This is a genomic window from Novosphingobium sp. TCA1, from assembly GCF_009811895.1.
Taxonomy (GTDB): Bacteria; Pseudomonadota; Alphaproteobacteria; order Sphingomonadales; family Sphingomonadaceae; genus Novosphingobium; species Novosphingobium panipatense_A.
In genome coordinates, this window is record NZ_BLJH01000020.1 from 57,538 (window position 1) to 110,680 (window position 53,143).

General features: G+C 66.4%; 46 protein-coding genes and 2 tRNA genes. 20 read left to right on the forward strand and 28 right to left on the reverse strand.

What is annotated here, in order from left to right:
• Positions 1–6: 6 nt before the first annotated feature.
• Positions 7–1,431 (reverse strand): aldehyde dehydrogenase family protein, encoded by a 1,425-nt coding sequence (locus tag NTCA1_RS19960; protein WP_236549482.1) that lies wholly within the window; start codon positions 1,429–1,431, stop codon positions 7–9.
• A 239-nt stretch (positions 1,432–1,670) separates the two neighbouring features.
• Here NTCA1_RS19960 and NTCA1_RS19965 point away from each other — a divergent pair, with 239 nt between their 5' ends.
• Positions 1,671–3,122 carry an NAD-dependent succinate-semialdehyde dehydrogenase gene (locus NTCA1_RS19965; RefSeq protein WP_159831631.1) on the forward strand — a complete coding sequence of 484 codons (1,452 nt, stop codon included), beginning with the start codon at positions 1,671–1,673 and terminating at the stop codon, positions 3,120–3,122.
• A 231-nt stretch (positions 3,123–3,353) separates the two neighbouring features.
• Here the strand turns inward: NTCA1_RS19965 and cydX are convergent, their stop codons facing one another.
• The 3 genes from cydX to NTCA1_RS19980 are packed head-to-tail and all read right to left on the reverse strand — an operon-like array spanning position 3,354 to position 6,226.
• Positions 3,354–3,470, reverse strand: a complete 117-nt coding sequence (cydX, locus tag NTCA1_RS19970; protein ID WP_086493335.1) for a cytochrome bd-I oxidase subunit CydX — start codon at positions 3,468–3,470, stop codon at positions 3,354–3,356.
• A gap of 10 nt (positions 3,471–3,480) precedes the next feature.
• The gene (gene cydB / locus NTCA1_RS19975; protein WP_159831605.1) at positions 3,481–4,629 is read right to left on the reverse strand and encodes a cytochrome d ubiquinol oxidase subunit II; all 1,149 of its coding nucleotides are present in this window, start codon (positions 4,627–4,629) and stop codon (positions 3,481–3,483) included.
• A gap of 13 nt (positions 4,630–4,642) precedes the next feature.
• Positions 4,643–6,226, reverse strand: coding sequence for a cytochrome ubiquinol oxidase subunit I (locus tag NTCA1_RS19980; protein WP_201282551.1), 1,584 nt, complete (start codon positions 6,224–6,226; stop codon positions 4,643–4,645).
• A 131-nt stretch (positions 6,227–6,357) separates the two neighbouring features.
• On the opposite strand from NTCA1_RS19980, the gene NTCA1_RS19985 reads away from it, so the two are divergent.
• Positions 6,358–7,947 carry an ABC transporter ATP-binding protein/permease gene (locus NTCA1_RS19985; RefSeq protein ID WP_236549483.1) on the forward strand — a complete coding sequence of 530 codons (1,590 nt, stop codon included), beginning with the start codon at positions 6,358–6,360 and terminating at the stop codon, positions 7,945–7,947.
• Positions 7,948–7,964: 17 nt separating this feature from the next.
• A complete protein-coding gene (locus NTCA1_RS19990) occupies positions 7,965–9,557 on the forward strand; it encodes an amino acid ABC transporter ATP-binding/permease protein (protein ID WP_159831607.1) in 1,593 nt (530 codons plus the stop codon).
• Positions 9,558–9,562: 5 nt separating this feature from the next.
• On the opposite strand, the gene NTCA1_RS19995 is transcribed toward NTCA1_RS19990, so the two are convergent.
• Together NTCA1_RS19995 and NTCA1_RS20000 are read right to left on the reverse strand one after the other, a co-directional pair.
• On the reverse strand, positions 9,563–9,955 hold the full coding sequence (locus NTCA1_RS19995) for a helix-turn-helix transcriptional regulator (RefSeq protein WP_159831608.1): 393 nt from the start codon (positions 9,953–9,955) through the stop codon (positions 9,563–9,565).
• Between the two features lie 4 nt (positions 9,956–9,959).
• Positions 9,960–10,622 carry a redoxin domain-containing protein gene (locus NTCA1_RS20000; protein ID WP_159831633.1) on the reverse strand — a complete coding sequence of 221 codons (663 nt, stop codon included), beginning with the start codon at positions 10,620–10,622 and terminating at the stop codon, positions 9,960–9,962.
• A gap of 160 nt (positions 10,623–10,782) precedes the next feature.
• Here NTCA1_RS20000 and NTCA1_RS20005 point away from each other — a divergent pair, with 160 nt between their 5' ends.
• On the forward strand, positions 10,783–11,100 hold the full coding sequence (locus tag NTCA1_RS20005) for a hypothetical protein (protein WP_159831609.1): 318 nt from the start codon (positions 10,783–10,785) through the stop codon (positions 11,098–11,100).
• A 31-nt stretch (positions 11,101–11,131) separates the two neighbouring features.
• Here NTCA1_RS20005 and NTCA1_RS20010 read toward each other — a convergent pair whose 3' ends face one another.
• The 8 genes from NTCA1_RS20010 to pepN form a co-directional block, all read right to left on the reverse strand.
• Positions 11,132–12,394 carry a tyrosine-type recombinase/integrase gene (locus tag NTCA1_RS20010; protein ID WP_159831610.1) on the reverse strand — a complete coding sequence of 421 codons (1,263 nt, stop codon included), beginning with the start codon at positions 12,392–12,394 and terminating at the stop codon, positions 11,132–11,134.
• 166 nt (positions 12,395–12,560) lie between these two features.
• Positions 12,561–12,634, reverse strand: a tRNA-Gly gene (locus NTCA1_RS20015).
• A 139-nt stretch (positions 12,635–12,773) separates the two neighbouring features.
• Positions 12,774–13,310 (reverse strand): adenine phosphoribosyltransferase, encoded by a 537-nt coding sequence (locus NTCA1_RS20020; protein WP_133084971.1) that lies wholly within the window; start codon positions 13,308–13,310, stop codon positions 12,774–12,776.
• A 94-nt stretch (positions 13,311–13,404) separates the two neighbouring features.
• Positions 13,405–14,217 carry a cytochrome c1 gene (locus NTCA1_RS20025; protein WP_086493328.1) on the reverse strand — a complete coding sequence of 271 codons (813 nt, stop codon included), beginning with the start codon at positions 14,215–14,217 and terminating at the stop codon, positions 13,405–13,407.
• 27 nt (positions 14,218–14,244) lie between these two features.
• Positions 14,245–15,543 (reverse strand): cytochrome b N-terminal domain-containing protein, encoded by a 1,299-nt coding sequence (locus NTCA1_RS20030; protein WP_086493327.1) that lies wholly within the window; start codon positions 15,541–15,543, stop codon positions 14,245–14,247.
• A gap of 23 nt (positions 15,544–15,566) precedes the next feature.
• Positions 15,567–16,100, reverse strand: coding sequence for a ubiquinol-cytochrome c reductase iron-sulfur subunit (gene petA / locus NTCA1_RS20035; protein WP_086493326.1), 534 nt, complete (start codon positions 16,098–16,100; stop codon positions 15,567–15,569).
• Positions 16,101–16,385: 285 nt separating this feature from the next.
• Positions 16,386–17,156: a peptidoglycan editing factor PgeF gene (gene pgeF, locus NTCA1_RS20040; RefSeq protein ID WP_133084994.1), complete on the reverse strand. Its 771-nt coding sequence runs from the start codon at positions 17,154–17,156 to the stop codon at positions 16,386–16,388.
• A gap of 16 nt (positions 17,157–17,172) precedes the next feature.
• Positions 17,173–19,827: an aminopeptidase N gene (gene pepN / locus NTCA1_RS20045; protein WP_133084972.1), complete on the reverse strand. Its 2,655-nt coding sequence runs from the start codon at positions 19,825–19,827 to the stop codon at positions 17,173–17,175.
• Between the two features lie 78 nt (positions 19,828–19,905).
• Between pepN and NTCA1_RS20050 the strand changes: the two genes are divergently transcribed.
• The gene (locus tag NTCA1_RS20050) at positions 19,906–20,766 is read left to right on the forward strand and encodes an SDR family NAD(P)-dependent oxidoreductase (RefSeq protein ID WP_133084973.1); all 861 of its coding nucleotides are present in this window, start codon (positions 19,906–19,908) and stop codon (positions 20,764–20,766) included.
• Here the strand turns inward: NTCA1_RS20050 and NTCA1_RS20055 are convergent.
• Positions 20,676–21,596 (reverse strand): DMT family transporter, encoded by a 921-nt coding sequence (locus NTCA1_RS20055; protein ID WP_133084974.1) that lies wholly within the window; start codon positions 21,594–21,596, stop codon positions 20,676–20,678. The genes NTCA1_RS20050 and NTCA1_RS20055 overlap by 91 nt on opposite strands.
• Positions 21,593–22,588, reverse strand: coding sequence for a low specificity L-threonine aldolase (locus NTCA1_RS20060; protein ID WP_133084975.1), 996 nt, complete (start codon positions 22,586–22,588; stop codon positions 21,593–21,595). Before NTCA1_RS20060 ends, NTCA1_RS20055 begins: the two co-directional genes overlap by 4 nt.
• Positions 22,589–22,642: 54 nt before the next feature.
• Here NTCA1_RS20060 and NTCA1_RS20065 point away from each other — a divergent pair, with 54 nt between their 5' ends.
• Positions 22,643–22,933 carry a GNAT family N-acetyltransferase gene (locus tag NTCA1_RS20065; protein ID WP_086493322.1) on the forward strand — a complete coding sequence of 97 codons (291 nt, stop codon included), beginning with the start codon at positions 22,643–22,645 and terminating at the stop codon, positions 22,931–22,933.
• Positions 22,934–23,064: 131 nt separating this feature from the next.
• Here NTCA1_RS20065 and NTCA1_RS20070 read toward each other — a convergent pair whose 3' ends face one another.
• The 3 genes from NTCA1_RS20070 to NTCA1_RS20080 form a co-directional block, all read right to left on the reverse strand.
• A complete protein-coding gene (locus NTCA1_RS20070; protein WP_159831611.1) occupies positions 23,065–26,679 on the reverse strand; it encodes a hydantoinase B/oxoprolinase family protein in 3,615 nt (1,204 codons plus the stop codon).
• A gap of 71 nt (positions 26,680–26,750) precedes the next feature.
• A complete protein-coding gene (locus tag NTCA1_RS20075) occupies positions 26,751–27,974 on the reverse strand; it encodes a M20 family metallopeptidase (protein ID WP_159831612.1) in 1,224 nt (407 codons plus the stop codon).
• 47 nt (positions 27,975–28,021) lie between these two features.
• Positions 28,022–29,398, reverse strand: a complete 1,377-nt coding sequence (locus tag NTCA1_RS20080; RefSeq protein WP_086493319.1) for a lipopolysaccharide biosynthesis protein — start codon at positions 29,396–29,398, stop codon at positions 28,022–28,024.
• Between the two features lie 315 nt (positions 29,399–29,713).
• Here NTCA1_RS20080 and NTCA1_RS20085 point away from each other — a divergent pair, with 315 nt between their 5' ends.
• A complete protein-coding gene (locus tag NTCA1_RS20085) occupies positions 29,714–30,469 on the forward strand; it encodes a sugar phosphate nucleotidyltransferase (RefSeq protein ID WP_159831613.1) in 756 nt (251 codons plus the stop codon).
• A 112-nt stretch (positions 30,470–30,581) separates the two neighbouring features.
• On the opposite strand, the gene NTCA1_RS20090 is transcribed toward NTCA1_RS20085, so the two are convergent.
• Positions 30,582–31,010, reverse strand: a complete 429-nt coding sequence (locus NTCA1_RS20090) for an HIT family protein (protein ID WP_159831614.1) — start codon at positions 31,008–31,010, stop codon at positions 30,582–30,584.
• A gap of 13 nt (positions 31,011–31,023) precedes the next feature.
• Positions 31,024–32,172, reverse strand: coding sequence for a CDP-alcohol phosphatidyltransferase family protein (locus NTCA1_RS20095; protein ID WP_159831615.1), 1,149 nt, complete (start codon positions 32,170–32,172; stop codon positions 31,024–31,026).
• A gap of 172 nt (positions 32,173–32,344) precedes the next feature.
• On the opposite strand from NTCA1_RS20095, the gene NTCA1_RS20100 reads away from it, so the two are divergent.
• From NTCA1_RS20100 to NTCA1_RS20110, 3 genes are all read left to right on the forward strand, one after another.
• Positions 32,345–33,391: a diacylglycerol kinase family protein gene (locus NTCA1_RS20100; protein ID WP_159831616.1), complete on the forward strand. Its 1,047-nt coding sequence runs from the start codon at positions 32,345–32,347 to the stop codon at positions 33,389–33,391.
• An 85-nt stretch (positions 33,392–33,476) separates the two neighbouring features.
• Positions 33,477–34,391 carry a hypothetical protein gene (locus NTCA1_RS20105; protein ID WP_159831617.1) on the forward strand — a complete coding sequence of 305 codons (915 nt, stop codon included), beginning with the start codon at positions 33,477–33,479 and terminating at the stop codon, positions 34,389–34,391.
• Positions 34,388–35,155 (forward strand): nucleotidyltransferase family protein, encoded by a 768-nt coding sequence (locus NTCA1_RS20110; protein WP_159831618.1) that lies wholly within the window; start codon positions 34,388–34,390, stop codon positions 35,153–35,155. Before NTCA1_RS20105 ends, NTCA1_RS20110 begins: the two co-directional genes overlap by 4 nt.
• A gap of 145 nt (positions 35,156–35,300) precedes the next feature.
• Here the strand turns inward: NTCA1_RS20110 and NTCA1_RS20115 are convergent, their stop codons facing one another.
• Positions 35,301–35,810 carry a DUF2141 domain-containing protein gene (locus tag NTCA1_RS20115; protein ID WP_086493356.1) on the reverse strand — a complete coding sequence of 170 codons (510 nt, stop codon included), beginning with the start codon at positions 35,808–35,810 and terminating at the stop codon, positions 35,301–35,303.
• Between the two features lie 252 nt (positions 35,811–36,062).
• Between NTCA1_RS20115 and rpe the strand changes: the two genes are divergently transcribed.
• The 7 genes from rpe to dxs all read left to right on the forward strand — a co-directional run bounded on the left by rpe (position 36,063) and on the right by dxs (position 43,742).
• Positions 36,063–36,725 (forward strand): ribulose-phosphate 3-epimerase, encoded by a 663-nt coding sequence (rpe, locus tag NTCA1_RS20120; protein WP_086493315.1) that lies wholly within the window; start codon positions 36,063–36,065, stop codon positions 36,723–36,725.
• Positions 36,726–36,818: 93 nt separating this feature from the next.
• On the forward strand, positions 36,819–38,756 hold the full coding sequence (locus NTCA1_RS20125) for a heparinase II/III family protein (RefSeq protein WP_374705207.1): 1,938 nt from the start codon (positions 36,819–36,821) through the stop codon (positions 38,754–38,756).
• Positions 38,757–38,891: 135 nt separating this feature from the next.
• Positions 38,892–40,484: a bifunctional phosphoribosylaminoimidazolecarboxamide formyltransferase/IMP cyclohydrolase gene (purH, locus tag NTCA1_RS20130; protein WP_159831619.1), complete on the forward strand. Its 1,593-nt coding sequence runs from the start codon at positions 38,892–38,894 to the stop codon at positions 40,482–40,484.
• A 39-nt stretch (positions 40,485–40,523) separates the two neighbouring features.
• Positions 40,524–40,733, forward strand: coding sequence for a hypothetical protein (locus NTCA1_RS20135; protein ID WP_086493313.1), 210 nt, complete (start codon positions 40,524–40,526; stop codon positions 40,731–40,733).
• A gap of 163 nt (positions 40,734–40,896) precedes the next feature.
• Positions 40,897–41,046 carry a hypothetical protein gene (locus tag NTCA1_RS28535; protein WP_167381918.1) on the forward strand — a complete coding sequence of 50 codons (150 nt, stop codon included), beginning with the start codon at positions 40,897–40,899 and terminating at the stop codon, positions 41,044–41,046.
• Between the two features lie 75 nt (positions 41,047–41,121).
• Positions 41,122–41,583: a Fur family transcriptional regulator gene (locus NTCA1_RS20140; RefSeq protein ID WP_086493354.1), complete on the forward strand. Its 462-nt coding sequence runs from the start codon at positions 41,122–41,124 to the stop codon at positions 41,581–41,583.
• Between the two features lie 236 nt (positions 41,584–41,819).
• Positions 41,820–43,742 (forward strand): 1-deoxy-D-xylulose-5-phosphate synthase, encoded by a 1,923-nt coding sequence (gene dxs / locus NTCA1_RS20145; protein ID WP_159831635.1) that lies wholly within the window; start codon positions 41,820–41,822, stop codon positions 43,740–43,742.
• 72 nt (positions 43,743–43,814) lie between these two features.
• On the opposite strand, the gene NTCA1_RS20150 is transcribed toward dxs, so the two are convergent.
• The 3 genes from NTCA1_RS20150 to NTCA1_RS20160 form a co-directional block, all read right to left on the reverse strand.
• Entirely contained in the window at positions 43,815–45,113 is a 1,299-nt protein-coding gene (locus NTCA1_RS20150) for an amidohydrolase family protein (protein ID WP_159831620.1), read from the reverse strand.
• On the reverse strand, positions 45,110–46,495 hold the full coding sequence (locus tag NTCA1_RS20155; RefSeq protein WP_159831621.1) for an amidohydrolase: 1,386 nt from the start codon (positions 46,493–46,495) through the stop codon (positions 45,110–45,112). Before NTCA1_RS20155 ends, NTCA1_RS20150 begins: the two co-directional genes overlap by 4 nt.
• Positions 46,496–46,562: 67 nt before the next feature.
• Positions 46,563–48,218: a peptide MFS transporter gene (locus NTCA1_RS20160; RefSeq protein WP_159831622.1), complete on the reverse strand. Its 1,656-nt coding sequence runs from the start codon at positions 48,216–48,218 to the stop codon at positions 46,563–46,565.
• Positions 48,219–48,521: 303 nt separating this feature from the next.
• On the opposite strand from NTCA1_RS20160, the gene NTCA1_RS20165 reads away from it, so the two are divergent.
• On the forward strand, positions 48,522–48,803 hold the full coding sequence (locus NTCA1_RS20165) for an integration host factor subunit beta (RefSeq protein ID WP_086493352.1): 282 nt from the start codon (positions 48,522–48,524) through the stop codon (positions 48,801–48,803).
• A 98-nt stretch (positions 48,804–48,901) separates the two neighbouring features.
• Positions 48,902–48,986: transfer RNA gene (locus tag NTCA1_RS20170), tRNA-Leu, on the forward strand.
• Between the two features lie 26 nt (positions 48,987–49,012).
• Here the strand turns inward: NTCA1_RS20170 and NTCA1_RS20175 are convergent.
• Both NTCA1_RS20175 and NTCA1_RS20180 read right to left on the reverse strand, forming a co-directional pair.
• Entirely contained in the window at positions 49,013–50,233 is a 1,221-nt protein-coding gene (locus NTCA1_RS20175; protein WP_159831623.1) for an ABC transporter permease, read from the reverse strand.
• Positions 50,230–51,249 carry an ABC transporter ATP-binding protein gene (locus NTCA1_RS20180; RefSeq protein ID WP_159831624.1) on the reverse strand — a complete coding sequence of 340 codons (1,020 nt, stop codon included), beginning with the start codon at positions 51,247–51,249 and terminating at the stop codon, positions 50,230–50,232. The genes NTCA1_RS20175 and NTCA1_RS20180 overlap by 4 nt, the downstream gene beginning before the upstream one ends.
• Before the next feature lie 46 nt (positions 51,250–51,295).
• Between NTCA1_RS20180 and queG the strand changes: the two genes are divergently transcribed.
• Positions 51,296–52,411, forward strand: coding sequence for a tRNA epoxyqueuosine(34) reductase QueG (gene queG / locus NTCA1_RS20185; protein ID WP_159831625.1), 1,116 nt, complete (start codon positions 51,296–51,298; stop codon positions 52,409–52,411).
• Here queG and NTCA1_RS20190 read toward each other — a convergent pair.
• On the reverse strand, positions 52,395–53,143 hold a 749-nt coding region (locus NTCA1_RS20190), incomplete at its 5' end, for an NAD(P)/FAD-dependent oxidoreductase (protein WP_159831626.1). The genes queG and NTCA1_RS20190 overlap by 17 nt on opposite strands.

The window sequence follows — 53,143 nt, forward strand, 5'->3', positions numbered from 1 at the left end:
CCCTCCTTACCCGCCGATGTTGAGCGTGGTCATGATCTGGAATTCGCGCAGGCCCTCGACGCCGCGCTCGCGGCCAAGGCCGCTCATCTTGATGCCGCCGCCGCTGGCATGGCTGGAGGCGAGCGCGCCGTTGACGTTCACCGCGCCGCTGCGGATCTTCAGCCCCACCTCCAGCGCCTTGACCTTGTCCTTGCCGTGAACCCAGCCGGACAGGCCGAAGCGGCTGTCATTGGCCATTTCCACCGCGTGATCGAGGTCGCGGTAGCCGATCACCGAAACCACCGGCCCGAAGATCTCCTCCTGCGCGGCGGGATTGGCATTGTCGGGCAGGTCGAGCACGGTGGGCTCGAAGAAATAGCCTTTCTCCAGCCCCTCCGGCCGCTTGCCGCCGCAAACCACGCGGCCTCCCCCGGCGACGGCAGCGGCCACGAAATGCTCGCACCGCGCGCGCTGGGCGGCGCTGACGACCGGGCCGAGCTGGGTCGTCGGATCGCCGGCCGGTCCGATCTTCACGCCCGAGAGCAATTTCGCCATCGCCTCCAGCACTTCGGCCTTGCTCTCCTGCGGTACGAAGACGCGGGTGCCCAGCACGCAGCCCTGCCCGGCGTGCGAAGTGCAGACGCTCATCGCCGCCATGGCCGCGCGGTCCACCGAATCCGGCAGGTAGATCTGCACCGACTTGCCACCGAGTTCGAGCACCAGCCGTTTCAGCGTACCCGCCGCCTGCTTCGCAACCTCCACGCCCACGGTGGAGGAGCCGGTAAAGCTCACCATGTCCACGCGGGGATCGCTGGTCAGCGCCTGCGCGCCTTCCACGCCCGCCTCGGTCACCAGGTTGAACACGCCCTTCGGCAGCCCGGCTTCCTCGGCCGCTTCGGCAAAGGTGCCGGAGGACAGCGGCGTCAGCGGATTGGGGCGCAGGATCACCGTATTGCCCGCCACCAGCGCCGGCACGACTTTCCAGAGCGCGGTGTAGAAAGGCACATTGTAGGCCGAAATCGCCGTCACCACCCCGATCGGTGACCAGCGCTTGACGCTCTGCACCGTGAAATAGGGGTTCACCCGCTCATGCAGCGGCAGCGGATTGTCCTCGATCTCCGGCAGGCGCAGGGCCATCTCGACGATCTCGCGCGCCATGCGCAGGGGCGAGGCGACTTGCGCGCCCATGACCGTGGAGGAAACCGGGCACCCCGCCTCGCGCACGGCAAGGGACCTCAGGCGCTCTGCCCGCGCGTCCAGGGCGTCGGCGAAGCGCATCACCGCGGCGGCGCGGTCGCGCATTGCAAGCCCGGACCACGCGCCGCGATCGAAAGCGCGCCGCGCCGCGGAAATGGCGGCGTCCACTTCCGCTGCGGACAATCCCGGAAACCTTGCGACGACACTCTCATCGGACGGATCGAGCACAGCTATCGCAGCGCCCGTTCCGGCCACAAAGGCGCCGTCGATGAAGCCTGCATGTTTCAGCCGCTCTCTCCCGATATAATTCGTTATTTCGAACTTATATTCGCAGATGAGACTATCTCAGGCCCAGTCGCAGGTCAATCGCGTGCGCGCTTCCGGCAGATCAGGCAGTGGTCACGGTTGTCTGCCGCCCAAGCGATCCCTATTCCATGGAGGCAACGCGAGGCGATGCGCCCGGCATCGCCGCAATCAGCGAGGACCTGCACGACATGGCGTACACCGACTTCCTCCGGCAGCAGTGCTACATTGACGGCAAGTGGTGCGATGCCGATTCCGGCGCCACGCTCGGCGTGACCGACCCCGGCACCGGCGAGACGATCGGCACTGTCCCGAAGATGGGCGCGGAGGAAACCGCCCGCGCCATCGATGCCGCAGAGAAGGCCCTGCCGGCCTGGCGCGCGAAGACCGCCGGAGAGCGCGCCAAGCTGATGCGCAAACTCTTCGAACTGATGATCGAGCATCAGGACGATCTCGGCGAACTGCTCACCCGCGAACAGGGCAAGCCGCTGGCCGAAGGACGCGGCGAGATCGCCTATGGCGCCAGCTTCATCGAATGGTTCGCCGAAGAGGGCAAGCGCGCCTATGGCGACGTGATCCCCGGCCATGCCCCGGATCGACGCATCGTCTGCATCAAGCAGGGCGTTGGCGTGGTTGCCGCGATCACGCCCTGGAACTTCCCCAATGCGATGATCACCCGCAAGCTCGGCCCGGCGCTGGCGGCGGGCTGCACGATCGTGATCAAGCCGGCATCGGCCACGCCGTTCTCCGCCCTTGCCATAGCGCGGCTTTGCGAGATGGCGGGCATTCCGGCGGGCGTCGTCAATGTCGTCACCGGCAGCGCCGGGCAGATCGGCGGCGCGCTGACCGCCAGCCCGAAGGTCGCCAAGCTGACCTTCACCGGCTCCACCGAGATCGGCCGCGACCTGCTGCGCGAATGCGCGGAAACCATCAAGAAGACCTCGATGGAATTGGGCGGCAATGCGCCGTTCCTGGTGTTCGACGATGCCGACGTGGATGCCGCGATCGACGGCGCGATGATCTCCAAGTTCCGCAACGGCGGCCAGACCTGCGTCTGCACCAACAGATTCTATGTGCAGGAGGGCGTCTACGACGAGTTCGTGGAGAAGCTCGCCAAGCGCGTCTCCGGCATGAAGGTCGGCTACGGGCTGGACGAGGGCACCGAAGTCGGCCCGCTGATCGACGAGAAGGCAGTCGAGAAAGTGGAGGAGCACCTCAAGGACGCCCTGAGCGGCGGGGCCAGGGTGCTGGCAGGCGGCCAGCGCAACGAACGCGGGGGTTCGTTCTTCAACCCCACCGTGGTCGCGGGCGTGAAGCCCGACATGAAGCTCGCGCGCGAGGAAACCTTCGGCCCACTCGCAGGCGTGATCCGCTTCACCGACGAGGCCGACGCCATCCGCATGGCCAACAACACCGAGTTCGGCCTCGCCAGCTACTTCTACGCATCGGACATCAGCCGCGTCTGGCGCGTGGCCGAGGCGCTGGAAGCGGGCATGGTCGGCATCAACACCGGCCTGATCTCCACCGAAGTCGCACCGTTCGGCGGGGTCAAGCAGTCCGGTCTCGGCCGTGAGGGATCGCACTACGGGCTCGATGACTACATGGAGGTGAAGTACCTCTGCATGGGCATCAAGCCGGCCTGAGAGTCTGTTTGAAAAATGCCTGGAGGGCATTTTTGAGCGGCACCGGCCCACGCCCCCACCCGACCTCCCACTCAGTGTATCCTAGATGGGAGGTCGGGTGGGGGCGTGGGCCGGTGCCGCCAAAATCCGCCTGCGGCGGATTTTCAAACGGACTTTGAAGCGCAGCTTCAAAAACGAAAAAGGGCAGGAGGCCATCGGCCCCCTGCCCTTTTTCATGCGCCGACCCTGAGGTCAGTCGAGCACGGTGTGCTCATCGGCCGGATCGGTGTGAAACTCGTGCCACACGCCGTTGATGATGCCGAAGCCCACGGCGAGGCTGACGCCGAGGATCCATGAGAAATACCACATCGTCTTGTCCTCAGTAGAAATCGGGGTTGAGGTTCACGTCGCGCGTCGTGATCCGGCCGAACATGACCTTGTAGGCCCAGGCCGTATAGGCCAGCACGATCGGCAGGAAGATCAGCGTCACCAGCAGCATGATGAACAACGTGGTGAGGCTGGACGAGGCGTTCCACACCAGCAGGCTGGAGCGCGCGTCGATCGAGCTGGGCAGGATGAAGGGGAACATCGACAGGCCGACCGAGGCGATGATGCCGAGGTTCGCCATGGAGGATCCCGCGAAGACCAGCACGTCCTTGCGTCCGCGAATGCCCAGGAGCGCCACCAGCGGTCCGGCAAGACCCAGCACCGGCGCCAGGATCATCCAGGGATGCGCGCCGTAGTTGGCAAGCCATGCCCCCGCCGCGTGGGCGGCCTCGGCCATGCGCGGGTTGGAGGGGCCGAGCGGATCGACCGTGCCGACCAGGCGGTAGCCGATATCGCCCATCGCCAGCCAGACCCCGCCCAGGGCGTAGAGCACGAAGGCTGCGAGCGCCGCGACCTGGCCGAAGCGCTGCGCACGGTCGCGCACCGGGCCGTCCTCCAGCTTGAGCGTCAGCCAGCCCGCGCCGTGCAGGACCAGCATCGCCACCGAGACGAGCCCGCCGAGCAGGGCGAAGGGGCTGAACAGGCCGAGCAGCGTGCCTTCGTAGAAGCTGCGAAGATCGCTATCGAGCCGGAAGGGAACGCCCTGAAGGACGTTGCCCACCGCCACGCCGAAGACCAGCGCCGGCACGAAGCCGCCGACGAACAGCGCCCAGTCCCAGCGCGCACGCCACGCCGGATCGGGCTTCTTCGAACGGTACTTGAAGCCGACCGGGCGCAGGATGAAGGCGGAAAGCACCAGGAACATCGCTAGGTAGAAGCCCGAGAAGCTCACCGCGTAGACGAAGGGCCAGGCGGCGAAAATGGCGCCGCCGCCGAGGATGAACCAGACCTGGTTGCCTTCCCAGGTCGGGCCGATGGCATTTATCACCATGCGGCGCTCGGCATCGGTGCGGCCCACGAAGGGCAGGAGCGATGCCGAACCGAGGTCGAAGCCGTCGGTCAGGGCGAAGCCGATGAGCAGGACGCCCATCAGCACCCACCAGATCAGCCGCATCGTTTCGTAGTCGAAGGGTATGGACATTGTGGCCTCCGTCTTACTCGGCCGGGATGGCGGTGAAGGTTGTGGCGGGCGCGCGCTCGGGCGAAGGCTGGCCTTCGTAGCCCTCGTAGACTTCTGGCCCGTGGCGAATGGTCGAGAGCATGAGCTTCACCTCGATCACTGCCATCACCCCGTAGAGCGCGGTGAAGCCGAAGATCGTCGCCCAGATCTGCGTCGTCGTCAGGCTCGATGCGCCCAGGAAGGTCGGCAGCACCCCGTCCACCGCCCAGGGCTGCCGGCCCAGTTCGGCGACGAGCCAGCCGATCTCGATCGCCAGCCACGGCAGCGGCATGGCGAGGACCGCGGCACGCAGGAACCACTTGCGGTCGAAGCGGCGGCGTACCGAGAAGGCGAAGGCGGTGGCGAAGAACACGATGAAGAAGAAGCCCAGCCCCGCCATGATGCGGAACATGAAGAACAGCGCCGGTACGTTGGGCACGGTGCTCCAGGCCGCCTTCTCGATCGTGGCGTCGTCGGCCTGACGCGGATCGGCCACGAAACGCTTGAGCAGCAGGGCATAGCCGAGGTCGCTCTTGTGACGCTCCCAGGCCTCGCGCGCGGCCATGTCATTGCGGTTGACCTTGAGCTTTTCCACCGCGTCATAGGCGATCACGCCCTGGCGGATACGGTAGTCGGCGCGCTCCACCAGCGGCACGATACCGGCGACTTCGCCCGAGAGACTGCGCGTGGCGATCAGGCCCAGCACATAGGGAACCTTGATCTCGTAGGCGGTCTCGTGCGCGGAGTTGGAGGGAATGCCGAAGAGCGTCAGACCGGCGGGCGCCTTCTCGGTCTCCCACATGCCTTCCATCGCAGCCAGCTTCATCTGCTGGTTGTCGGTAAGCGCGTAACCGCTCTCATCGCCCAGCACCACGACCGAAAGCGAGGAGGCGAGGCCGAAGGCGGCGGCCACGGTGAAGCTGCGCTTGGCAAGCTCGATATGGCGGCCGCGCAGCAGGTAGTAGCACGAAACGCCCAGCACGAAGACGGCGGCGCAGACATAGCCCGCGCTGACGGTGTGGACGAACTTGGCCTGGGCCACCGGGTTGAAGAGGACGTCCTTGAAGTTGGACACCTCCATGCGCATCGTCTCGGGGTTGAACACCGCGCCCGTGGGGTGCTGCATCCAGCCGTTGGCGATGAGAATCCACAGCGCCGAAAGGTTAGAACCCACCGCGACCATGATCGTCGTCAACAGGTGGCCGCGCTTGGAAAGGCGGTCCCAGCCGAAGAACATCAGGCCGACGAACGTGGCTTCGAGGAAGAAGGCCATGAGCCCCTCGATCGCCAGCGGCGCGCCGAAGATGTCTCCCACATAGTGCGAATAATAGGCCCAGTTGGTGCCGAACTCGAACTCCATGGTGAGGCCGGTGGCCACGCCGAGCACGAAGTTGATGCCGAAGAGCTTGCCCCAGAACCGGGTGAGGTCCCTCCAGATGGGACGATCGGTTATGACATATACACTTTCCGTAATTACGAGAATGAAGGAAAGGCCCAATGTCAGGGGAACGAAGAGAAAATGGTACAGCGCCGTCAAGGCGAACTGCAGCCGTGATAGTTCAACCACTGCCATGTCGATCATGTCGAATCCCGCCGTTTTAGCGGCTTGAGGCGGAGAGAAAGCGTTTGCCTCAAGCTAGTTGGTTTCGTAGGGTCGCGTTAGGCTTGCTTCGGAAAGCTGTCAAACTTTACTTACATGGTTTATTTAATTTGATCTATGTCAAATTTGCACGGGTACTGATCCCCGCTGCCTGGCTTGTCGATGTGGCTGGTGCCGCGCTCTTTGCGTGGGGTGTAGCAAGCGGCGTTGGCGCGATTGCGACAGAACATGGAGCATCGGGGGTCGTCACGCTGCTGCCGCCTGCTGCATGGATAATCTGCGGCGCGCTGCTACGCGCGTTCGCCACCTGCACGGTCGACCGGCTGGCGGTGGGGGCAGCGCAGGCCGCCAGCCGCACACGACGGGCCGGGCTCTGGCAGAAGCTGCTGGGCGGACGACTGGCGAGACCGATCTCCTCAGGCGAAAGCGCAAACCTTGCCCTCGACCATAGCATGGCGATCGAGAATCGTGACCAGCGGTTTTCCCCTATAAGGATCAACGCCATAGTCGGCCCCCTTGTGGTCGCCCTGATCGTCGCCCCGGCAAGCTGGGTGGCGGCGGCGATCATGCTGGCGACACTGGTGCCTTTCACGCTCGGCATGATCCTGGCGGGCACGGCATCCCGCCGCGCGGCCGAGCGCCAGCTGGACGCGCTGGGCGCCCTGTCCGGGCTGTTCGTGGACCGGGTCACGCACCTGCCGCTGATCCGCCATTTCGGCGCAGAGGCACGGATCGGCAGGCAAGTGCGCTCGGCCACCGGCGAAGTCGCCCGGCGCACCGTCACGGTCCTGCGCACCGCCTTCCTGTCCAATGCCGTGCTGGAATTCTTCTCCGCCCTCTCGATCGCGCTGGTCGCGGTCTACTGCGGCTTTTCCCTGCTCGGCCTGCTGCCCTTCCCGGCGCCGGAAAAGCTCACGCTCGTCCCCGCCTTCTTCGTGCTGGCCATGGCCCCGGAATTCTACCTGCCGATGCGCCGCCTCGCTGCCGCCTATCACGAGAAGCAACTGGGCGAAGCCGCCGCCAAGGCGCTCGCGCCCTTCGACGACCAGCCTGCCGCGCCGAAGGCAGCCCCACATGGACCCGCCACGACTTTCGACGGGCTTCACGTGGAACACCTGAGGCTGGCCTTTCCCGGCATTTCCGTGGGGCCTCTCAGTTTCGAACTGGCAGCAAGCGACCTTGCCGCCCTCTCCGGCCCGACCGGCAGCGGCAAGACCAGCACCCTTGCCGCCATTGCCGGACAGCTCGTGCCCGCCTCCGGCCATATCGCCACGCTTTCGGGCACAGCCCTGCCGCCGGGTTCGGTAGCCTGGGCGGCGCAGCGGCCGCTGCTGATGACCGGAACGCTCGGCCATAACCTCGCGCTGGCCGCGCCCGGCACCTGCGACGCCGAAGTGCTGGCGGTGGCCCGGCAAGTGGGCCTCGGCGACGTGCTGGACCGGCGTGGCGGCCTGGCCATGGCAGTGGACCATGCCGGTTCCGGCCTTTCCGGCGGTGAGCGCCGCCGCATCGGCCTCGCCCGCGCGATCCTCTCGGGCCGCCCGCTGATCCTTTGTGACGAACCCACCGCCGACCTCGACGAAGCCTCCGCAGCCGCGATCATCGCCCTGCTGGTGACGCTTTCCGCCGAGCGCTGCATCCTCGTCGCCACCCACGATGCCGCCCTGATCGCCGCCGCGCGCCGGGAGATTGCCCTGTGAATGCCTCTCCTGAAACAATGACCCCTCCCGACATCGCCCGCCCCGCCGTTCTGGAAACAGCCGGGCTCGCCCGCCGCCACCTCTTTTTTGCCAGCCTCTGCGCGGGCCTTGCCGCCCTGGCCGCGATCGGCCTGCTCGCCGTCTCGGGCTGGTTCCTGACCGCCGCGGCGGTCGCCGGATCGGCCGGCGTCGCCACCGCCATGGCCTTCAACTACCTGATCCCCAGCGCCGCGATCCGGCTGCTCGCGATCGCCCGCACGCTCGCGCGCTATGGCGAGCGGCTGCTGTCGCACAAAGTGGCGCTGGAAGGCATGGCGGAGCTACGCGGCTCGCTGTTCGACAAACTGGCCGCGCAGGACAGCCGCCATGCCCCGGACACGTCGCCGGGCGAGGCCAGCACCCGCCTGATCGACGACGTGGAAGCCCTGGAAGATCTGGTCATCCGCCAACCGGCGCGCCACGCCGCCGTGGTATCGGCGCTCGTCAGCCTTGCGCTCGTCGCATTCGGCGGATGGCGGGCACTGCTGTTCCTGGCAGCGATGATGGCCGCCCTGCCCTTCCTGTTCAGCCGCATCTCGGCAGCATTGACCCATGCACCAGCGGAGGAAGCCGCCGCAGCACTGGGCGACTTGCGCACCCGCTATGTCGAACTGGCCGGATCGCGCGCCGAAATCGCCGCCTACGGCCTCGCCGATCAGGCCCATGCCGAACTGGAACCGATCGCCCGCCGCCTCGACGAGGCCCGCCAGCGCCTGTTCCGGGCCGAAGCGCTTCAGGGCGCCCTGCTATCGATCTACGGCGCACTCGCGGTCGCCGGGGTCCTGCTGCTGGCCCGCGAATCGGCGCCGATGGTGGCGCTGGCCATGCTGGCTACCGCTTCCGCCGTTGAAGGCACGGGCGGGCTTTCCCGCAGCCTCCTGCGCCGCGCCTCGCTGGAAGCCGGCCTGCGGCGGATCGCCGCGCTCAATGCGCTCGACCCGGCGCTGCACCAGCCGGTTGCGGCAGCGCCCGGCACGCTCACCCTGGGCCGCAACCGCTTGGAACCCGGCGCGCGAATCGCCATCGTCGGCCCTTCCGGCTCGGGCAAGACCCGCCTGCTGCTGGCCCTGGCAGGCATGCAGGAACCGGTCGCGGATCTGCGCCTGCGCGGCGAGCCGCTCGCCACCTTGCCCGCCGCAGTGCTGAACGGCCAGTTCGCCCTCTCCCCGCAGGACGCACCGATGCTGATCGGCACCGTGGCCGACAATCTGCGCCTGGCCCGCCCCGGCGTCAGCGAGGCGGAAATGTGGGAAGCGCTGAAGATCGCCCAGCTCGACCGCCGCATCGCCCGCGACGAGACCGGCCTCGACACGCCCGTCAGCGAGGGCGGCGGCATTCTCTCGGGCGGCGAGCGCAAACGCCTCTCGCTCGCCCGCGCCCTGCTGGGCGGCCGCCCCTGGCTCGTGCTGGACGAGCCCAGCGAAGGGCTGGACCGCGACACCGAAACACGGCTGGTGGACAGCCTGCGGCACTGGCTGGACCGGACCGGCACCGGCCTGATCCTCGTCTCGCATCGCCCGGCGCCTCTCGCGCTATGCGAAAAGAGGCTCCAGATCGCCGAACTGGCCTGATCGGATCAGCGAAACACCCGCGCGAAGCGGGCCGCCCCGCCTTGCGGCGCAGTGCTGCCCGAAGGGGCGGAATCCGCGGCCTCCCGAGTGGGATGCGGGGCTTCCGCGGAGGGTCCGCCGAGCGCGGCGAGCGCCGCACAAGTCTCGGCCAAACGCGCCCTGTCGGTCCGGTAGAACACCTGCTTGCCGCTGCGCTCCGACAGGACCAGCTCCGCCTTGCGCAAGATCGAAAGCTGCTGCGACAGTCCGGGCTGGCCTATGCCGGTAACCTCCTCGATCTCACCGACCGAAAGCTGCCCGCCGCGAATGGCGTGCAGGATCTGCAGGCGTATCGGATGGGCCAGGGCGCGCAGCACTTCGGCCGTCTGCTCAAGCTCGAAAGCAATATCCCCGTCCATCGCGTCAGCCCTGCTTACCCAGAGAGGCGTGGAACCAACCCGCCGGATCCTCGGACGCCAGCGCGGCCTCGGCCGTCTCCCCCGGCAGCCCCAGCAGCGGCGCCCCCGGTTGCCAGTCGGCCGGGGCCAACCCCGCGCCATCCCGCACCGCCTGAAGCGCGGTCAGGACGCGAAGCATTTCCGGGATCGATCGCCCGACGGTCAACGGATAGCCGTTGCTCGCCTGAAGCACTCCGTCGGGATCGATGAAACAGGTCATCCGCACAGTGCCGCTGTCCCGCGCATCGGCGCCGACCATGCCATAGGCCCGGGCGACCTCCATGGTGGGATCCTCGATGATCGGAAAGTCGATGGTGACGCCGGCCGTGTCGCGAATCAGCCTGATCCACGCGAGATGCGAATAGAGACTGTCCACCGAGAGCCCGAGCAGCCTGCATCCCAACTCCGCAAATTGCGGCGCCGCCCGCGCCAGCGCGACCACTTCACTGGTGCAGACCGGCGTGAAATCGGCGGGATGGGAAAACAGGATCAGCCAGGACCCGCGATAGTCGTCGAGATCGATCGCCCCCTGCGTGCTGCGCGCCACGAATCGCGGCGCCCTGTCGCCAATGCGCAGTGGCGCGCATTGGCCCGGCACAGTTTCCCCGCTGTCATCACTTGCGATCATCATGACCAGATGGTTACAGATTTATCTTCTATCGTAAAGCGAAGGCGCCTGCTTCGCACCGAAATTCTCAGGAAAATCGGTCCCGAAAGCGAAAACCCAACGATTGATACTTCACTTCCCGTAAGTGTAACCAAAGGCAAGACGCTATCCCGGAGCCAGGATGACATACTTCGAGCACACGATCGCAGCCTTGATCATCCAGATCGTCATCGGCCGCCTAACCCGCAACTGGTGGGCAGGCGCCGCCCTGGCCTCCGCCTACTTCCTCGGCCGCGAAGTCGCGCAGTCGGAATACCGCTGGATCGAACTCTACGGCCACGGCCTGAGGGCGAACATGCCCTGGTGGGGCCCTTTCGACCTGCGCGTCTGGCCGAAACTCGACCAATGGATCGATTGGATTGGGCCGGCAGTATCGACTTGCCTTGTTGCCGTATTTGCTAGGAGCCGGAACATGCGGTCCACAGAAGCTGCGCCTTAATCGGTAGATATAGGCCACACCGCCCGCCGCCCTAAACGAGCGTCAATTTCGGCCCTTTTTCTCCGAATTTCGGACGAATAATTTCGGCACCGCAGCGTAAGTGATCAAGGTAGTCCGACCAATGCTGCATCATTCGGACACGTTCTTCCCAATGTTGTCCTCGTGTATAGGCCCGACGCACGGAATTGGGTTCTGCATGCGCCAATTGCCGTTCAACTGCGTCAGGGTTCCAAATGCCCATCTCATTGAGCAGTGTGGCTGCCGTAGCGCGGAAGCCGTGAGCCGTCATTTCGTCTTTCTTGTAACCCAATCGGCGCAACGCGGCATTAATTGTGTTGTCGGACAAGGGGCGGCTAGTGGATCGAATCGAAGGAAACAAATATTTGCTGAAATTTTCATCGTGATCGATCTCTCGAATTAAGCCGAGGACTTGTTGAGAGAGCGGTATTGAGTGCGGCCGCCGCATCTTCATCTTTTCTGGCGGGATGATCCAGACTTCACGCTCGAGATCGAATTCCTTCCATTCTGCATGCCGCAGTTCGCCTGGCCGGACAAAAGTGTGAGCGAGCACGCGCAGGGCGATCGCAGTTTGACGGCCGCCATCATATTCGTAGATCGCCCGCATGAGCGCGCCGACCTGTTTCGGCATAGTAATGGCAGGCCTGTGTACAATCTTGGGGGTCACCAGCGCACCGCGTAGGTCTACGCAGACATCGCGTTCTGCTCTCGCCGTAGAGATAGCGAACCGGAACACTTGTCCACACAGAGCACGGACACTCATAGCTGTGTAGAATTTCCTACTATTTTCAATTTTCTTCAGAGATAACAGTATTTCATGCGCTTTAATCTGCGAAATTGGGCGATTTCCGATGTCCGGCATAACCAATCCCAATTGCCACTCATATTTTTTCAACGATTTTGCAGATTTTTCTTCCAGCCGCATCTTTTCCAACCATTCCAGTGCTACCGACCGAAACGTGTTGTTCGCTGCGATGGACGCGGCAACTTTATCCAGCTTCGCCTGATGTACAGGATCTATGCCTTGTTCAAGGAGGCGGCGTGCCTCGAGCAATCGCTGACGGGCTTCTGCAAGGGTGACCTCAGGGTAGCGACCGAACGACGCCGTTCTCTGAAGTTGGTGCAGTTTGAAATTCATCCGCCAATAGCGGGCACCTGACGGCTTAACTAAAAGATACAGCCCATCACGGTCGGATAGCTTGTAAGCCTTATCCCTGGGGCGGGCGCGATCGACAGCTGTCGCAGAAAGCCCCGACTTGGGTGATTCGCCTGGCATTCGGTAAGGACCTCATTCAGCTCTTGAGAACTGCAGGTCCATATATGGCGCCAAATTTGACTGAGACGCGGTGAGACATACCCGGAACTGCCCGGATAGTATATCAGCCATAAGTCCCAGAAAACAGCCATTCACGGCCACTTTTGGGACCTTGTGAGACGCGCACTGGAGCGGGTAGCGGGAATCGAACCCGCATAGCCAGCTTGGAAGGCTGGAGCTTTACCACTAAGCTATACCCGCCCATTGCAGGGCTGTCCCGATCAGGGGACTTTCGTCCAGCCGCGTCGTGGCAGCCGCTTGCCACGACAGGACCGGATTCGTCAACGACTTCCTTGCGGTCTGTTGGCGATAACGGGTGGATAGTGTCCAGCCCTCGATCTCAGTGCCCCGGATAGTCCAGCAGGGCGTGAGGCGTGATCCCGGCCGTGCGCAGGCGTTCCGCGCCGCCTAAGTCCGGCAGGTCGATGGCGAAGAGGGCGTGTTCGACTTTCGCGCCGGCGCTGCGGAGCAGTTCGACGGCGGCTAGGGCGGTGCCGCCGGTTGCCAGGAGGTCGTCGATCAGGATGACGTGGTGCCCTTCTCCCACGGCCTCGGGATCAACTTCCAGCGTGTCCGTGCCATATTCCAGGGCATAGTCGATGGCGATCACCGGGACGGGGAGCTTGCCGGGCTTGCGGATCGATACGAAGCCCAGACCCAGCCGTGCCGCAATCGCCGCGCCGAAGATGAAGCCGCGTGCCTCGACACCGGCGATCACGTCGGCGCCCGAGGCCTTCACGATTTCCGCCATGCGCTCGACAGCGGCTGCGAAGCCGGGACCGTTGCCGACCAATGTCGTCACGTCGCGGAACAGGATACCGGGCTTGGGGAAGTCCGGCACGGTGCGCACCAGCGCCTTGATCTCGTCGAGGGTCATGGCCGAAGTCCTTAGGGGGTCGGTCCGCCAAACGAAAGGGCCTGCGCCATCCCGTGATGGCGCAGGCCCTTCGTTCAGGTCCGGGAAGGACGGCTCAGTGCTTCTTGCCAGCCCAGATATTCCGGTAGGACATGTAGCCCAGCACCGTCGCGAAGAGCAGGAAGCCCAGCACCGGCCAGCCGGTCTGCTTGCGCTTTTCCAGCTTGGGTTCTGCGGTCCAGATCAGGAAGGCCGAAACGTCCTTGGCCATCTGGTCGACAGTGCCCTTGGTACCGTCGCTGTAGGTCACCTGGCCTTCGCCGGTGAGCGGCGGCGGCATCGCGAGGTTGAGGTTGGCGAAGTACGGGTTGTAGTGCAGGCCGTCCGGCGTCTTCGCATCCGGGAACTTCTTCAGAAGCTCGGCGGGCTGGTTCTGATAGCCGGTCAGCAGCGAGTAGACGTAGGCCGGGCCGTCATGACGCGCCTTCGTGATCAGCGAGAGATCGGGCGGCGTGCCCTGCCCTGCATAGAGCACCGGCGGGAAGTAGTCGGTCGCCATGCCTTCGCGGGTTTCCACTTCGCCCGTGGCGTTGTTGTAGACCGGAACCTGGAAGCCCTTGGCGATCGCCTTCACTTCGGCGTCGTTGTAGCCGAGCGCCGCAAGGTCGCGGAAGGCGACGTGGCGCAGGGCGTGGCAGGCGGCGCAGACTTCCTTGTAGACCTGGAAGCCGCGCTGGAGCTGCTGGCGGTCGAACCGGCCGAAGGCGCCGTCGCTGGCGAAGCTCACTTCCTTGGGGTGGAGGTGGAATTCATGCTCGGCGGTTGCGGCGGGCGGCTCGGTGATCTGCTGGTAGGCCCCCTTGCCGAAGGACCAGGCCAGCGCCACCGTGAAGAACAGCCCGACGAGGATCGAGAGAATGCGTGCCATGTCTTTCGTCTTTCGTTCCAGCTGTTGTCAGGCGACCGTCGCCGAAGGCGCGGGGGCGAGCTTGGCCGCCTCATCCTCGCCGAGGACGGACTCGGTGATGGAGAAGGGCAGCGGGTCGGGCTTCTCGATGGCCGAGACGATCGGGATCACGATCAGGAAGTGCGCGAAGTAATATAGCGCCGCGATCTGGCTGAGCATCACGTAAGGCTCTTCCGCCGGGGCGCCGCCGCAGTAGAACAGCACCGCCATGGCCGGGATCAGGCCGAAGAAGAAGAACTTGCGGTAGAGCGGCCGATAGGAACCCGAGCGGACCGGCGAACGGTCTAGCCAGGGGAGGAAGAACCACACGAGGATCGCCCCGAACATCGCCAGCACGCCCATCAGCTTGGCCGGGATGATGAAGAAGTCCTGGGTGAAGGCCCGCAGGATCGCGTAGAACGGCCAGAAGTACCATTCGGGCACGATGTGCGCGGGCGTGCTCATCGGGTTGGCCGGAATGTAGTTGTCCGGGTGGCCGAGCGCGTTCGGGAAGAAGAACAGCGCAGTGCAGAACAGGATCGCGAAGACGCCGATCGCCCAGCCGTCCTTGGCGACGTAGTAGGGGTAGAACGGCACCGTGTCGCTCTCGCTCTTCACTTCGACGCCGGTGGGGTTCGACGAACCCGGGATATGCAGCGCCCAGATGTGCAGGATCACCACGCCCACGATCACGAAGGGCAGCAGGTAGTGCAGCGAGAAGAAGCGGTTGAGCGCGGCATTATCCGGCGCGAAGCCGCCGAGCAGCCACTGCTGGAGCGGCTCGCCCACGAAGGGAATGGCGCCGAACAGGCCGGTGATGACCTTGGCCCCCCAGAAGCTCATCTGGCCCCAGGGCAGGACGTAGCCCATGAAGGCCGTGGCCATCATCAGCAGGAAGATCACCACGCCGAGCAGCCACACCATTTCGCGCGGGGCCTTGTACGAACCGTAGAAGAAACCGCGGAAGATATGGACGTAGATGACGACGAAGAAGGCGGAGGCGCCGTTGGCGTGCGCATAGCGCATCATCCAGCCCCAGTTCACGTCACGCACGGTCTGTTCGACGGTGTCGAAGGCGACTTGCGTATTGGCCGCATAGTGCATGGCCATGACGATGCCGGTGACGATCTGCAGGACGAGGCAGAGCGCGGCGAGGAAACCGAAGTTCCAGAAATAGTTCAGGTTGCGCGGAACCGGATAGCCGCCGCCGACCGAGTTGTAGACGAGGCGCGGCAGGGGCAGCCTGTCGTCCATCCACTGCATGAAGGGGTGGCTCGGCTTGTATTCCTTGGCCCAGGGAAAGCTCATGTTCTTGATCCTCTCTCTCGGCCTCAACCGATCTTTACGACCGTGTCGGTGGTGAAGGCATATTCCGGGACTTCCAGGTTCTTGGGCGCCGGTCCTTTGCGGATGCGGGCCGCCGTATCGTAGGAAGATCCGTGGCAGGGGCAGAAATAGCCGCCGAACTCGCCCTTGGGCTCACCCTCTCCGGCGCCGAGCGGGACGCAGCCGAGGTGGGTGCAGACACCCATGGTGATGAGCCAGTTTTCCTTGCCTTCCTTGGTGCGTTCCTCAAGCGTCTGCGGGTCGCGGAGCGAGGCAACGTCCACCTTGTTGGCTTCGGCGATCTCATGCGGGGTGAGGTTGCGCACGAAGACGGGCTGTTTGCGGAAGATCGCCTTGATGGCCTGTCCGGGCTGGATCGAGGAAATATCGACTTCGGTGGAAGACGCCGCGAGAACGTCCGCGGACGCGGACATCTGGCTGACCAGCGGGACGACGATGCCCACGCCGGCGACGCCCGCCGCGCTTACCGCGGCGATATTGATGAAATCGCGCCGCCGCACGCCATCTGCTTCTGCCATGATTGCCCTTGCCTTGTTATTGACAACCTACTCCCGGGATTCCGGTAGCAAGCCCAGATTCCTGACCAATTCTATTTTTTGCCTGGTATCCCCGTAACGGCCCCCCGTTGACGGTTAGAAGCCTCGGGAGCGACCCGAAACGAATACCGACTTTGAGGCTCTGATATACAGGGAAACCTGCCCTGCCAACCGTGTTTTTGGTCGGGCAGGACAGGATGGTCATCAAGGAATTCAAGGTATAACCTGTCGGCGCAGGTGACGGGCGGGTCTTTTTCAGCCCCTTTTTCAGCCCACCGCGATCAGGGATATCTGGCGCCCATAGGCAGGCTCCGCGCGGTGCGTAGCACGGCGATAGGAGTAGAACCGCTCCGGCGCTGAATAGGTATCGAGGCCCAGGCGCTCCACGCCCGCGATCCCCGCCGCTTCCAGCCGCGCTGCGACGTAGAGCTCCAGATCGAACTGCCAGTGCCTTTCGCGGCCTTCCACGAAGAACCGCGCGTTTACGCCGTTCTCTGCAAGGAACCGGTCGCGGAAAGCCTCGTCCACTTCGTAGGAATGCCGCGCGATGCACGGCCCTACCGCCGCGACGATGCGCGCGCGCTGCGCACCCAGCGATATCATCTGCGCGATGGTGCTGTCGGTCACGCCGCCGACGGCGCCCTTCCACCCGGCATGGGCCGCGCCGACGATGCCCGCTTCACGGTCTGCCAGCAGCACCGGCGCGCAGTCGGCCGTGACGACGCCGATCAGCACGCCGGGCCGGTCGGTGACGAGGGCATCGGCATGGGGGCGATCGGCATCGCGCCACATATCCGCGCCAAGCACCACGCAGTCGGGCGAGTGAACCTGGTAGACCGAGACAAGCGGCGCGCCCGGCAGGACGGCAGCGGCGGCCCGGCAGCGGTTTTCCGCCACGGCGGCCGGTTCGTCGCCGGAGCCGAGGCCGACATTCAGGCCCGCCACCTCGCCGGTGCTGACACCGCCCCGCCGGCCGAGGAAGCCGTGCGGCAACCCCTCCAGCAGGCGGGCGCGGTTGACCTCGACGGCTTCGGCCAGGGAATCAGCCCCAGAATCAGCCAAGACTCTTGCTCACCTGCTCCCGCACGTCGCGCGAGAGGTTGGGTTCGGCGGCGATCTTTTCCAGTTCGGCGCGCATCATCGCCGCGCGGGTGGGTTCGATCCGGCGCCAACGGCCCAGCTGCGGCACGAAACGCGCGGTGGTCTGCGGGTTGATCGGGTCCAGCTTGCGGATCAGTTCGCCGATCATCCGGTATCCCGCGCCGCTCGCGTCGTGGAACGCCTTGGGGTTGACCGCTGCGGTCATGTAGAGCGCACGGGCGCGGTTGGGGTTGTTCAGCGTGAAATCCGGGTGGCGGGAAAGCGCCTCGATATGGTCCAGCACGTGCGGATGGAAGGAACCGGCCTGGAGCGCGAACCACTTGTCGATGACGAGGGCGTTGCCCTCGTAGCGGCGGTGGAAGTCGGCCAGCGCCTCCTCGCGCTCGGGGCCTTCGAGGTTGCAGAGCACGGTGAGCGCCGACTGGCGGTCGGTCATGTTGTCCGCCGCGCGGTACTGCGCGATGGCGCGGCGGGCGCCTTCGGCGGCATCGCCCGAGGCGATCAGCACGAGCGCCTGCGCCTTGGTCTTGCGGGCACCGCGCGCGGCGGCATCGCGGCCATAGGGCACGGCGGAAACCCGGTCGTGCAGCAGGCCGAGAACTTCGGCCAGTTCACCGCCGAGCCAGGTCTTGAGCGCCTCGCGTTCCTCGTGGATCGCGGCGGGATCGGCCACCAGCACTTGTTCGGCAAGATAGGCGACGCCGGGCAGGACCATGAGTTCGCCGCGCATCAGGTCGTCCAGCGCCTCGTCCGCCAGCACGGCGGCGAAGGCCTCTCCGATCGCCCTGCGCCCCTCGGCGCGGGCGGCATCCGACAGGCCGCCGCCGACCGCCGCCACCAGATGCTGGACGACAAGGCTCTGCATCGCTTCGTAACGCGCGAAAGGATCGTCGTCATGCGCGGCCAGGAACACGAGATCCTCGTTCGAACGCTCCATGTCGATGGCGACCGGGGCCGAGAAACCACGATTGATCGAGACCACCGGCGGGCGGGCGAAACCGTCGAAAGTGAAGCTCTGACTGCCCTGGTCGAACACGATGAGCTGCTCGCCCGCATGGTTTCCGCTGTCACGGTCGAACAGGGCAAGGCGCAGCGGGATCGGCACCGGCTGCTTTTCCGGCTGCCCCGGCGTGGCGGGCACGATCTGGGTGAGCGTCAGCGTGGCCCGGTCGCCTTCGTGCGCCAGTTCGACGGCCACTTGCGGCGTGCCGGCCTGCGAGTACCAGAGGCGGAACTGCGTGAGATCCAGGCCGGTGCCGTCCTCGATCGCCTTGACGAAGTCCTCGCAAGTGGCCGCTTCGCCGTCGTGACGGTCGAAATAGAGGTCGGTGCCTGCGCGGAATTTTTCGGTTCCCGCCATGGTACGCATCATGCGGATCACCTCGGCGCCCTTGTTATAGACGGTCGCCGTGTAGAAGTTGCTGATTTCCTGATAGGAATCCGGCCTGATCGGGTGGGCGAGCGGCCCCGAATCCTCAGGGAACTGGGCCGAGCGCAGCACGCGGACATCCTCGATGCGCTTCACGGCTTCGCTGCCCATGTCAGCGCTGAACAGCTGGTCGCGCAGGACGGTGAAGCCCTCCTTGAGCGAGAGCTGGAACCAGTCCCGGCAGGTCACGCGGTTGCCCGACCAGTTGTGGAAATATTCGTGGCCGATCACGCTCTCGATGCCGTCGTAATCGGCATCGGTGGCGGTTTCCGGCTCGGCCAGGACGTAGCGGGTGTTGAAGACGTTGAGGCCCTTGTTCTCCATCGCCCCCATGTTGAAATCGGACACGGCGACGACGTTGAACAGGTCGAGGTCGTATTCGCGCCCGAATGCCTCCTCATCCCACTTCATCGAGTGGATCAGCGAATCCATGGCATGCTGGGTGCGCTGCTCGTCCCCGGCGCGAACCCAGATGTTGAGATCGACCTCGCGGCCCGAGCGCGTGGTGAAACGGGCACTGTTGGCCACCAGATCGCCCGCGACGAGCGCGAAGAGATAGCTCGGCTTGGGCCAGGGATCGTGCCATTCCGCCCAGTGGGTGCCGTCCTCGCCCTCTCCCGTCGCGGTGCAGTTGCCGTTGGAAAGCAGGATCGGGAAGCGGGCCTTGTCCCCCGCCATGCGCACCGAATAGGTCGAGAGCACGTCCGGGCGATCCGGGAAGAAGGTGATGCGGCGGAAACCCTCGGCCTCGCACTGGGTGCAGAGCATGCCGTTCGAGGCGTAGAGCCCCATGAGCTGGCTGTTCGCCGCCGGATTGACGGCGGTTTCGATGTCCACCTCATGGGCATCGCCGATGAGTTCGACGAGCAGGTCGGCGCCGTCCATGCGCCAGTCGTTCACCGCCTCGCCATCGACGCGCACGGCCAGCGGCGTAAGCTGGTCGCCGTTGAGGCGCAGGGTGGAGGTGCCGTTGCCTTCCGGGTTGCGACGCACCGAAAGCCGGGCCGAGACCTGCGTTTCGTCGACACCCAGCCGGAAATCGAGCGCGATCTGCGGCACCAGCCAGGCCGGGGGCAGATAGTCCTCGCGGCGGATCACCGGCGGAGCCTGCGGCGCGGGCGCGGCATCGGCGATCTGCGGGTTGGCGTCGGGCGTGGCGGGGGTGCTGGCAATGTCCATGTTGCTAAACTAGAGCCTTGTGCCTCGAATGCCAGACATGGCGCGACGAATTCACAGCCGAATCGAGAGGAAAGCTCCATGCCCGCCTGCCCGCCGAAGCGCCTGTTCATCTTCGGGCTGGGCTATACCGCGCGGGTGATTGCCGGTCGGGCCATGGCGCGCGGCTGGGAAGTGGTGTCCACCGGCAGCGAAGGCACCCTGTCCTTCGAGGACGAAGGCAATGTGCGGCTTGCCCTGGCCGATGCCGATCATGTCCTGTCCTCGGTCCCGCCCGGAAACGAGGGCCGCGGCGAGCCGCTGGACCCGGTGCTGGAGCGCTACGGCGATGTGCTGAAGGGTATGGCGCTCTCCTATCTCTCCTCCACCGGGGTCTACGGCGATACCGGCGGGGCCTGGGTGGACGAAAGCGCGCCGGTCGGCACCGGTCGCCGCGCCGCGCGGGCCGAAGCGGACGGCGAATGGCTCGCGCTGGGGGCAAGGGTCTATCGGCTGCCCGGCATCTACGGCCCCGGCCGCTCGATGCTGGACCGCGTGCGGGACCATCGCGCGCACCGGATCGACCTGCCGGGCCAGGTCTTCAGCCGCGTCCATGTGGAAGATATCGCCGCAGGCGTGATCGCCGGGCTGGACGGACCGGCAGGCGCCTATAACCTGGCGGACGACCTGCCCTGCGGACAGAACGTTCTCGTCGAGGAGGCCTGCCGCCTGCTTGGACTGCCGCTGCCGCCGCTCCAGTCGATGGACGAGGCGCAGCTTTCCCCGATGGCGCGCGGTTTCTATGCCGAGAACCGCCGCGTGGCGAACGGCAAGGCAAAGCGCGTACTCGGCTGGCGGCCGCGCTTCCCGACCTACCGCGAAGGACTGCGCGCTCTCAGCGCCACGACCAGTCCCACCGTCGCCAGCGCCGCCCCGGCCAGCGCCAGCACCGACCAGCGATAGCCCTCGAACAGGGTGGAGATCAGCATAGCGATGATGATCACCATCACGCCGTTATAGGCCGCCCTGCCCGCGCCGAGCTGGCGGATCAGCGTGTAATAGAGCGGGAAGGTCACCACCGAGCCGAAAATCGCCAGATAGGCCGTGCCCAGCCAGTAGGCCCCATCGCGGGGAATCACCGGCGGTCCGTCGAGGAACCAGGCGAGCGCAACGTCTGCCAGGGTGCCGTAGAGCATGGCCCAGGACAGCAGGCTCACCATCGGCAGGGCCTTGCCGGTCTCGTTGGCCTGGATGACGTTGGAGAACGAGGCGCAGATCATCGCGGTCAGCGCAAAGACCGTGCCCAGCAGCACTTTGCCGCCGAGCGGCGCCTCATGCGCCTCATGCAGCAGCAGAAGCGCCAGACCGGCTATCGCGATCAGGCTGCCGATGGCGAAGCGCCAGGTGATCGGCTGCTTCAGCAGGATCCGCGCGAGCACCGCATTGGGCACGAGCAGCAGCCCGATCATCACCGCCACGATGCCCGAGGTCAGGTGCATTTCCGCACGGTAGACGAAATTGTAGTTCCCGCAGAACTGCGCCACGCCTACCGCCAGCGCCAGCCATTGCCCGGCCGCGCCGAGCCGGAGGCTCTTCTTCATGGCCACCGCCACAAGGAACATCGCCGGGGTCGCCAGCACGAATCGCCAGGCGACGGACCAGCTGGCGGGTACGTCCCCGATCTGGCCGGTGATGACGAACCAGGTCGATCCCCAGATCACCGCGACCAGCAGGAACGGCAGGGCGACCGCCGGCGTCAGGAAGCCCGGCGTATCGTCGGCCGAGGCGCTCACAGCGCCGCAATCGCACGGGCAAGCGCCGAAACGTGATCCTCCCGCGAATCCCACGCGGTGACGAGGCGCGCGGCATCGTCGCCCCAGTCGTAGAATTCGAAGCCTTGCGCCCGCAGCGCGGCCCGTTCGGCGGGAGTGGAGATGAGGAACATCTCGTTGGCCTCGACCGGGTGCAGCAGGCGATCTGCCGCAGAGGCCGCGATTTCGGCGGCGGCGGCATTGGCGGCGCGCGCGTTGGCCAGCCAGAGATCGTCCTCCAGCATCGCCAGGATCTGCGCGGAAAGATAGCGCCCCTTCGATTGCAAGTGCCCCGCCCGCTTGCGGCGGAAACGGACCTTGTCGGCCATGGCGGGATCGAAGAAGACGATCGCCTCCGCGCTCATCGCTCCGTTCTTGACCATGCCGAAGCTCAGCGCATCGACGCCCAGCGCCGCATCCGCCGCGCTACCGCCCAGGAACGCCACGGCATTGCCGAAGCGCGCGCCGTCCATATGCAGGCCAAGACCCTTGCCCTTCACGAAGGCGGAAAGCGCGGCCAGTTCCTCGGGCTGATAGACGCAGCCATATTCGCTGGCCTGCGTGATCGAGACCGCATGCGGCTGCACCTGATGCACGCCGTCGCGGATCGGGCCGATCACGCGGGCAATCGCATCGGGCGTGATCTTCGCGCTCTCGCCGTCGGCCAGCAGCAGCTTGGCGCCGTGAAGGTAGAAACCGGGCGCGCCGCCCTCGTCCATCTCGATATGCGCCTCGCGGTGGCAGATCACCGCGCCATGCGGCTCAACCATGGCCGAAAGCGCCAGGCAGTTCGCCGCCGTCCCCGTCGCTACCCAGAGCGCCGCGCAGTCACGCCCGAACAGCGCGGAAAAGCGCGCATCCAGCGCCTTGCTGAGGCCGTCGCCATCGTAAGGCGAATCGGGCTCGTCGGCAGCCTTCATGGCATCCCAGACCCTCGGGTGGACCCGTGCGGCGTTGTCGGAAAGGAACTTCATGGCCATATGCCCTAAAGCGGACGCACTTGCCGTCAAGCAGACAGGAGCCCCCTTATGGTCGGAGTGACGATCACTGCCCACGAAAACGGAAATTCCGGCGAATACGTCGCCCATGTCGCGGACAGCGATGCCACCGGCCGCCTGACCTGGGCGGAGCGCGGCGGCGTGCGTTATGCCGAACATACCCTGGTGCCGCCCGCGATCGGCGGACGCGGCGTGGCCGCGCGGCTGGTCGAGGCCATGGTGGCCGATGCGCGGGAGAACCACTTCAGGATCGGCCCGCTGTGCAGCTACGTCGAAGCCGCGTTCAGGCGGCATCCCGAGTGGGCGGATGTGAAGGCGTGAAGAAGGATAAGGATACGGATAAGGATAAGGATAAGGATGAGAATTCTGGGGGATGATCCCCCAGACCCGCATAATGTCCTCGTCGCGCCCCGCCTATCTGTAGTGCGGTTCGCCGAAGGGATCCCCTGCTTTTACCCTTTCCCTTCTTGCCCGAATCCGCCGCCTCCGGGTGTCTCGATCACAAACACATCCCCCGTCTCCAACTGCGCCGTCGCCGTCGCGCCCAGTTCCTCGACCGAGCCATTGGCGCGCTCGATCCGGTTGCGCCCCGGCTCGCCGTCCGCGCCGCCCGAGAGACCGAAAGGCGAAGTCCTGCGCCGCTGCGAGAGGATGCCCGCCTGCATCGGCTCCAGAAACCGCACGCGCCGGGTGGCGCCGTCGCCGCCCTTGTGTGCGCCCTCACCGCCCGAGCCGCGCCGGATCGAGAATTCCTCCAGCAGCACCGGATAGTTGTTTTCCAGCACCTCGGGATCGGTAAGGCGGCTGTTGGTCATGTGGGTCTGCACCACCGGCGTGCCGTCGAAATCCGGCCCCGCGCCCGAACCGCCCGAGATCGTCTCGTAATACTGATAGCGGGCATTGCCGAAAGTGAAGTTGTTCATCGTCCCCTGCGAGGCGGCCATGGCGCCCAGCGCGCCGAACAGCGCGTCGGTGATCGCCTGACTCGTCTCGACATTGCCCGCGACGACGGCGGCCGGGGCCTTGGGATAGAGCATCGAGCCTTCCGGCACCCGCAAGGTGATCGGCCGCAGGCAGCCCTCGTTCATCGGCACCGCATCATCGATCAGCGTGCGCACGACATAGAGCACCGCCGCGCGCACGACCGGCAGCGGGGCGTTGAAATTGTCGGGAAGCTGGGCGCTGGTGCCGGCGAAGTCGATGGTCGCCCCGCCTGCGGTGCGGTCGATGGTGACGGAGACCGCGATCTCGGCGCCGTTGTCCATCGGCACCCGGAAATGGCCCTCCTGAAGCCGCTCGATCAGCGCGCGGACGGCCTGTTCGGCATGGGCCTGCGCGTGGGCCATGTAGGCGTCCACCGCCTCGCGTCCCTGCTCGCGCGCAACGCGGCGCAGTTCGGAGGCGCCGCGCTGGCAGGCGGCGAGCTGGGCGCGCAAGTCGGCAAGGTTCTGCTCGATGGCGCGCGAGGGGTGCGGGCCGGAGGCGAGCAGTTCGCGCAGCGGGGCTTCCTGAAGCGTCCCGCGATCGACCAGCAGCACGTTGTCGATCAACACGCCCTCTTCGTCCAGCGAACGCGAGCCCGGCGGCATCGAGCCGGGGCTGATCCCGCCGATATCGGCATGGTGCCCGCGCGCGGCGACGAACCAGGCAGGAACCGTCTCGCCTTCGATAAAGACGGGCATGACCACGGTAATGTCGGGCAGATGGGTGCCGCCATCGTAAGGCGCATTGAGGACATAGGCGTCGCCGGGCAGGATTCCGCGCCCGTCCCTTGGCCCACCCTTCCCATCCCCGCGCCGCTGGAGGATCGTGCGCACGCTCTCCCCCATGGAGCCCAGATGCACCGGCATGTGCGGCGCATTGGCGACGAGATTGCCCGCGCGGTCGAACAGCGCGCAGGAGAAGTCCAGCCGTTCGCGGATGTTCACCGAACTGGCCGAATGCTGGAGCGCCGCGCCCATTTCCTCGGCAATCGCCATGAACAGCGCGCCCATGATTTCGAGGCGCACCGGATCGCATTCGGTCGAGAGATCGGCCTGCACCTGCTGCGGCGCATCACGGGTGAGAATCAGGTTGCCGACATGATCGACACGCACGCGCCAGCCGGGTTCGACGACGGTGGTGGAAACGTCATCGACCACCAGCAGCGGGCCATCGGCCTCGAAGCCCTCGGCCAGCCCCTCGCGCAGATAGAGCGGCACCCGGTGGTGCGCGCCCTGCGTCCAGAGATCGACCTGCTCGGCCGCAGGCGAGGATTCGGCGGGAAGAACCAGCGTCGCGCCGCCGCCGGAATGACCGGCGTGGACCGCCTCCACCCGCAGTGTTTCGCCGATAAGCTGCTCGCCCGCGCCGAAGCCGAAGCGCTGGTGCCAGCCCTCGCTGAAGGCCTCGCGCATGGCATCGAGCGAGCCTACCGGCACTTCGATGGCATTGTCGCTGCCCTTGGGCCGCACGGCCAGCGCCGCCTCGATGGCGATTTCCTCCGGGGCGATGCCCTGTGCAGCCAGCGCCGCCCTTGCCTCATCGCCAAGAACCGCAACCGCAGCGTCGAGTGACCTCATCGCGTCACTTTCCAGCGGCAGCGACAAGGTCTGCTGGCGCAGCATCCGCCGATCCGCGAGGCCCATGCCATAGGCCGAGAGCACCGAGGCGAGCGGGTGGCAGAGCACACTGGTCACGCCCAGCGCATCGGCCACCTTGCAGGCGTGCTGGCCGCCCGCGCCGCCGAACGTCACCAGCGCCGCGCGGGTCATGTCGTGGCCGCGCCGCAGCGAGACCGTCTTGATGGCATTAGCCATGTTGGCGACGGCGATTTCCAGGAAGCCTTCCGCCGCCTGCTCGCGCGTCAGTTCACGGCCCGTAGCGGCGCGGACTTCGGCCAAGACTTCGTCCATCCGCGCCTCGGCCGCGGCAAGGTCGAGCGGTTCGTTGCCTTCGGGACCGAAGACATGCGGGAAATGTTCAGGCCGCAGCTTGCCGAGCAGCAGGTTGCAATCGGTCACCGCCAGCGGGCCGCCGCGCCGATAGCAGGCCGGGCCGGGCACCGCGCCGGCACTCTCCGGCCCGACGAGGAAGCGCGCGCCGTCGAAGCGGCAGATCGATCCGCCGCCCGCTGCCACCGTCTCGATCCGCATCATCGGTACGCGCACGCGGGCGCCAGCCACGCGCGTCTCGCTGTCGCGCTCGTAGGCCCCGGCATAGTGCGACACGTCGGTGGAGGTGCCGCCCATGTCGAAGCCCAGCACATGGTCGAACCCAGCCTCTTTGGCGATGGCCGCCATGCCGACGATGCCGCCCGCCGGACCGGAGAGGATCGCGTCCTTGCCAGCAAAAGCGTCACCCGTGGTGAGCCCGCCGCTCGACTGCATGTAGAGCGCGGAGACCTTGAGCCCCAGCCCCGCCTCCAGCCCCGCGACATAGCGGGCCAGCACCGGCGAAAGGTTGGCGTCCACCACGGTGGTATCGCCGCGCGCGATCAGCTTGATCAGCGGGGCAACCTCGTGACTGACCGAGACTTGCGTAAAGCCGATCTCCCGCGCGAGATCGGCCAGCGCCGCCTCGTGCGCCTTGTGGCGATAGCCGTGCATCAGCACCACGGCCACGGCGCGCAGCCCCGCGTCGGAGTGGCGTTGCAGGCCCGCACGCGCCGCGCCCAGATCGAGCGGGCGGTGGACCGTGCCATCGGCGCCGACACGCTCGTCGATTTCCAACACGGCGGAATTGAGCGGGTCGGGCAGGACGATATGGCGCGCGAAGATGTCGGGCCGCTCCTGCGTGCCGATCTTCAGCGCATCGCCGAAGCCGCGCGTGATCGCCAGCAGCACCGGCTCGCCCTTGCCTTCGAGCAGCGCATTGGTGGCGACGGTGGTGCCCAGTCGCAGTTCGGCTTCGGGAAGGTCTCCCTCCGCCGTGCCGGTCAGCCGCCGCATCGCTTCGACGGCGGCATCGTCATAGCGGCCGGGGTCTTCGGAGAGCAGCTTCAGCCGCCTGAACCCGCCATCGGGCGCGCGCGCCACGACGTCGGTGAAGGTTCCGCCACGATCGACCCAGAATTGCCACTTGTTCATGGCCCCGCTTCATGACGGCACCTTGGCCGCGAGGGAAGGCGGAAAGGGAAAACTCTTTTATGAGAAGCGCGTTATCGGAAGCCTTGGGCCAGCCAGTCCTGCGCCAGCCCCGCCAGGAAGGCGGCGCCGCGCGGCAGGGCGCTTTCGTCCACCATCATCCGGGTGGAGTGGATGCCACAGCAGTGCTTCCAGTCCGCCCCTTCCGGTGCGACGCCCAGGAAGAACATGGCGCCCGGCACCTTTTCCAGCACATAGGCGAAATCCTCGGCGCCCATGATCGGATCGGGCAAGCGGCGGAATGCCTGCTCGCCGAACAGACCCTGCGCCACGCTTTCGCCGAAGGAGACGGCGCGCTGATCGCAGACCGTCACCGGGAAGCCTTCCAAAATCGTCGTTTCGCCGGTCAGTCCGTGAGCCCCGGCGATCCCGGCGACCAGCCGCGGCAATTCGTCCTTGAGACGCGCCCGGTTCTCCGCCGAAAGCGTGCGCATGGTGCCGGTGAGCTTCGCACTGTCGGGGATGACGTTGTGGGCGCTGCCCGCCTCGATCCTGGCGATCGTCACGACGACCGGATCGAACACGCTGAAACGCCGCGCCACCATGGTCTGGATCGCCGAGACCACCTCGCAGGCGACCGGCACCGGGTCCACCGCATCGTGCGGCATCGAGGCATGACCGCCCCGGCCGGTGACGGTGATCCGCAGTTCGTCCGCCGCCGCCATCAGCGGCCCGGCCCGGCCGCCGATCACGCCGTGCGGGGCATTAGGCATGATGTGCAGCGCGAAGGCGGCATCGGGCAGCGCGCGATCGAAGCCGTCGCCGCCGAGCAGGCCGTCCTCCAGCATGAAGCGCGCGCCGTGGTGGCCTTCCTCGCCCGGCTGGAACATGAAGCGGACCTCGCCGGTCAGGCTCGCGGCCCGGGCCGCGAGGATCTCGGCCGCGCCCGCAAGCATGGCGACATGGGTATCATGGCCGCAGGCATGCATCAGCCCGGGAACGGTCGAGGCGAAATCCAGCCCGGTCTCTTCGGGCATGGGCAGGGCATCGGTGTCGCCGCGCAGCAGCACGCAGCCGCCCGCCCCCGCGCCGCCCTTCAGCGTGGCGACAAGGCCGGTGGTCGAGGGCCCCTCGCGCCATTCGAGCGGGAGATGGGCCAGCGCCGTGCGGATCTTGTCGCGCGTCCGGGGATTGTGCAGGCCGATTTCCGGCTCGGCATGGATGGCGCGGCGCAGCGCGACAATGCGCTCGGCGAGGCCCAGGGCCTCTTCGGTCAGGGTGTTCGCGGTCGATAGCATCGCCGCATGATACCCCTCCGATGTCGTTTGGAAAGGTAGACGGGAACTCAGCCTGCCGAATCGGCTACCGGCAGATCGTCCTCCGGGTCAGGCGAGATGCTGATCTCGTTGCGGTCGATCTGCTGGAGCGTCCGCCAAGCCATGAGGCCCATGGCGATGTAGGACACCGCGCCGCCGACCGCGACGGCCCAGGCCGCCCCGCTCGGGCCGACCGGCAGCAGGAACACCAGCCCGATGGCCATGGCGATCAGCGCAATGAGGCGGGCCACCAGCGAATGGCGCGCGCGGCCCGTGGCATGGAGCACCGGTTCGAAGGCAACACTGGCCAGGTCGAAGCAGGCCGCCAGGGTCAGCGGCACGAGAATCGCCGCGCCTTGTTCGAAATCGTCGCCGCCGATAACTTCCAGCATCTGCTTGCCCAGCAGCACCGCCACGGTCACCACGACGATCCCGGCCAGACCCGCGATCTTGCTGGTCTGGAGTGCGAGCTTGCGGAATTCCGACGCTTCCGAGGCAACCCGCGCGCGTGCCACTTCGGCATAGACGGAGCGGGTCAGCAGCGAGGACAGCTTGCTCAGGGCCTGCGAAATCTGCGAGGCGAGGCGATAGAGGCCCGCCGCCTTGGTGCCGACCCAGGCGCCGACGATCAGCAGCGGCCCGTTCTTCATGGCGGCATCGAGCGTGGAAGCCACGTATGTCTGCAGGAAGAAGCGGGTAACGCCCGGATTCTCGTCGATCGCCTTGCGCCAGTTGCGCAAGTTCGCGAAGTTCACCGCAGCCGGACAGAGGCGCCGCGCCATGATCCAGTAGAGTATGGCCTCGACGATATCGATCGCCGCCCAGGCGAACAGGAAGCGCCCGACGCTCGGCCCGGTCAGCCAGATCACCAGCGAAGCCGCCAGACGGCCGCTGGGCACGATCGCCTCGACATAGACAGCCATGTCGAAGCGGTTGAGCGCACGCACGATCCCCGTCGGCGCGGAAACCAGCGCCCAGAGCGAGCCGACGCAGAACCAGAAGGCGACGTCGATGAAATGCGGATTGAGATCCAGCATATGGGCGAAGCCGTAGATCAGGATCGCCGCGAGACCGCAGCCGAGCACGGCGCCCACGCCGTCCAGCAGCCCGCACAGCATGCCGAGACGGCCGAGCTTGCCCCAGTCCTTGGCATGGACGTGCTCGCTGCCGTAGCGCACAACCACGCGCCAGGTCTGGAAGCTGGCCAGCGCGATCAGCGCCTGCGCAGTCCCGAAGATCAGCGAGAAGTGGCCGAAATCCTTGAGGCCGAGCGATCGCGTCTGGATGGCAAGATAGGCCAGGCCGCAAACGGCGCCGAAACCCTTGCCGCCCAGCAGCCAGGCCGTGTTCTGTAGGATCCGCCCTAGTGGAGATTTGCTCTCGCGGCGGTGAAATTTGGCGGACATTGCGGCTGCATGTGAACGAGGGGGAGGAGACTTGCAAGCTGTGGCGATCAGGGATTTCCCCATGCTGAATGAATCTCCGCTTGCCTGGCGGGTTTGCGGGATTCTGTTTGAAAATCCGCCGCGGGCGGATTTTGGCGGCACCGGCCCCCAAAGTTTCTAAGGCGCCCCACCCGACCTCCCACGAGTGTATCCTGATGGGAGGTCGGGTGGGGGAGAGGGCCGGTGCCGCCAGAAAATGCCCCCCGGGCATTTCCAAAACGCCTCTAAATCCCTAGATGCGTGGCCATTCCTCCCAATCACGAAGCGCGAAACTCCATGATCGAACACGCCATCCTCCTCAGCGCCGGCCAGGGCTCGCGCCTGCTTCCGCTCACGGCCGAGCGGCCCAAGTGCATGATCGACTTCTCCGGCAAGTCGCTGATCGAATGGCAGATCGAGATGCTGGCGCGCGGGGGCGTGAAGCGGATCGACGTCGTCACCGGCTTCATGACCGACATGCTGGAAGCGCACCTGAGCGCGATTCACGATCCCCGCGTCGAGATCAACATCCGCTTCAATCCGTTCTTCAAGGTGGCCGACAACCTCGGCTCATGCTGGATCGCGCGCGAGGCGATGCGCGGCGACTTCCTGATTCTCAACGGCGATACCCTCGTTTCGGAGGAAATCGTCAATCGCGTGCAGCAGGGCGCGACCGACGCCGAGGGCAAGACCTGGCCGATCACCGTCACCGTGGACGTGAAGGCGGAAGGCTACGACAGCGACGACATGAAAGTGGAACGCGAGGCCGACGGCCGGCTGGTCCATATCGGCAAGACGCTGACCGCCGCGCAGTCCAACTCCGAATCGATCGGCTTCCTGGCCTTCCGCGGCGAAGGCGCAGACCTGTTCCGCGAAACCGTCCGCCAGGCGATGCGCACGCCCGAGGGCGTCCAGCACTGGTATCTCAAGGTGATCGATTCGATCGCGCCCACCGGCAAGGTCGGCACCGTCTCGATCGAGGGGCTGGACTGGGCCGAAGTCGACTTCCTCAACGATATCGAGATCGCGACGAAGCTGACCGACACCTGGTGAGGGGGGCCGCCGAGGGGGCTTCGACAGGCTCAGCCTGAGCGGAATTCAGCGACCTGCTTTCAAAACCGCTCAGGCTGAGCCTGTCGAAGCCCCCTCGGCGGGGCACCGCGTATCAGGCAAACGCGCCTTTCAACCAAGCCACTAGCGCAGCCAACTCGTCGCCCTCCAGCGCCACGGCATGCCCGAGATCGGGCACCTTGGGCCAGCCGCAGTCCACGAACTCGCGCCCCTGCCACTCGCGCGCGCCTTCATAGCGGGGGATGACGTGGAAGTGGACGTGAGGGTCCACCATCATCAGCATCAGGTAATTGAGCCGGGCATAACCGACCGCCTCCGCCAGCGCCGCCTCGATGGCGGCGGTGACGGTCTTCAGCTCGGCATGCGCCTCCGCGGCAAGATCACCGAAGGCCGTTGCGTCGGACTTGGCCGCCAGCACCAGCGAACCCAGCGTCGGCTGCGCAGGCCGGGCGAGCACCACCCAATGCGCGAATTCCGCGACGAGCGTATGCGGATAGCCGAACTTCTCGATCGTCGCGTTCATCGTCGTTTTCCCTTCAGGCGTCCGAAAGCCAGGACGTGATCGTACCGCCCCGCGCGCGAACGATCCATGCCTGGACCAGCCGTACCGCATGTATGAGGCAGGAAATCGCCGTCCACCAGGCCACCGCGATCAGGCCGATGTCGGGGCGCGAGAACAGCATGGCCACGAACAGGATCACCATGTTCGGATTGCGGCGCGCGGTGATCAGGCGGAACTGGCTATCGAACTTGCGCCAGACATGGATGTGCATCAGCCCGTTCTGCTTCATGAACAGGCCCTCGATCAGGCGCTGCACCACATAGCCGCCCTGAATCGCGCCCTGCACCCACCAGAAGGTCGCATCGTCATAGGCCAGGCCCCAGGTCGCGAGGCCGGTGGCCCAGAACCACCACCAGAACGGCGGGTGGACCAGGTCCATGCCGTGATCGGCGACATTGCCCCATTCCGACGAGGTGATGGTACAGCGCGCGAGCTTGCCGTCCACGGTATCGAGCACCATGAAGGCCAGTCCCAGCGCCATGCCCAGCCAGTAATGGCCATAGGCGAAGAGCACGGTGGCCAGCACGCAGAACACCGCGCCCACTGCGGTCACCATGTTCGGCGTGATGTGGGCCTTGGCGCAGATCCGCGTCAGCACCAGCGCCCATTCCGGCCAGAGGTACTTGGTCAGCACGTCGGTGACGCCCTTGTAGGCACCGAAGTAGCTGGCCCGCTCGATCGTGCGGACCGAGCCGGGGGTGAGCGCCATCAGGAACGGCGTCTCGCGCTTGCGCAGCTGCTTGTTCTCGATCGTCGGCCCGCTCTCATAAGCCACGACATCGAGGCCGGCGGTGTCGGCCAGCGGCCGGCCGGCAGCCATGGCCTCGGCGATTCGCGAGGCCTGGGCGGCGTCGGCGGCATGGGCAAGCGCGGGGACGCCGCCGAGCGTCAGCACCATGCCGCTGCGCGATGTGACGTATTTGAACCAGGCGGGATCCCACGCAAAAGCGGCATTCGACAGGATGGATGGCCCTTGCGCGATCCTCCCCGGGGAGGACGAATCAGGATGGGCGCCATTGGCGCGGGCGATCCGCGCGACGCGTTCGGCCATTGTCAGACCCCAGAGCTTGACCGGGTTCACGCCGATGGTGGCGACGGGAAGGAGATTGTCATGTTCGACCATGTTTCCGGCCGTAATCCGTCGCTTCGCCATAGGCAACGGCGCCGCTTGCGTAAAATGCGGCAGATTTTGCCGGACTTGCAAGTGGCGTAAAAACGCCATACAACTGTAACCTTAATGTGTCAGTGAATGTTTCCTGATGATTTTTCCACATGGGATCCCTACATAGGCTTCCGTGTACGGAACCATCTACGAATTCGAAACGCTGCCGACTTTCGGTGAGCAAGGCAAGCGCAAGGCCACCGGCCCGGCGCGCGTGGCCCGTCGTGGTCGCGCCGTTCCCCTCGTCGGCATCATCCGCAATCCCCGCAGCCATCGCAACAAGGGCCACGCGCCCGAGATGGCGGATTGCTCCAACATCCTGACAGAGACTCCGCGCACCCGCGCAGAACTGTTCGGCGTGCTCGACGGCTTCGCCCGCCGCGGCATCGACTACCTGGTGGTCGATGGCGGCGACGGCACCGTGCGCGACGTGCTGACCTGCGGCGCGGAGATCTTCGGAGACGAATGGCCCACCTTCATGGTCCTGCCCAAGGGCAAGACCAATGCGCTCGCCATCGACATCGGCCTGCCGACCCACTGGTCGCTCACCGAAGCCATGGCCGCTGCGCACAAGGGCAAGACCGTGACCCGCCGTCCGCTGCGCATCTCGTCGCGGGACGCGAACAGCGGCAGTGTCCAGGGCTTCATCCTCGGCACCGGCGCCTTCTCGCTCGCCACCGAGGCCGGGCAGGGAGCGCATCGCCGCGGCGCCTTCAACAGCTTCGCGGTCGGCCTGAGCGTGCTCTGGAGCATTTTCCAGACGCTGTTCGGCCGCAAGGGCAATCCCTGGCGTTCCTGCACGCCGATGCGCCTGATCGACCGTCATACCGGCCGCGACCTTCCTTACGAAGGCTCGGGCCACGCCGACGAACGCTTCATGGCCGTCGCCACCACGTTCGAGAAGTTCCCCCTCGGCGCGCGCCCCTTCGGTCGCCACGTCGCCCCCGGCATGAAGCTGGGCGTGATCGACTGGCCGGTGCGCTGGATCATCGCCCTGCTGCCCGCGATCCTCTATTTCGGTCTGGGCGGCAAGTTCCTGGAACGCCGCGGCACCCATCGCCTGAGCGCCAGCGCGGTGGATCTGGAACTTGGCGGCTCGTTCATTCTCGACGGCGAGTCCTTCCCTGGTGGCAACTACGTGCTTGAGGAAGGGCCTCAGCTGACCTTCGTGGTCCCCTGATTCCCAGGGTTCCTGCGAACTCGTTTTTTGACGAAACATGGCACCGGCGCTTGATTTCAGGCGGCCGGTGCCCGAGCATGACGACATGACCCAAGATCTGGAAGGGCGCGTAAGCCAGGCGCTGCAACGCGCCGTCGTGCCCGAAGTCCGCGCTTTCGCGCAGCGGCTGGCGCTTGCTGCCAATAATACCGTGGCCGTGCTGTTCTACGGCTCGAACCTGCGCACCGGATCGCTCGAAGGCGTGCTGGACTTCTACGTCCTCACCGAAGGCCCGCAGGTCGAGAAGATCTGGCCGCGCGTCAGCTATCACGAGTGGACCTTCGAAGGCGTGCCTTTGCGCGCCAAAGTGGCGACCATGTCGCTCGAAACCTTCCGCGCCGCCGCTGCGGGCGAGTTGCTCGACACCACGATCTGGGCCCGCTTCGTCCAGCCGAGCGGGATCGCCTGGCAGCGTGACGAAGCCGCGCTTGGCCGTGTCGCCTCCGCCGTATCCGGCGCCGCCCGCACGGCCGCCCGGCTGGCCGTGGCACTCGGCCCGGAAACGGGCACTTCCGAGGATTACTGGCGCGCCCTGTTCCGCGCCACTTACGCGGCGGAATTCCGGGTGGAAAAGGCCGGACGCGAGGATTCGATCCTCTCGGTGAACCGCGAGCATTTCGGCGGCCTGCTGCCGCTCGCCCTCACGGCCGACGACATCGCTTTCGAACGCCTGCCCAGCGGCAGCCTGCGCCCGCAGCTTTCCCCGCGCGAGCGCAGCCGCACCCTGGCCTGGTGGAAGCGCCGCCAGCGGCTGGGCAAGCCCTACAACGTCCTGCGCCTGCTCAAGGCCTCGACCACTTTCGAAGGCGCGGCCCGCTACGCCGCGTGGAAGATCGAACGCCATACCGGCGTCCCCGTGGCCATTACCCCATGGCGGGAACGACATCCTGTGCTGTCCGCACCCGGCGTGCTCTGGCATGTCTGGCGCGCAAAGAAGGCGATGGAGCGCCGACCCGCATGATGCCCGCAGCCCTGATTCTCGCAGGATCCCGCCCCGGCGCGCCCGATCCGGTCGCGGCGGCGGAAGGCCTCAACCACAAGGCCCTGGTCGAACTGGAGGGCAAGCCGATGCTCGCCCATGTCGCCCAGGCGCTGCGCGATGCCGGAATCGCGCGGCTGGCGGTCGTCGCCAACGATCCTGCGGTCCTGGCCCTCGCCGAACTGCTCGGCTGCGAAACGATACCCGCCGAGGCCGGTCCCAGCGCCAGCGTCGCGGCGGGCTTCGCCCGGCTCGGGGCGCCGATGCTGGTGACGACTTCCGACCATGCCCTGCTACGCGGCCAGTGGGTGCGGGACTTTCTGGACGACACCCCCGAGGATGCCGACGTCGCGGTCCTGCTGGCACGGCGCGAGGCGATCGAGCAGGCCATGCCGGGATCGCGGCGCACCTACTTGCGCTTTGCCGACGGCCACTGGTCGGGCTGCAACCTCTTCCTGCTGAAGACCCGGCATGCCGAAGCCGCGATCGAGACGTGGAAGCTGGTCGAAGCCGATCGCAAGCGCCCCTGGCGCATAGCCGCGCGGCTAGGCCTGGGCATGCTCGCAAGCTACGCGCTGGGCCGCCTCACGCTTTCCGCCGCGCTGGCAAGGCTGGGCGCGAAGATCGGCCTCAAGGCCCGCCTCGTCGCGGCGCGCGACGGGCTTGCCGCCGTCGATGTGGACAAGCCCTCCGACCTCGTGGATGCTCGCGCGATCCTGGCGAAGCGGAACAACGGCTTGAACTAGCGATCCCGTCATCCTGAACTTGTTTCAGGATCCATTTCCGACCATCGACGGCGGCTTGATCGGCAAAATGGATCCTGAAACAAGTTCAGGATGACGTATTTCCGTTAGCCCGGAGTTCGCACTACAAGTCCCGTTCGGCCCTGCCTCACATATAGCGCATCTGGATGCGGATCGACTTCACCTCATGGCCCACCGGCACGCCGACCTTGGTGTAGCTCGGCTTGCCGAGGTTGAAGATGTTGATCGAAGGATTGTTCGACATCGCGCCGCCGTCGGAGCCGAGATCGGTCTTGCCGTTGCCGTTCACGTCGTGGCGCACGGCGATGCCGTAAGTGCCCGAGGCCGGAACCGGCACGCAGAACGTCATCGTCCCCGCCTTGGCCGGTGCCTCGATCCGCTTCAGCCACTTGCCCTTGGCGAGCCATTCGGCCGACGTGGCGCGGTAGGACTGGACACGCATCCGCCCTTCGGACGACTTGATCCCGTCCACGGTAACCATGATTGCGGGGCCGCCGCCGGAGCGGCACTGGCTCATGTCGTTGCGGACCTCGTCACGATACTGGGCCGCGGCAGGCGTCGATACCGTCGCCGTAACCGCCAGGGCGGCAAGCCCGGCTGCAACCATCGCGGGCACCTTGGGGAACTTCAACATCATCTCCGTTTCCATCATGCATCACGGCACAAGTCCATGAAATACCGGCGCCGCACTGCCATCCGGGCCGTGAATGCACTCTGAATTGGCAATTCACAATGGCTCACAACGGGTCTCACGCCGGATCGCGCGCCGCCGCGGCCCGGCGGAATTACGGGACTTCCTCCATATGGCGTGTGGAAAACGGGCGGCCTGCGCTTGTACCCCCAATATCTGGTGCCCTATCCTTCGCATCGAGGAGTACCGTTCTTTACCATGACCACGCCGCTGATCTCGCCCTCCATCCTGTCCGCCGACTTCGCCCGCCTGGGTGAGGAAGTCCGCGCGATCGACGAAGCCGGAGCCGACTGGATCCACGTCGATGTCATGGACGGCCACTTCGTGCCCAACATCACCATCGGCCCCGCCGTGGTGAAGGCGCTGCGCCCGCATTCCGCCAAAGTCTTCGACGTCCACCTGATGATCTCTCCGGTAGACGCCTATCTCGAAGCCTTTGCCGATGCCGGCGCGGACTATATCACCGTTCACCCCGAGGCCGGTCCCCACGTCCACCGCACGGTGCAGACGATCCGAAACCTCGGCAAGAAGGCGGGCATCTCGCTCAATCCGGCCACGCCTGCCAAGATGCTGGACTATCTGATCGACGAGATCGACCTGGTCCTGATCATGAGCGTGAACCCCGGATTCGGCGGTCAGAGCTTCATTTCCAGCCAGCTTCGCAAGATCGAGGCCGTGCGCAAGATGATCGACAAGTCGGGCCGCGACATTCGCCTCGAAGTGGACGGCGGCGTCGATGCCAAGACCGCGCCGCTCTGCGTGGCGGCAGGCGCCGACGTACTGGTGGCCGGTTCCGCGACCTTCCGCGGCGGGCCTTCGCAGTACGCCGCCAATATTCGCGCCCTGAAGGGCCTCGACTGAAACGGGAAGGCCTGAAACGGGGAGCCCGGATGCCCGAGTCCGCGTTTTCCGATCGGGAACACAGGAGGGCTTCCGGCGCTTCCTGCTGGGGACATGTCACGGGACGGGCGCGAGGAGGCTGCCTTGAATCAAAGCGTTAGCGGATCTCCGGCCCTCCAGGATGCAACCGATTTCGGTGCCGAGTCCGGCCATCCCGATATCACGGCCCCCGATATCACCACTACCGACATCACCGCTTTTGCCTCCGACCTCCACGATGCCGACTTCCTGCCGCCGCGCGCGGAACCGCAGGAAGTCGCCCAGATCGACGGCAGCCGGGCGCTGGCACTGGCCGATTTCTCGCCGCCCTCGGTCGGCCCGGGCGAGCGGCTGATCCGCTTCGCCTATCGGCTGGGCATTCCCGGATCGGTGCTGTCCGCGCCGATGGGCAAGAAGGCGCGCACTCGCCTGCTGGCCACCGTCAGCAATACCCTGCCCGGCCATGCCGCGGCGGGAACGGCGCTCAGGGCCGGGCACTTCCTGATCCACGGCGCCAAGACCGCGATCGCCCAGGTCGACTATGCCGGACCCTCCCGCGTCACGCCGCCGCTGGAGCGCGTGGTCCACAGCTTCTCCTGGCTGACCGATCTCGAAGCCTGCGCCCCGCGCGAACAGGGCATCGGCGTGGCCGAGCGCATTCTCACCGCCTGGCTCCAGGCCAATCCCAAGCCCCCCGCCAAGCCCGGCAAGGGCCCGGCCTGGGATGTCGGCAATACCGGCGCGCGGCTGATGAACTGGCTGGCCCACGCCCCGCTGATCCTCTCGGGCGAGAAGGCCCTGCGCAACCGCACCCTTGCGCATATTTCCGAAACCGCCCGCTGGCTGGACCGCCATGTCGGCCGCGCCGAGGACGAACTGGCCGCCGTTGCCGGGTGGAGCGCGATCGTCGCCGCCGGGCTGCTGCTGCCGGAGGGACGCCCGCGCCGCCTCTATGGCGAGGCCGGGCTCATCAAGGCGCTCGGCGAACTGATCGGCGACGACGGCGGGGTGCTTTCGCGCAGCCCGCTTGCGCAGATGGAGGCGATCGCGCTGCTCGTACGGCTGCGCAACTGCTATCACGCCACCCGCCGCGATGCGCCGCGCGCGGTGGAGCGGGTGATCGAACTGCTGGTGCCGCCGCTGCTCGCGCTGACTCATGGCGACGGCTCGCTGGGATCCTGGCAAGGCGGCTGGGCGGTCGATGGCGAGGACGTCAATGCCCTCGTCAAGGCCACCGGCGTGCGCACCCGTCCGCTGCGCGAAGTGCGCCAGTGGGGCTACCAGCGCGTGCTCGCCCACAAGTCCATCCTCCAGTTCGATACCGCGCCGCCGCCGCTCCCGGCCCATGCCCGCTACGGCTGCGCCTCCACGCTGGCGTTCGAGATGTCGCATTCCGGCCACCGCCTGATCGTCAACTGCGGCGGCTCGGCCAGCGGCGGCGGCCTGGTGCCGGTGCGCCTCGAACAGGGCCTGCGCGCCACGGCCGCCCATTCGACCCTGACGCTGGACGATGCCAATTCCACCGCCGTCCTCATCAACGGCGCGATCGGCGGCGGCGTCAGCGAAGTCGATATCGATCGCAAGACGCTGGTGCAGGAAAACGGCGGCAACGCCACCCGGATCGAGGCCAGCCACAACGGCTACGAGGCGCGCTACGGCCTCACCCACCGCCGCATCCTGATCCTGCGCGACGACGGCAGCGAGCTTCGCGGCGAAGACGTGCTGATCCCGGCGGGGCGCAAGGGCCATCGCGGCAAGGTGGGCTTTGCCATCCGCTTCCACCTGGGCGCCGATGTCGAAGTGCTCCTCACCGAGGATGGACAGGGCGCGGGCATGGCCCTGCCCGACGGCAGCCTCTGGCAGTTCCGCAGCAGCGCCGGCGAGGTTACGCTGGAGGATTCGCTCTGGGTGGACGGCCAGGGCCGACCCCAGGCGACGCAGCAACTGGTGATCCAGGGAATGGTCTCGCGAGGAGGCGGTAATTTCGGCTGGCTTATCAAGAAAATGGGGTGAACTGCCGCGACGAGCCCCACGGCTTGTGGCACCCTGACCTTGCGGGAGCTTTGCGGCCCCCTTGCGGACTCGTTGCCGGCGACCTAGAGCGCGCGCAAAATCCCTAGTCCGCCAGTCCAGAACGAGGCCGTTTTCATGACCGATACCGTCCAGATCCGCCGCGCATTGCTTTCGGTTTCCGACAAGACCGGCCTCGCCGATCTGGGCAAGGCGCTCGCCGCGCGCGGGGTGGAGCTGGTGTCCACCGGCGGCACCGCCAAGGCGCTCCGCGATGCCGGTCTGGACGTGAAGGACATTTCGGAAATCACCGATTTCCCCGAGATGATGGACGGCCGCGTCAAGACGCTGCACCCCAAGGTCCACGGGGGCCTGCTGGCCGTGCGCGACAACCCGGAACATGCGCAGGCCATGGCCGATCACGCGATCGGCGCGATCGACCTCGTCGTCGTCAACCTCTACCCCTTTGAAGCGACCGTCGCCAAGGGCGCCGACCGTGACGAAGTGATCGAGAACATCGACATCGGCGGCCCGTCGATGGTGCGTTCGGCCGCGAAGAACCATGCCTTCGTCGCTATCGTCACCGATCCCAAGGACTACGACGGCCTGCTGGCGGAACTGGAAACCACGGATGGCGGCACCGCGCTGGCCTTCCGCAAGCTGCTGGCCGCGCGCGCCTTCGCGCAGACCGCCGCTTACGATTCGATGATCTCGCAGTGGTTCGCTTTCGCCGATCAGGGCCTTGAGTTCCCCGAGATGCTCAGCGTCAACGGCCGCCTCTCCACCACCCTGCGCTACGGCGAGAACCCGCACCAGAAGGCCGCGCTCTACACGCCCGTAGGCCCCTTCACCAAGGGCCTCGCCCAAGGCGAACAGGTGCAGGGCAAGGAACTGTCCTACAACAACTACAACGACGCCGACGCCGCCTTCGAACTCGCCGCCGAGTTCAAGGGCCAGGATCCGGCCGTCGTCATCGTCAAGCACGCCAATCCCTGCGGCGTGGCGCAAGGGTCCAGCCTGCTGGAAGCCTGGCAGGGCGCGCTGGCCTGTGACGACGTATCGGCCTTCGGCGGCATCGTCGCGGTGAACACCACGCTCGACGGCGCCACGGCCGAGGCGATCTGCCAGATCTTCACCGAAGTGGTCGTCGCCCCCGATGCCGACGAGGACGCGCGCGCCTTCTTCGCCAAGAAGAAGAACCTGCGCCTGCTGCTGACCGGCGACCTGCCCGATCCGCGCCGCGCCGGCCTGCTGGTGCGCCAGATCACCGGCGGCCTGCTGGTGCAGAACCGCGACAGCGGCGCCATCGGCTTCGACGATCTCAAAGTCGTGACCAAGCGCGCGCCGACCGACCAGGAACTGAAGGACTGCCTGTTCGCCTGGACGGTGGCCCGCCACGTCAAGTCCAACGCGATCGTCTATGCCAAGGACGGCGTCACCGCCGGCATCGGCGCAGGCCAGATGAACCGCCGCGATTCCTCGCGCATCGCCGCGATGAAGGCGGCCGAAGCCGCCGAGAAGTTCGGCTGGGCCCAGGCCCGCACGGTCGGCTCGGCCGTCGCCTCGGACGCCTTCTTCCCCTTCGCGGACGGCCTGCTGGCCGCCGCCGAGGCGGGCGCGACGGCGGTGATCCAGCCGGGCGGCTCGATCCGCGACGATGAAGTCATCGCCGCTGCCGACGAAGCGGGCCTGGCCATGGTCTTCACCGGCATGCGCCACTTCAAGCACTGATCCGGCCCCAGCCGGTCCGACGACGCGAAGGAGACGAATATGTGGCTGATGTGGCTTGGACCGCTCGTCACTGTCGCCTTCCTCGTCGGGCTGGCCACGGCGGCGGTCCTCGTGCGGCTGGGCCGCATTCGCAGGCCTCATCACGTCATCGGCGCGCTCGCCCTGCCCTTTGCCTGCGCGGCGCTGCCGGTAGCGGGGCTGGCCGTGGTCTCGGTCGCCTCGGCCCTGCTTGCAGGCACGACTCATTGACTCAATTGTGACGGTTCCATCGCGATTGGACCGTCCTACCGACCCAGATCAACGGTTCGTCGCAGAATGGGGCGCGGCTCGTCGCCATTCACTGGACGGCAAGGCGATTCGCTCCAAGTGAGCGCCACGCAATCGTTACCATCAACATGAGCTGATTTTCGTCATGGGACTCTTCAAGGCCGACTTCTACCGCTTCTTCGCCCTCGGCTTCGCCGGCGGTGCGCTGCTGGTGCTCGGCGTGATGGGCATCGGCAATCACACGATCGCAGGCGGCATCGTGCCGCCCGCCGAGGCCGCAGCACAGGTCGACTGAGCCGCGAAGGGCGCGCGGGAGCGCTCTCTCCAGCTTTCAATTGCACCCGGCCCTGCCAATGCCCATATGGGCCGCATGGCTAATGCGCATCATCATCACGAACATTCCGGGCACAGCCTTGTAGAGGCCGCCCGCGCCGCTCTTCTCGAAGCCGGCGAACAGTGGACCGAGATGCGCGCCGACGTCTTCGGCGCGCTGGCAGAGCGCGAACGCCCGGCTTCGGCCTACGACCTTGCGGAAAGCGTCTCGGCCCTGCGCGGAAAGCGCGTGGCGCCCAACAGCGTGTACCGCATTCTCGACCTTTTCGTGCGCACCAATCTCGCCCGCAGGGTGGAAAGCGCCAATGCCTATCTGGCCAACAGCCACCCCGGCTGCCAGCACGATTGCATCTTCCTGATCTGCGACGCCTGCGGACAAGCCGTCCACATCGACGATGACAAGCTGACCGGCGCCCTCATCGCCGCCGCCAAGCAGGCCGGTTTCGCGGACGTGCGCCCGGTGGTGGAACTGCGCGGCACTTGCGCAGCCTGTAGCTGACCTGCAACGGGACGGGGCGGCATTTCCCAAACCGTCGTACCCCGTAATACCCTCATCCCATGAGGGTATTTTCCCATGCGATTCCGGCCTTTACCGGTCGCGATCTTGGTCGGCGCTGCCTCCGAAAGTCGCAGCGGAGCAACGTCTCCCACGTTTTTCCTGTCCTTTCGAACCGCACCGGCATATTGCCCAGGGCTTAATTCGACACCAGAACACGTAAAGTGTACAAGCAGACCATGACAGCCAACCCGGCCACGCCGCTCCTCGACACCGTCGACACGCCTGACGATCTCCGCAAGCTGAAGCCTGCCGATCTGCGTCAACTCGCCGACGAACTCCGCACCGAGATGATTTCCGCCGTCGGCCAGACGGGCGGGCACCTCGGCTCGGGCCTCGGCGTGGTCGAACTGACCGTCGCGATCCATTACGTGTTCGAGACGCCAGCGGATCGGCTGATCTGGGACGTGGGCCACCAGGCCTATCCGCACAAGATCCTCACCGGCCGGCGCGAACGTATCCGCACCCTGCGCCAGGGCGGCGGCCTTTCCGGCTTCACCAAGCGTTCGGAAAGCGAATACGACCCCTTCGGCACCGCGCATAGCTCCACCTCGATCTCGGCCGCGCTCGGTTTCGCCGTAGCCAACAAGATCAAGGGCCAGCCGGGCCGCGGCATTGCCGTGATCGGCGACGGCGCGATGAGCGCGGGCATGGCCTACGAGGCGATGAACAACGCCGCCGAGGCTGGAAACCGCCTGATCGTCATCCTCAACGACAACGACATGTCGATCGCGCCGCCCGTCGGCGGCCTCTCGTCCTATCTCGCGCGGCTGGTTTCCTCGGGCCGGTTCCTCGGCCTGCGCGACCTCGCCCGCAAGTTCGCCCGCCGCCTGCCGCGCCCGCTCCACGCCGCCGCCCGCAAGACTGACGAATTCGCCCGCGGCATGGCCATGGGCGGCACCCTGTTCGAGGAACTGGGCTTCTACTACGTCGGCCCGATCGACGGCCATGACCTCGACGCGCTGGTGCCGGTGCTGGAAAACGTGCGCGATGCCGCCGAAGGGCCGATCCTGGTCCATGTCGTGACCCAGAAGGGCAAGGGCTACGCCCCTGCCGAGGAAGCGGCCGACAAGTATCACGGCGTGCAGAAATTCAACGTCATCACCGGCGAACAGGCCAAGGCCCCGGCGGGCCCGCCCAGCTATACCGGCGTCTTCGCCAAGGCGCTCGTCGCCGAAGCGGAAAAGGACGATCGCATCTGCGCGATCACCGCCGCCATGCCTTCGGGCACCGGGCTGGACAAGTTCGCGCAGCTCTATCCCAAGCGCAGCTTCGACGTCGGCATTGCCGAACAGCACGCGGTCACGTTCGCGGCAGGTCTGGCCGCCCAGGGCATGCGCCCGTTCTGCGCGATCTACTCGACCTTCCTGCAGCGCGCCTTCGACCAGGTCGTCCATGATGTGGCGATCCAGAACCTGCCGGTACGCTTCGCCATCGACCGCGCCGGTCTGGTCGGTGCCGACGGCGCCACCCACGCCGGTTCGTTCGACGTCACTTATCTGGCCACCCTGCCGAACATGGTGGTGATGGCCGCCGCCGACGAGGCGGAACTGGTGCATATGGTCCACACCGCCGCTCAGTATGACGACGGCCCAATCGCCTTCCGCTATCCCCGCGGCAACGGCGTGGGCGTGGACCTGCCGGAAGTCCCGCAGCTTCTGGAAATCGGCAAGGGCCGGGTGGTCCGGGAAGGCTCCAAGGTCGCCCTGCTCTCGCTCGGCACCCGCCTCGGCGAAGCGCTCAAGGCCGCCGATGTGCTGGAGGCAAAGGGCCTTTCCACCACGGTTGCCGACTTGCGCTTCGCCAAGCCGCTCGACACCGACCTCATCCGCAAGCTGATGCTGAGCCACGAAGTGGTGGTGACCGTCGAGGAGGGCGCGATCGGCGGCCTCGGCGCGCATGTGCTGACGATGGCCAGCGACGAAGGCCTGACCGACGCCGGGCTGAGGATTCGCACCATGCGCCTGCCGGACATTTTCCAGGACCACGACAAGCCCGAGGCGCAGTACGACGAGGCCGGGCTCAATGCCCCGCAGATCGTCGACACCGTGCTCAAGGCCCTGCGCCACAACAGCGCGGGCGTGAACGAGGCCCGGGCCTGACGGAACGTTCGTCGTCGGCTTGGCGGTAAGGTAAAAAGGGGCCTTCGGCGATACCGAAGGCCCCTTTTTTTATTACCAGTCGTAAGCCTTGGGCAGGTAAGTCCGATCGAGGCTCTTGTAGCGCTGCCGCAACCGACTCTGGTGATTGTCCAGCGGCTGCTTCACCCCGTCGATATAGACTTCGACCGGGGCCGAGGAGAGTTCCAGCGGGTCACCGTCCCAGAGGACGACATCGCCCACCGCGCCCGGCGCCAGCACGCCCTCTTTCCCGCCCATGCCGCTGATCTCGGCCGGAACCGAGGTGATCGCGGCAAGTGCCTCGCCCCAGGTCAGCCCCGCCGCGCCCGGCAGCTTGCCGAGCGCCACGAGGTTGCCCGCCTGCTGCGCGGCATAGCGCGGCTGGTTACCGCCCGCGAACATGCCGATGGCGACTTTCACGCCCGCCTTCTTCATCCGCCCGACATTGGACTGGGTGGCGGCAAGGCTTTCGAAGCTGGCGGGAAGGTCGCGCAGCGGCATGGTGATGACGGGCACCTTGGCCGCCGCGATCCGGCCGGCCACCAGCCACCCTTCGGTCGCGCCCACGAGAACGAGGTTCAACCCCGGAAACTCGGTCTTGAGCGCCAGCACGCTGCGGATGTCCGCCGCGCGCTCGACCCCGACGTAAAGCGGCTGGCTGCCGCTGAGGACCGGCGCCAGTGCCAGCGCATCGGCGCGGGTGAGCATCGCGTCGCTGCTGCGCGCACCGCTCGGCGCATTTGCCAGGTCGCGCGCCTCGCGCAGGGCATTGCGCAGCGCCACATGGGCAGCGACGCGGCTGCCACCCGCCAGCTTGGCACCGGCCTCGCCCAGTTCCACGAACTGGAAGGCCCGCGCCTTGTTCACCGGATCGGCGCCCGTGCCCAGATCGATCAGCGCGCCCTGTCCGGCAAAGATCGAATCGCCGTTGAAGGGCGCCACGCTGGCCCGGGTGACGCCGCCTTCGCGGCTCACGGCGATATGTTCGCTCGAGGGATTGATCGCCGGTGCCACATCGAGCGCGGCGTTGAAGGGCGACTTGTCCGCCTCGGTATCGTTGCTGTCGGCAACCCCTTCCACGTCCCACAGGCCGAGGTCGGTGACGGCGGAGAACAGGCCGGGCGTGACCCACTTGCCGGTGCCGTCCACGCTCTGCACCCCGGCAGGCACGGCAACCCCGGCTCCGGCGGCGACGACCTTGCCGCCGCGCACCACGACGGTGCCATGCTCGATCGGCGCGCCACCGTCGCCCGTGGCGAGCGTGGCATTGGTGATCGCGAAGTCCTGTGCCGATGCCATGGCGGGCAGCGCAGTGGCCGCAAGCGCGGCGATGATCAGGGCGCGGCGGCTCATTTCACGTCTCCTTCGCCGGGCTGGCCCAGTTCGAAATCGCTGACCGGACGGCGCTTGGCGTCCTGCGCGTCGAACATCAGGGCGCCGTCGATCCACACTTTCTCCGGTCGCGAATAGACCGAGAGCGGATTGCCGTTCCACAGCACCACGTCGGCCATCTTGCCCGCCTCTAGGCTGCCGGTCCTGTCGCCGATGCCCATGGTCTTGGCGGCATTGTAGGTGAACCAGCCGACGACCTTGGCGTCGGGAATGTCGATGCCGATGCGGCGGCCGTCGGCCTGGGCCTTGGCGGCTTCCTGGTTGAGGCGCTGGATGCCGTTCTCGTCGTCCGAGTGGATCACCACGCAGGCCCCTGCATTAGCCAGCAGCGCGGCGTTTTCGGGAATGCCGTCGTAGGCTTCCATCTTGAAGCCGTACCAGTCGGCCCAGACGGCGGCGCAGATGTCGTTCTGGCGCAGGAGATCGGCGATCTTGTAGGCTTCCACGGCGTGGTGGAAGGCGGTGACCTTGTAGCCCATCTCCTTGGCCATATCGATCACTTGCGCCATCTCGTCGGCCCGGTAGCAGTGGTTCTGGACCAGGATCTCGCCCTTGAGCACGCCTTCCAGCGTATCCTTGCCGAGATCGCGCTCGGAATGGTCGCCGTCCATGTACTGGCGCGCATCGATCCAGGCCTGGCGGTCTACCGAGAAGTTGCCCATGCGGGTGGAGGGCTTCTGTCCCTTCGATCCGTAGACGCGCTTGGGATTCTCGCCGCAGGCCATCTTCAGCGCATAAGGCGCGCCGGGGAACTTCATGCCCTGGACGGTGATGCTCGGCACGTTCTTCAGCGTGACCGCGCGGCCGCCGATCAGGTTGCCTGAGCCCGGCAGGATCTGAAGGCTGGTGACGCCGCCATTGGCCAGCGCACGGGTGAAGCCCGGATCCTGCGGCCAGACCGAATGCTCGGCCCAGACATCAGGCGTGGTCGGGCTGGTCATCTCGTTGCCGTCCGACAGCGCATCGACACCGGGCGAGGGATAGACGCCGAGGTGCGAATGGATGTCGATAACACCGGGGGTCACGAACTTGCCGGTGCCGTCGATCCTGGTGAAGCCTTCGGGGATCGCCATGTCGGCGCCGCCGATGCCCACCAGCTTGCCGTCGCGGAACAACACCACGCCCCTGTCGATCCTGCCGCCGAGGCCATCGTAGACGGTAGCGCCGACCAGCGCCGTGGGCGTGCCGGGATAGGACTTGTAGGTGGACGGATAAGGATCGGCGACGATCGCCGCCGCCTTCTTGTCCTGCTTCTTCGCATCCGCGCCCGTAGCGCCCAGCGCCAGTGCCGCGCCCAGGACGAGCGTGGACGACCAGCGCCGCAATGCCGGCGATACCCTCATGTCGTAATTCCCCTGTTCAAATGAAATCCGGCCCGGCGAACGCTGGTTCGCCGGGCCGGTTCTGGTGTCAGTGCGGTTTGGGTTCCGGGTGGAAGCCTGCTTCCTGCGCCTCCAGTCCCATCTCCTTCTGGCCCGCCAGATCGCGGTCGATCGCCCGGTCTTCCAGCGTATCGAGATGCATCCAGCGCCTGACCAGCGGCGAGAGCGCCAGCACCACCACTGCGACGCCGATCGTGGTCCAGCCGATGGTGGAATAGATGCCCAGCGTCACGTCCTTGCTCATGACGCCGCTTTCACCGCCGGTGGCCTCGCCGATCTTGCCCGCCACGAAGTTGCCCACGGCGGTCATGTAGAACCAGGCGCCCATGATGAAGCTGCCGAGGTGCAGCGGCGAAAGGCGGGTCATGGCCGAGAGGCCCACGGGCGAAAGGCAAAGCTCGCCGGTGGTGTGGAGCGCATAGATCAGGAACACGAACAGCACCGAGGTCATCGCCGCCGGATCGCCGCTGCCCGCGCCCCAGACGAACACCAGGAAGCCGAGGCCGACCTGGATCAGTGCGAGGCCGAACTTGGCGGGGGCCGAAGGCTCGATACCCTTGCGGCCGAGGTACTGCCACAGGGCCGCGAAGATCGGGCCGAACAGCACGATGTAGATCGGGTTGATCGACTGGAACAGGCTGGTCGGCACCCCGCCGCGGTCCACGAACTTGTCGGTATAGAGGCTCAGCGAGCCGCCAGCCTGCTCGAACAGACCCCAGAAGATCGGATTCAGCGCGATCAGGAACAGGATCGCGAAGATGCGCTCGCGCGGTTCCTTGGGCAGCTTGAAGGCTTCGTAGAGCGTGTAGCCCAGCATCGCGACGCCCGAGACCACCAGCAGCGACTGGATCACGCTGACGTACTGGATCAGGAACCAGATCACCGCGACGGAGCCGATGCCGATGCCGTAGAGCGTCAGTTCGCCCTTCTTCGCCAGGGCCTTGGGCGGCTCGCCCCGGCCCTTGAGCGCGGGCTTGCCGGCCACGAAGATGAGCAGGCCCAGCACCATGCCGATACCGGCGAGGCCGAAGCCCCAGGACCAGCCGATCGTCTCGCCCAGGTAGCCGACCAGGATCGTGCCCAGCGCGGCGCCGGTGTTCACGCCCATGTAGAAGATCGTATAGGCCGAATCGCGGCGGGAATCGGTCATCTTGTAGAGCTGACCGACGATCACCGAGATGTTCGCCTTGAGGAAGCCCGAGCCGACGATGATCAGCGCCAGGGCCAGCCAGAACACGTTGATCGCCGGATCCGCCTGTTTCACCAGCGGGTCGGTGGCGCCGTGGATGCCCTCGTAGGCCATGAACAGGTGGCCCACCGCCAGAACGATGCCGCCGAACAGCACCGCCTTGCGTTGGCCCAGGTAGCGGTCGGCCAGATAGCCGCCCAGCACCGGGGTGATGTAGACCAGGCTGGTATAGGCGCCGTAGATCAGATTGGCGCTACCGTCATTGAAAAGCCAGAATTTTGTCAGATAGAGGATCAGCAGCGCGCGCATGCCGTAGTAGGAGAAACGCTCCCACATCTCGGCGTAGAACAGCACGAAAAGGCCGCGCGGATGGCCAACGAATTCCTCGCTCTTGCGGGTGGCGATCACGCCGCCGATGGCGAGTACGGCAAAGAGCAGGACGGCACCGATCGCGGCGATCCAGTCCCCCTCGTTCCAGCTTGCGATATCTTTCATGCGCCCTTCTTTGATCCTGTCGCCCGGAGAGCCCGCCCCAGAAACTGGTCGCGCGAGCTTGAAAGCGGGGACGTTAGCGGCCAAATCCTCCGTGTAAATGGGGAGAGGGCTGGCAAACCGGCGGTTTGGCGGGCAAATGGCACCGGGATTTCCCTACCTCCGGTGAGCCATTGCGCGAAAACCACCGGAATGGCATTTTCTTGTGCTGGTGGAACCAAGTCACGCGAAATATTATGATTCGCCCGTGATCCGGTTTGTGACCTCGGGTTTTTTCCGAAGGGCAACTTTTTAGGGAAGCATGCGATGATCCGATCCGAACTGCTGCTCGCTCTCGCCAAGGAGAATCCCGAACTTCGCGCCGAGGATGTCGAGCGCGCAGTCGATACTTTCTTCGACGAGATCGCCCAACGCCTGGCCGACGGCGGCCGTGTCGAACTGCGCGGATTCGGCGCTTTCTCCACCCGCCACCGCGACGGCCGCACCGGCCGCAATCCGCGTACCGGCGAAAGCGTGGTGGTGCCTGAAAAGCGGGTGCCCTACTTCAAGCCCGGCAAGGAAATGCGCGCGCGACTCAATGTGGAATAACGAGAACGCCGGAGCGGCATAACTCGTTCATCCCGGTTGCTCCGCAGCGCGCGATCTGCCAGATCGCGCGCAGACACCGACAGGTGGCCGATCATCGTGCGGACGTGGCGGAATGGTAGACGCAGGGGACTTAAAATCCCTTGATCCTTGATCGTGCGGGTTCGAGTCCCGCCGTCCGTACCAGAAAACGGCGCGCCCTTGGCGGGCGCTCAATGGAAACGCGGAAAACGGCGACCGGCGCGTTTCGCCTTCCCTGCCGGCCCCGATTTCATCACCCGCGCGCGGAACAGGCGCGCGCCGCCCCGCACCAGCAGGGCCACCCAGAGCATCTGCCAGCCGATCGCCAGGACATGCGGCAGGAGCGCCGGTTCCTGCGCCGCGCGCGCCAGCATCGCGAAAGGTGAACTGAACGGCACCAGCACGGCGGCGATCTCCACCATGCTCCCCGGCTGAGTCATCGCGAAGCTGGCGAAGAAGAACACCATGAGCTGCGCCATCGTCACCGGCATGGACAGGGTCTGCACCTCGCGAACCGTGGTCGCCATGGAGCCGATCGCCAGGAACACCGAGCCGAGCAGGAGATAGGCCATGGCGAAATAGACCACGCCCAGAGCGATCAGCAGCGGCCAGCCGACCGCCGGATCGGGCAGTCGTTCGGGACTGAAGCCCCCGCCCAGCCAGAGCAGCCCGCCTACCCCCGCCCATGTCGCGATACCGACCAGCGAAACGCCGAGCATGGCGAACAGCTTGCCCAGGAACACGGCATCCATGGGCACGGCCGCTGCCAGCACTTCGATGATCTTGTTGCCCTTTTCCTCCACCAGGTTGGACAGGACCATGCCCGCCAGCATCATGGTCAGCAGGAACAGCAGGGTCTGCGCGCCCTGTGCGGTGGCGAAGCGGCCCTTGCGCTCGGTGGCGCTGCTGCGGGCGACCGGCTTCAGCACGACGGCCGGATAAGTGAGCGCCGTGCCCGCGCGCGCCTGCGCCGAAAGCATCGACACCGGCCCGCGCCAGGCCTCTATCAGGCCGCGCGACCCAGTGAGCACCGGCGCGGAAACCGGCCCGGTCACGATCGCCGCGACATGCGCCTTGCGCTCGGCCATGGCCTGCGCTGCATCGTAGCTTTCGCCCTGCCCCAGCCTGCGGATCACCACCAGTTCCGGCAGATCGTCTCCCAATGCCGGAGCGAGCTGCGCCCGCGCGCGTGTCAGCGCGTCCACATCCGCCGCCGCCATCGCCACACCGAGCACCGCGCGCTCCTGGCTGGCATCGACGCGCGAGCCGAGGCTACCCGCCAGAACCGCGATCAGCACCGGGAACAGCGGCCCCAGCAGGAAGAAGAAGAAGCTGCGGCTGAACAGGATCGCCGTGAAATCGCGCCTTGCGACGACCCAGGCGGCGGCAAGGACGGAGAGACGCCCGTTCATCGTGCGTCCTCCAGTTCGCCGGCTTCCAGCGCCCGCGCCGCCGCCTCCCCGGCGATGGCGACGAAAGCGTCGTGCAGCCCGGCCCGCTCGATCGACAGCGAGAGAATGCCCGCATCGCCCTCGATCAGGGCGCGCAGCAGCGGCTCTATGCCGCCGTCCGGCAGCGAGAAGCTCCAGAACGCCCCTTCCTGCCGCGCGTCTTCGGGCAGGGCCGTGCGCCACCGCCCGTCCCGCGCGCGCGTTTCGAGGCGGACCTGCCGGGGAATCCGGTCGCGCGCCGCGTCCACCGGCCCGGCGAAGGGCACTTTGCCCCCGGCGATGATGGCCACATCGTCGCAGAGGCGCTCGGCATGGGCGATGACGTGGGTGGAGAAGATCACGGTCGTGCCGTCCTCGGCAAGCTGGCGGATCATCCGTTCCAGCTTGCCCTGGTTGAGGGCATCGAGCCCGGAAAACGGCTCGTCGAAGATCACCAGTCGCGGCCGGTGGACCAAGGTGCCGAGAATCTGCACCTGCTGCGCCATGCCCTTGGAAAGCTGGCGGATCTGCCGGTCCGCCGCATAGCCCAGGCCATGCCGCTCCAGCAATTCGTGCGCACGGCGGCGCCCTTCCTTCAGCGGCAGGCCCCGCAGCGCGCCAAGGAAGGCAATCGCTTCGGTGGCCTTCATCGCGGGATAGAGGCCGCGCTCCTCGGGCAGGTAGCCGATGGCATGGGCCACGTCGTGCGGCCGCGCGGCGCCGAGCACCTTGCGCGTTCCCGCATCGGGATCGATGATGCCCAGCAGCATGCGCAATGTCGTGGTCTTGCCCGCGCCGTTGGGGCCGAGAATGCCGTAGACGGCGCCCACCGGAACGCTGAGATCCACCCCGCCTACCGCGGTGAAGCCGTCGAAGCGCTTGACCAGCCCCCGCGCCTCGATCGCGAGGGGATGGCCTTCCAAGTTGCTGGCCAAGTTGCTGGCCAAGTTGCTGGCCAAGTTGCTGACCAAGGACCAATCTCCTACTGCGGCGTCCATCGTATTGCCCCTTTCGCCTGCCCTATGAACCGAAGAGTCCGCAAGCTTGGTTAACGACGCTCTGAATGCCCTGACCCGCGATCTCGAGGTGCAAGCCCGGGAACTGGGGTTCTGCGCCTTCGGCGTAGCCTCTGCCGAGGAGGACCCGGAGCGGGCGGCACGGCTCGATTCGTGGCTGGCGGCAGGGATGCACGGGTCGATGGAATGGATGGCCGACCGCGCCCATCATCGCCGTTCGCCGCAAGGGCTCTGGCCCGAGGCACGGCGGGTGATCGCGCTGGGCATGAGCTATGCGCCCTCCGCCGATCCGCTTGCCCTGGCCGATGCGCCGGAGGTGGGCCGCATCTCGGTCTATGCGCAAGGCGCGGACTATCATGACTGGGTGAAGAAGGCGCTCAAGAACCTGGCCCGCTGGCTGGTGTCGGAAGCGGACAGGCGCGGGCTGGGTCCGGCTGGGGTCAAGGTCTTCACCGATACCGCCCCGGTCATGGAAAAGCCGCTCGCTGCCGCCGCCGGCCTGGGCTGGCAGGGCAAGCATACCAACATGGTCAGCCGCGATCACGGCTCCTGGCTGTTCCTGGGCGAGATCTACACGACGCTGGAGCTGCCGCTTTCCACCGAAGGGCGCGACCGCTGCGGCTCCTGCCGCGCCTGTCAGGACGCCTGCCCGACCCAGGCCTTCCCCGCCCCCTATCGCCTCGATGCCCGGCGCTGCGTCAGCTACCTCACCATCGAGCACAAGGGGCCGATTCCCGAGGAATTCCGCGAGGGCCTGGGCAACCGCATCTATGGCTGCGACGATTGCCTGGCGGTCTGCCCCTGGAACAAGTTCGCGGAGACCGCGCACCGGCTGAAAGCCTTCCTGCCCCGCGCCGAACTGACCGCGCCGCGCCTTGCCGAACTGCTGGCGCTGGACGATGCGGGCTTTCGCAAGCTGTTTTCCGGCTCGCCGATCAAGCGCATCGGCCGCGACCGCTTCGTGCGAAACTGCCTCTATGCCGCCGGAAACAGCGGAAATGCGGCATTCATGACGCAAGTCTCGGCACTGCTGGATGACCCGGACCCCGCCGTGGCGGAGGCAGCGCAGTGGGCCGCGCGGCGCTTGCAGGCTTCCCCACCGCGCGGCGGGGAGGATCCCGTAGCCTCTACAGCAATTCCTTGAGCGGCTTGTCCTTGTCCGCCAGCGCGGCGAGATCGGGCTTTGCGCCTGCCTCCACCAGCTTGCGGCCCTGGACGTAGTCCTTGACCATGTTCACGCAGTCGAGCGCGAGGACCTTGCCTTCCTTGAGGTAGACCACCGAGAAGCTGCGGTCCTCGGGATTGCCGCGGATCACCGTCTGGTCGAAGCCCAGGTTGATGCCCGCGGTCTGGAGCTTGAGGTCGTACTGGTTGGACCAGAACCACGGGAAGGCCTTGTAGGGCTTCTCGTCTCCACAGATCGCCTTGGCCACGCATGTGCCCATGTCGTTGGCGTTCTGCACCGATTCCACGCGCATCACCGTGCCGCCTGCAAAGTCGCAGGCGAAGGCCGCGCAGTCGCCGATGGCATAGATGTCGGGGAGCGAGGTGCGGCAATATTCGTCCACATCCACGCCGTTCGCGCCCGCCGCGCCCGCCAGGATCAGCGGGCCGACCGCAGGGACGATGCCGATGCCCACGATCACCGCCTCGGCGGCCAGCACTTCGCCGTCCGCCAGCTTCACGCCGGTGACTTTATGCCCATCGCCTTCGAGGCATTCCACGGCCACGCCGGTGCGCAGGTCGACGCCGTGCGTCCGGTGCTCGTCCTGGTAGAAGGTCGAAAGCTCCTCACCCGCCACGCGCGCCAGCACCCGCGGCAGCGCCTCCAGCAGCGTGACCTTGAGGCCGAGCTTGGACAGCACCGCCGCCGCTT

Coding starts and splice junctions, on each gene's coding strand:
- NTCA1_RS20175 (WP_159831623.1), bottom strand. CDS start 50,233: ATGAACGGGCGTCTCTCCGTCCTTGCCGCCGCCTGGGTCGTCGCAAGG.
- NTCA1_RS20150 (WP_159831620.1), bottom strand. CDS start 45,113: ATGAGCCGCCGCGCCCTGATCATCGCCGCGCTTGCGGCCACTGCGCTG.
- pepN (WP_133084972.1), bottom strand. CDS start 19,827: ATGGACATTGCCAGCACCCCCGCCACGCCCGACGCCAACCCGCAGATC.
- purH (WP_159831619.1), top strand. CDS start 38,892: ATGACCGATACCGTCCAGATCCGCCGCGCATTGCTTTCGGTTTCCGAC.
- NTCA1_RS20140 (WP_086493354.1), top strand. CDS start 41,122: ATGGCTAATGCGCATCATCATCACGAACATTCCGGGCACAGCCTTGTA.
- dxs (WP_159831635.1), top strand. CDS start 41,820: ATGACAGCCAACCCGGCCACGCCGCTCCTCGACACCGTCGACACGCCT.
- NTCA1_RS20105 (WP_159831617.1), top strand. CDS start 33,477: ATGACCCAAGATCTGGAAGGGCGCGTAAGCCAGGCGCTGCAACGCGCC.
- NTCA1_RS20010 (WP_159831610.1), bottom strand. CDS start 12,394: ATGCCAGGCGAATCACCCAAGTCGGGGCTTTCTGCGACAGCTGTCGAT.
- cydB (WP_159831605.1), bottom strand. CDS start 4,629: ATGTCCATACCCTTCGACTACGAAACGATGCGGCTGATCTGGTGGGTG.
- NTCA1_RS20030 (WP_086493327.1), bottom strand. CDS start 15,543: ATGAGCTTTCCCTGGGCCAAGGAATACAAGCCGAGCCACCCCTTCATG.
- cydX (WP_086493335.1), bottom strand. CDS start 3,470: ATGTGGTATTTCTCATGGATCCTCGGCGTCAGCCTCGCCGTGGGCTTC.
- NTCA1_RS19995 (WP_159831608.1), bottom strand. CDS start 9,955: ATGGACGGGGATATTGCTTTCGAGCTTGAGCAGACGGCCGAAGTGCTG.
- NTCA1_RS20090 (WP_159831614.1), bottom strand. CDS start 31,010: ATGAACGCGACGATCGAGAAGTTCGGCTATCCGCATACGCTCGTCGCG.
- NTCA1_RS20180 (WP_159831624.1), bottom strand. CDS start 51,249: ATGGACGCCGCAGTAGGAGATTGGTCCTTGGTCAGCAACTTGGCCAGC.
- NTCA1_RS20155 (WP_159831621.1), bottom strand. CDS start 46,495: ATGAGGGTATCGCCGGCATTGCGGCGCTGGTCGTCCACGCTCGTCCTG.
- NTCA1_RS20020 (WP_133084971.1), bottom strand. CDS start 13,310: ATGACCCTCGACGAGATCAAGGCGCTGGTGCGCACCGTGCCGGACTTC.
- NTCA1_RS28535 (WP_167381918.1), top strand. CDS start 40,897: ATGGGACTCTTCAAGGCCGACTTCTACCGCTTCTTCGCCCTCGGCTTC.
- NTCA1_RS19990 (WP_159831607.1), top strand. CDS start 7,965: ATGACCCCTCCCGACATCGCCCGCCCCGCCGTTCTGGAAACAGCCGGG.
- NTCA1_RS20065 (WP_086493322.1), top strand. CDS start 22,643: ATGGTCGGAGTGACGATCACTGCCCACGAAAACGGAAATTCCGGCGAA.
- NTCA1_RS20060 (WP_133084975.1), bottom strand. CDS start 22,588: ATGAAGTTCCTTTCCGACAACGCCGCACGGGTCCACCCGAGGGTCTGG.
- NTCA1_RS20165 (WP_086493352.1), top strand. CDS start 48,522: ATGATCCGATCCGAACTGCTGCTCGCTCTCGCCAAGGAGAATCCCGAA.
- NTCA1_RS20125 (WP_374705207.1), top strand. CDS start 36,819: ATGTCACGGGACGGGCGCGAGGAGGCTGCCTTGAATCAAAGCGTTAGC.
- NTCA1_RS20075 (WP_159831612.1), bottom strand. CDS start 27,974: ATGCTATCGACCGCGAACACCCTGACCGAAGAGGCCCTGGGCCTCGCC.
- NTCA1_RS20085 (WP_159831613.1), top strand. CDS start 29,714: ATGATCGAACACGCCATCCTCCTCAGCGCCGGCCAGGGCTCGCGCCTG.
- NTCA1_RS20110 (WP_159831618.1), top strand. CDS start 34,388: ATGATGCCCGCAGCCCTGATTCTCGCAGGATCCCGCCCCGGCGCGCCC.
- petA (WP_086493326.1), bottom strand. CDS start 16,100: ATGGCAGAAGCAGATGGCGTGCGGCGGCGCGATTTCATCAATATCGCC.
- NTCA1_RS20005 (WP_159831609.1), top strand. CDS start 10,783: ATGACATACTTCGAGCACACGATCGCAGCCTTGATCATCCAGATCGTC.
- NTCA1_RS20025 (WP_086493328.1), bottom strand. CDS start 14,217: ATGGCACGCATTCTCTCGATCCTCGTCGGGCTGTTCTTCACGGTGGCG.
- rpe (WP_086493315.1), top strand. CDS start 36,063: ATGACCACGCCGCTGATCTCGCCCTCCATCCTGTCCGCCGACTTCGCC.
- NTCA1_RS20000 (WP_159831633.1), bottom strand. CDS start 10,622: ATGATCGCAAGTGATGACAGCGGGGAAACTGTGCCGGGCCAATGCGCG.
- NTCA1_RS20135 (WP_086493313.1), top strand. CDS start 40,524: ATGTGGCTGATGTGGCTTGGACCGCTCGTCACTGTCGCCTTCCTCGTC.
- NTCA1_RS19965 (WP_159831631.1), top strand. CDS start 1,671: ATGGCGTACACCGACTTCCTCCGGCAGCAGTGCTACATTGACGGCAAG.
- NTCA1_RS20070 (WP_159831611.1), bottom strand. CDS start 26,679: ATGAACAAGTGGCAATTCTGGGTCGATCGTGGCGGAACCTTCACCGAC.
- NTCA1_RS20115 (WP_086493356.1), bottom strand. CDS start 35,810: ATGATGTTGAAGTTCCCCAAGGTGCCCGCGATGGTTGCAGCCGGGCTT.
- NTCA1_RS20080 (WP_086493319.1), bottom strand. CDS start 29,398: ATGTCCGCCAAATTTCACCGCCGCGAGAGCAAATCTCCACTAGGGCGG.
- NTCA1_RS20050 (WP_133084973.1), top strand. CDS start 19,906: ATGCCCGCCTGCCCGCCGAAGCGCCTGTTCATCTTCGGGCTGGGCTAT.
- NTCA1_RS20095 (WP_159831615.1), bottom strand. CDS start 32,172: ATGGTCGAACATGACAATCTCCTTCCCGTCGCCACCATCGGCGTGAAC.
- NTCA1_RS20160 (WP_159831622.1), bottom strand. CDS start 48,218: ATGAAAGATATCGCAAGCTGGAACGAGGGGGACTGGATCGCCGCGATC.